Origin of the sequence: Gracilibacillus alcaliphilus, assembly GCF_016909015.1 — a bacterium.
Lineage (GTDB): Bacteria > Bacillota > Bacilli > Bacillales > Amphibacillaceae > Gracilibacillus > Gracilibacillus alcaliphilus.
Genome location: NZ_JAFBFA010000016.1, coordinates 57,672 through 99,151, shown reverse-complemented (window position 1 = coordinate 99,151; position 41,480 = coordinate 57,672). Strand labels below are relative to the sequence as shown.

34 protein-coding genes (1 of these 34 only partly in view) are annotated in these 41,480 nt (G+C 38.8%); 9 read left to right on the top strand and 25 right to left on the bottom strand.

The annotated features are described in order from the left end of the window. Positions 1-473: 473 nt before the first annotated feature. From JOD18_RS13045 to JOD18_RS12990, 12 genes are all read right to left on the bottom strand, one after another. Entirely contained in the window at positions 474-1,907 is a 1,434-nt protein-coding gene (locus JOD18_RS13045; RefSeq protein ID WP_204669478.1) for an ATP-binding protein, read from the bottom strand. An 89-nt stretch (positions 1,908-1,996) separates the two neighbouring features. After that, entirely contained in the window at positions 1,997-4,294 is a 2,298-nt protein-coding gene (locus tag JOD18_RS13040; RefSeq protein WP_204669477.1) for a DEAD/DEAH box helicase, read from the bottom strand. A 612-nt stretch (positions 4,295-4,906) separates the two neighbouring features. Next, positions 4,907-8,116, bottom strand: a complete 3,210-nt coding sequence (locus tag JOD18_RS13035) for an AAA family ATPase (protein WP_204669476.1) — start codon at positions 8,114-8,116, stop codon at positions 4,907-4,909. Then, positions 8,097-8,804: a hypothetical protein gene (locus JOD18_RS13030; protein WP_204669475.1), complete on the bottom strand. Its 708-nt coding sequence runs from the start codon at positions 8,802-8,804 to the stop codon at positions 8,097-8,099. Before JOD18_RS13030 ends, JOD18_RS13035 begins: the two co-directional genes overlap by 20 nt. After that, positions 8,758-10,173, bottom strand: coding sequence for a hypothetical protein (locus tag JOD18_RS13025; RefSeq protein WP_204669474.1), 1,416 nt, complete (start codon positions 10,171-10,173; stop codon positions 8,758-8,760). Before JOD18_RS13025 ends, JOD18_RS13030 begins: the two co-directional genes overlap by 47 nt. Beyond that, entirely contained in the window at positions 10,149-11,453 is a 1,305-nt protein-coding gene (locus JOD18_RS13020; RefSeq protein WP_204669473.1) for a DUF2399 domain-containing protein, read from the bottom strand. Before JOD18_RS13020 ends, JOD18_RS13025 begins: the two co-directional genes overlap by 25 nt. A gap of 276 nt (positions 11,454-11,729) precedes the next feature. Then, positions 11,730-12,767 (bottom strand): Gfo/Idh/MocA family protein, encoded by a 1,038-nt coding sequence (locus JOD18_RS13015; RefSeq protein WP_204669472.1) that lies wholly within the window; start codon positions 12,765-12,767, stop codon positions 11,730-11,732. A 39-nt stretch (positions 12,768-12,806) separates the two neighbouring features. Beyond that, on the bottom strand, positions 12,807-13,640 hold the full coding sequence (locus JOD18_RS13010) for a TIM barrel protein (protein WP_204669471.1): 834 nt from the start codon (positions 13,638-13,640) through the stop codon (positions 12,807-12,809). Positions 13,641-13,681: 41 nt separating this feature from the next. Continuing rightward, entirely contained in the window at positions 13,682-14,713 is a 1,032-nt protein-coding gene (locus JOD18_RS13005; protein WP_204669470.1) for a zinc-dependent alcohol dehydrogenase family protein, read from the bottom strand. 106 nt (positions 14,714-14,819) lie between these two features. Further along, a complete protein-coding gene (locus tag JOD18_RS13000) occupies positions 14,820-15,803 on the bottom strand; it encodes an ABC transporter permease (protein ID WP_204669469.1) in 984 nt (327 codons plus the stop codon). Then, the gene (locus JOD18_RS12995; protein ID WP_204669468.1) at positions 15,784-17,280 is read right to left on the bottom strand and encodes a sugar ABC transporter ATP-binding protein; all 1,497 of its coding nucleotides are present in this window, start codon (positions 17,278-17,280) and stop codon (positions 15,784-15,786) included. Before JOD18_RS12995 ends, JOD18_RS13000 begins: the two co-directional genes overlap by 20 nt. 61 nt (positions 17,281-17,341) lie before the next feature. Continuing rightward, on the bottom strand, positions 17,342-18,517 hold the full coding sequence (locus JOD18_RS12990) for a substrate-binding domain-containing protein (RefSeq protein ID WP_204669467.1): 1,176 nt from the start codon (positions 18,515-18,517) through the stop codon (positions 17,342-17,344). Positions 18,518-19,025: 508 nt separating this feature from the next. On the opposite strand from JOD18_RS12990, the gene JOD18_RS12985 reads away from it, so the two are divergent. After that, positions 19,026-21,008, top strand: coding sequence for a LacI family DNA-binding transcriptional regulator (locus tag JOD18_RS12985; RefSeq protein WP_204669466.1), 1,983 nt, complete (start codon positions 19,026-19,028; stop codon positions 21,006-21,008). Between the two features lie 226 nt (positions 21,009-21,234). On the opposite strand, the gene JOD18_RS12980 is transcribed toward JOD18_RS12985, so the two are convergent. From JOD18_RS12980 to JOD18_RS12965, 4 genes are read right to left on the bottom strand one after another with little or no spacing between them, the layout of a single operon-like run. Next, the gene (locus tag JOD18_RS12980; RefSeq protein ID WP_204669465.1) at positions 21,235-21,756 is read right to left on the bottom strand and encodes a GNAT family N-acetyltransferase; all 522 of its coding nucleotides are present in this window, start codon (positions 21,754-21,756) and stop codon (positions 21,235-21,237) included. 41 nt (positions 21,757-21,797) lie between these two features. Beyond that, a complete protein-coding gene (locus tag JOD18_RS12975; RefSeq protein WP_204669464.1) occupies positions 21,798-22,241 on the bottom strand; it encodes a GNAT family N-acetyltransferase in 444 nt (147 codons plus the stop codon). 33 nt (positions 22,242-22,274) lie between these two features. Continuing rightward, positions 22,275-22,805 carry a DinB family protein gene (locus tag JOD18_RS12970; protein WP_204669463.1) on the bottom strand — a complete coding sequence of 177 codons (531 nt, stop codon included), beginning with the start codon at positions 22,803-22,805 and terminating at the stop codon, positions 22,275-22,277. Positions 22,806-22,829: 24 nt separating this feature from the next. After that, positions 22,830-23,693: a LysR family transcriptional regulator gene (locus JOD18_RS12965; RefSeq protein ID WP_204669462.1), complete on the bottom strand. Its 864-nt coding sequence runs from the start codon at positions 23,691-23,693 to the stop codon at positions 22,830-22,832. Positions 23,694-23,823: 130 nt separating this feature from the next. Here JOD18_RS12965 and JOD18_RS12960 point away from each other — a divergent pair, with 130 nt between their 5' ends. After that, a complete protein-coding gene (locus JOD18_RS12960; RefSeq protein ID WP_204669461.1) occupies positions 23,824-24,399 on the top strand; it encodes an NAD(P)H oxidoreductase in 576 nt (191 codons plus the stop codon). A gap of 234 nt (positions 24,400-24,633) precedes the next feature. Here the strand turns inward: JOD18_RS12960 and JOD18_RS12955 are convergent, their stop codons facing one another. Beyond that, positions 24,634-25,581 carry an alpha/beta hydrolase gene (locus JOD18_RS12955; RefSeq protein ID WP_204669460.1) on the bottom strand — a complete coding sequence of 316 codons (948 nt, stop codon included), beginning with the start codon at positions 25,579-25,581 and terminating at the stop codon, positions 24,634-24,636. A gap of 298 nt (positions 25,582-25,879) precedes the next feature. Then, positions 25,880-26,008, bottom strand: coding sequence for a hypothetical protein (locus JOD18_RS24615; protein WP_275583010.1), 129 nt, complete (start codon positions 26,006-26,008; stop codon positions 25,880-25,882). 241 nt (positions 26,009-26,249) lie between these two features. Between JOD18_RS24615 and JOD18_RS12950 the strand changes: the two genes are divergently transcribed. Then, entirely contained in the window at positions 26,250-26,975 is a 726-nt protein-coding gene (locus tag JOD18_RS12950) for an alpha/beta fold hydrolase (RefSeq protein ID WP_204669459.1), read from the top strand. Positions 26,976-27,126: 151 nt separating this feature from the next. On the opposite strand, the gene JOD18_RS12945 is transcribed toward JOD18_RS12950, so the two are convergent. The 5 genes from JOD18_RS12945 to JOD18_RS12925 all read right to left on the bottom strand — a co-directional run bounded on the left by JOD18_RS12945 (position 27,127) and on the right by JOD18_RS12925 (position 32,624). Beyond that, the gene (locus tag JOD18_RS12945) at positions 27,127-27,777 is read right to left on the bottom strand and encodes a hypothetical protein (protein WP_204669458.1); all 651 of its coding nucleotides are present in this window, start codon (positions 27,775-27,777) and stop codon (positions 27,127-27,129) included. Between the two features lie 467 nt (positions 27,778-28,244). Then, a complete protein-coding gene (gene erm / locus JOD18_RS12940; RefSeq protein ID WP_204669482.1) occupies positions 28,245-29,078 on the bottom strand; it encodes a 23S ribosomal RNA methyltransferase Erm in 834 nt (277 codons plus the stop codon). Between the two features lie 476 nt (positions 29,079-29,554). Further along, positions 29,555-30,571, bottom strand: coding sequence for an FAD-dependent oxidoreductase (locus JOD18_RS12935; protein WP_204669481.1), 1,017 nt, complete (start codon positions 30,569-30,571; stop codon positions 29,555-29,557). A gap of 17 nt (positions 30,572-30,588) precedes the next feature. Then, positions 30,589-31,611 (bottom strand): FecCD family ABC transporter permease, encoded by a 1,023-nt coding sequence (locus JOD18_RS12930; RefSeq protein ID WP_204669457.1) that lies wholly within the window; start codon positions 31,609-31,611, stop codon positions 30,589-30,591. Beyond that, the gene (locus JOD18_RS12925; RefSeq protein WP_204669456.1) at positions 31,608-32,624 is read right to left on the bottom strand and encodes a FecCD family ABC transporter permease; all 1,017 of its coding nucleotides are present in this window, start codon (positions 32,622-32,624) and stop codon (positions 31,608-31,610) included. The genes JOD18_RS12930 and JOD18_RS12925 overlap by 4 nt, the downstream gene beginning before the upstream one ends. A gap of 174 nt (positions 32,625-32,798) precedes the next feature. Between JOD18_RS12925 and JOD18_RS12920 the strand changes: the two genes are divergently transcribed. The 3 genes from JOD18_RS12920 (at position 32,799) to JOD18_RS12910 (ending at position 36,276) form a co-directional block, all read left to right on the top strand. Then, the gene (locus JOD18_RS12920) at positions 32,799-33,773 is read left to right on the top strand and encodes an iron-hydroxamate ABC transporter substrate-binding protein (RefSeq protein WP_204669455.1); all 975 of its coding nucleotides are present in this window, start codon (positions 32,799-32,801) and stop codon (positions 33,771-33,773) included. A gap of 196 nt (positions 33,774-33,969) precedes the next feature. Beyond that, complete coding sequence (locus JOD18_RS12915) at positions 33,970-34,812, top strand: ABC transporter ATP-binding protein (RefSeq protein ID WP_204669454.1); 843 nt, start codon at positions 33,970-33,972, stop codon at positions 34,810-34,812. A gap of 279 nt (positions 34,813-35,091) precedes the next feature. Next, on the top strand, positions 35,092-36,276 hold the full coding sequence (locus JOD18_RS12910; protein ID WP_204669453.1) for a MalY/PatB family protein: 1,185 nt from the start codon (positions 35,092-35,094) through the stop codon (positions 36,274-36,276). Between the two features lie 162 nt (positions 36,277-36,438). On the opposite strand, the gene JOD18_RS12905 is transcribed toward JOD18_RS12910, so the two are convergent. Together JOD18_RS12905 and JOD18_RS24610 are read right to left on the bottom strand one after the other, a co-directional pair. Further along, positions 36,439-37,545 (bottom strand): GntR family transcriptional regulator, encoded by a 1,107-nt coding sequence (locus tag JOD18_RS12905; protein ID WP_204669452.1) that lies wholly within the window; start codon positions 37,543-37,545, stop codon positions 36,439-36,441. A gap of 144 nt (positions 37,546-37,689) precedes the next feature. After that, complete coding sequence (locus tag JOD18_RS24610) at positions 37,690-37,815, bottom strand: hypothetical protein (protein ID WP_275583009.1); 126 nt, start codon at positions 37,813-37,815, stop codon at positions 37,690-37,692. A 177-nt stretch (positions 37,816-37,992) separates the two neighbouring features. Between JOD18_RS24610 and JOD18_RS12900 the strand changes: the two genes are divergently transcribed. The 3 genes in view from JOD18_RS12900 to JOD18_RS12890 are tightly spaced (at most 41 nt apart) and all read left to right on the top strand, a layout consistent with a single transcriptional unit that may run on beyond the window. After that, positions 37,993-38,955 (top strand): ABC transporter permease, encoded by a 963-nt coding sequence (locus JOD18_RS12900; protein WP_239588110.1) that lies wholly within the window; start codon positions 37,993-37,995, stop codon positions 38,953-38,955. A 16-nt stretch (positions 38,956-38,971) separates the two neighbouring features. Next, complete coding sequence (locus tag JOD18_RS12895; protein WP_204669451.1) at positions 38,972-39,862, top strand: carbohydrate ABC transporter permease; 891 nt, start codon at positions 38,972-38,974, stop codon at positions 39,860-39,862. A 41-nt stretch (positions 39,863-39,903) separates the two neighbouring features. Continuing rightward, on the top strand, positions 39,904-41,480 hold the 5' portion of the coding sequence (locus JOD18_RS12890; RefSeq protein ID WP_204669450.1) for an extracellular solute-binding protein. It continues 55 nt past the right edge of the window; 1,577 of the gene's 1,632 nt are visible here — the first part of the coding sequence; it begins with the start codon at positions 39,904-39,906; its stop codon lies off the right edge, out of view.

Below are 41,480 nucleotides of genomic sequence, written 5' to 3'. Positions count from 1 at the left end.
GGCAATGGTCATGAACCAGTTCTTAATTCATGACCATCTTAATGAACGAGTGTTAAAGTATTTAGAATAACTTACACACTTTTCTTGACAAGCCCGCAACAGCCCCTTATCTTTCTTAAGCAAAGCTTAGTATGAAGGTCACTTCATATCAATTTTACTTGCTGAGGTTTGTTTTCCACCCTCACTATTCATTTTCTACCTCATACTTTTTTCCACCTTACACCATTCGTTTTCTACCCCATACCTTTTTCTACCTCACACCATTCATTTTCCACCTCATACCATCCGCTTTCTACCTCATACCCTTTCTCACCTTGCCTCATTTACTTTCTATCCATGCCTTTTATTTTCTACCTTACAGCATTTATTTTCTACCCAAAACTATTTTACTTTCCACCTTATATCATTCATTTGTCAGCTGCTTCAATATATTTTCTTCTGTAAGTCGCATATCCAGACAAAAGTGTACTTTATTAATTATCTATGATCATTTCATAATATTGATCCGGATCATTTGTCGAGGTAGCAACTTTTCTAAGGAAACCTTCTTGTACTAAAGAATCTAACACTTTTCTTGCTGTTGGTTTTGTTTTCCCTAATTTATCCGCTAACATGGAAGTCTGTAGTTTTCCTTGACTATAAATTAACTCCAAAGCTACTTGTTGGGCATGACTTAACTTACCCCATTGCCCACTTATTCTTGCATCAATATGTTCATGTCGCCTGATTCTTCTCATCACAATGTTATTTTTAAGAGTCAGATGCACGGATTGTTGATCCTCTTGATAAATGGGTTCTTCCAAAAAGAAATTACTCATTTCCTCGTACATTCTCTTAACACCTTCGCCAAGCTCTCTTACCCATCCCATTTCTGTTAAAGCTCTGGCTATCTTAGGATTTCTAGAATACCTAACTTCCTTGATGTTGTTTACATTTACTATACTGGGCAACTTGCCTGGGCTGTGTACTTCTAGTCTATTATCATACATTATTATTCTAATATCATCACCATGAATATTATATGCTCTATGTGTAATTGCATTAATAATAGCTTCTTGCCACGCAAATACTGGATACTCTGGCACTGTGATAAACTTACCTGTTGTAACATCTAGTGCTGTAAATTCTCTCAATTGATTTTGCACAACACCTTTTATTTTTTCAATTGCTTTTGGGATAGGTTCCTCTACAACTTCCTGCTTGATAATATTCATTCTAGTACCTGTTTCAGCACTATTTCCTTCATATCGAATAAACCTAATTTTTGCACTTGGTACAAAAACCGTTGGATACTTTGAAAACATTAAAGCACCTGCTATCGTGATATGATAATCATCATTCCTTCTTTTGGCAAAACCTCTTGCAAACAATAATTGATATAAATTTTTTCTCTGAAACCCAACGGTATCCTTGTACTCATTAATTAGATCTATATCCAAGTCTTCCAGTATACATCCTTCAGCAATCGAATCTTCATACAATCTGGTGCCTTTATCGTACTCAAGGTTAACCCGTTGTTCGTGGTTTAATTTTTTTGTTTCATCTCCAACTCTTAAAAAAGCCACATCAGCCTCTGTGGTATGTACGATATTAACACTCGCTTCAACTTCTAATAATAAAAGCCTATCTGTCTTTCCATTGTCTTTCACAAAGTCTAAGAATTCATAATCTACTCTAATCGATGGTACACATTTATCAAATCCAGATTGGATAAAGTCATTGATTTTTGTATTTCCTTGGGCATCAACGCCTTCCATCACACCACCGTGTATCCCAATTACAACTACACCGCCATCCGCATTAGCAAAGCCGATAATTGTCTCAGCTAATTTAGAAATACTTATCTTAGCAGATTTCCGTTCAAAATATTGGCTTTCGTTCATTTTAACTAAATTCTCTATATCCAATGAACACACCTCCTGTAAAAACGATCTATTCCTTCTAAATTATACTTTTGTCACCAGTAAATGCATATTTATAATCCGGACAATACAGTTCAAAACATTTCCATTTGTTCTGTGCTATTAACCCGCTCTCCTTGAATTTTATATCCTAATGAGTTGTATCCTCTGAAACGTTTTTCATAGCTGGATTGCAGCAATGGCTCCTGATGGTCAATATAATCATATACTTGTACTTTCGTTTTATTCTGATGCATCCTGTGAATTCTGCCAACATATTGTTGTAATGTACCACCCCATGAGATAGGATAGACTAAGAATAGGCAATCTAATTTATCATGATCGAACCCTTCGCCTATATACTTACCTGTCGCAATAATTAAGTATTCTTTATCTGCCATGTTATTTAATCTATCTAATTGTTTTTGTTTTTCCTGAGAAGATAGATTGCCATTTAATACAATAATGTTTTTCACAAAACCTTTAAATAGTGCTTTCAATAATTTAATATGTTCAATTCTTTCGGTTAGAATCATTGGTGTTGCGCCCTTATCCAATGCAGCTAACACATCGTTAAAAATTAGTTCATTGCGCTCTTGATGGTTGACCAATTCTGTTCCTAATGTTGTGAGACTTTTCTCGTTTTCCTTTAAACTGCTTTTAAACATCGTATACCTTGGAATTAAAATATGCTGAAAAGGCCGAATTTTAGCTTGTTTTTTGGCGCTTAATTTATAAATAATGGGACCACATTGCATGTTCATTATTGGCTGCAGACCATCTTTTCTTGATGGAGTAGCTGTGAGACCATGTACATAACGCGCTCTCACTTTCTTTAGTACCGCTTCAAAACTGAAAGCAGAAATATGATGACATTCGTCTACAATAACTTGTCCATATTCTGTGACGCTGTCTTTTACTTTTCCATTTCTATTCAGTGTTTGCATCGTAGCTATATCGACGATATACGAAGGTTTATACTTCCCGCCGCCAATTTGACCAATACGCTGCTCCTCTATATTTAAAAAAGTCAATAGCTTTTCCTTCCATTGCTCCAATAATTGTTTACTATTCACAATAATCAAGGTATTGACGTTCCTTTGAGCAATTAAGGAAGCGGCAACAACAGTTTTACCAAAACCCATCGTCGCAGCTATAATACCATTGGGTGTCTTTAACAAGCTAGACAAAGCCTCTTCCTGTTGAAAAGTCAGTTCTCCTTGAAAGACGAAAGAAACAGACTTGCCTTGATAACTCTCATCCTGTATGGTCCATTCAATAGATTGAGCTTGCAGTAATTCTTTTAAAGGATTTAAGCAGCCTCTTGGAATGATTACATATTCTGCACCCTGCTCTGAACAATCAATGACACTAGGAATTTGATGAGTAGAACGGCGTTGTGCTTTGGCTTTATAGTAATTAGGATTACTGAAAGATGCTAGTTTGGTGATCTCATCTAACAAAGTAGACTGAAGCTCCCTTTTACTAATATAAATACCATTCTTTAATGTGAGATGGATACGTTGAGGTTTAACTTCCTGTTTAACAGTTTCTGCTGATGGAGAAACTGTCTCTTCCAATGACAGAATACCATGTATATTTTTCAGGTTGAGTTTTTGCAAGTTCTGCATATACTTCCACTGATCATCAATCATATTGAAATCTTGATCAACAAATACACTATTCTCCTTATTCCGTGCCTGCTTTTGCAAAGGTAATGCAATGAGATTACCTAATCCTTTAGTCTTTCTTGTATCTTGAGCAGGGAACATCCGGTCAAAGGCAATCAACCTAGACCATTGATTATGTTTTAACGTTTCTTTAATTAAAAAACTGCCTAGTTGGCGTGCTGTTGAAGCAGGAATCTGCTCACTAAAGAATATCCAAATATGACAGCCATTACCTGACCTTGATCGTTCCATTGCAGCTGGTATATGATATATTTGACATACGAGGAGTAATGCTTTTGATTCCTTTTCCCAGCCTTCCTTATCAAAATCCAATGCTAAAAACCAACATGTATTATCAAGTAGCAGTGGATAAATCCCCATTACTTGTTTTCCAGTAAGATGATCATATAATGAATGATCTGTTAATGGTAAGTAATTACTATTACCACCATCTGTATTTATCTCGGTTGCTGGTGAATAGCCTGCTTTACCATTTTCTGATGTCCAGCGAATAGCGTACACATCATTCCTACCTTTAAATAGGCTTTTAAACAAATGTATTCTTCGGTTAATTTCCTCACTATATCTACTATACTGCTTCTGCTTGCTTTCAAATGAAATATTATATTGATTTAATATGTTTTTGAGCTGCCGATTTTCCTGTTCGAGACGTCGGCACTCTGCCTCGACTATTGAGAGCTGTTGCTTTAGATTATTTTTCATCTGAGCACCTCTGTTTCTTTACGGTTGTTTCTTGATAGTGCGTGTTCAAAAAGTGCCAAATTAGAAGCAAGAAGGTCAAGGCGACATGATTTTTACGAACGGAGCGTATGCTTTGACATACGTGAGTATCGGAAAAATCATGTCAACGCAGAGATCCGCCGCTTATTATTTGAGTACTTTTTGAACATCCTCTTATAGCATATCCGCTTATTTGCCTAGAGAAACATATAGGTTATTAAACCTCACAACTCATTAAAAAATAGTTTGATATCTTTAACCATTATTTTACGTAATTAATGGTACTATTCCTAATCGACCAATAATTCTGCAGTTTGAATAATAAAAGTAGTTTATGCCTTTCACAGCTATACGAAAAAGCTTTGATCATCTTTTAGTATCACTCCCCAACTACAGTTTAGAGCACGCTTTCATAATTTGTCTATTATTATATCAAATATAAATGACTAGTTGGTAATACTACTATTCGAACCATTGTAACTATTTCAGGTATAGTTATATAACACCTCAGCCTGCTGCTGAAAAATTATCATTAAACAAATAAAAAACGACCCTGCCGGAATTTTCCTGATAGGATCGTTTTTCATCTTTTTGTTACTCCACATTACTTATATACTGCCTTGTTTTGCGTTTCACCTTAAATACCGTACTTTTCGGAACATTAGGATTATGATGAACCACATAAGCTTTTGAAAAGCGATATAAATACTCTTCTTCATGAGATTTTGGCGTAAGAATAATCATTTTGCGATTTAATTCTTGTTCATATAATTCGAATACTTTATCCTTGCGTCCTTCATCTAATGCGCTGTCAAATTCATCTAACACAATATACCCTGGGGAAGCTTCAATGGTTTGCAGTAACGCCAAAGCAAACAGTAATGAACTCAGAGATTCCTCCCCGCCGGATACACCTTTTCCTACTTTACCACCTCGCGCCTTTTCACTGACATCTTCTAATCTGCCGCGGTGTCCTTCTTTTCTTGCTTTAATATACAGTTTGTAGCGGGTTTGTCCGTGTCGATTAACGATATAATCCCATTCAATCTTCCCTTCAAAACCGAATAAGGACATATAATGAACAAATTTCTGATTGACACCAATCATTTTCATATTGATGGTATCCTCCAGATCTTCCTTAAAGCGTTCCATCCGCTCCCGATGTTCTTCTAGCAGCATAGTCGATTTCTTCACTTCATTGGCCGATCGTTCATATTCTTCTTTCATTTTGCTGTAATTCTCAGGAGCAGCTTCGTCAATTCCAGATTCATGGACAGCATGATCATAGATGGTTTTCCCTCGCTCACGCATCTCTTCTGCTTTTGATCTCGTGATTTCAGGTAAGCTCTCCTCTAAAGGATATGCTGCCGATACTCGCAGCTGCTGCAGCTCACGATGTGTCGCAATATAACTCTCTTCACTTGTCACTCTTTCCTCTGATCTGTCTTCAATTTGTCGTTTTAATTGGTCCACCTCACGAACTCGGGCATTTAAACGATCTGCCAGGTCTTCGATGTGCCGAATAAGCTGGCGTTCTTCCCTAGTTTGTTTATCCAGCAAATTGCTTAACTCACTTAACTGTTTATTCTTGGTTTGTTTATTATTTTTTAATTCCTTTATCGCCTGATCCAAACGCTGTACTTCAGCAATTTTCTCTTGCTCTTGTTCATATAAAAGATAGGTAGCTCGATACGCACGATAGGTGCTTACCTTTTGATTACATTCAGCTAAAGACGTGTTCTTTTCATTTAATTCTGACTGAATATGTGCCTGTTCATCAAATAATTCATCTCTTTGTGCGACTAGCTTTCTATACTTTTCTTTGCGTAATTCCCGATCATTTTCCTGGGTAAGAACGGCCTCGGCATCTTTCAATGCTTCACGTCTCTTAAATAATACCGTGTTCTTTTCATTCAAAGCTTTGATTGTATCCTGAAGGTTATCGATAGTATCTTGTGTGACTGTGAACTCTTTTTGGATCTCTTCTCGGTGTTTTTTTAACATTTTTTCACTCAAAATAATCTTCTTTGCCTCTTGAGGACCTCGAACTCCACGTCGATCAACAAGAGAACCTTGTCGAATCACTGGCTCTTCTGCCTCGAAGAAAGACCGTGTCCACCATAACGCCTTGACTGCAAAGGCATAATGATCATCTGCTAGACCATTCTTTACTTTGATATGTTTGTCTTGCAAATGACTGATCAGCTTATCTGGCACAATATCAGGTAATGGCACGTGGTATAAGTCATTCGGTGCTTGAAAGTGCTTCTTATTTACAAAAAGGGTATATTTAATCGTCTCAAATAACAGTTCATCATTAGGCTTTGCTGTTTCATCGAGTTCTAGTAGTTCACGCAATGGATATACGTCTATATTGCGCTGCTTAAAGTATGTAATCGATGATTCCTGCCGTGGGCTGATAACCTGATTCTTTTTGAGGTATCCTAATTCCTTCTCCAACGCTTGTCTTTTATTTTTCAGTTCCAAGACCCTATTTTTATGCTTGTCCAGCTTACGGTCATTTTCATCCATTTCTGTCTGTACGACATTACTGCTATGATAGGTCTCGATGAGGTCTCTTACCCGCTTCAATTGGGTTTCATCTTGTTTTATTTCTTGATGTAATGCAGCAATATGCTGGTTTACCTGTTTATTTACCTTATCCCAAAGCTCTCTCGCCTGTTGTTCTTTCTCTCGGATAGAAGAAGATAGCCTATTCGCCCTTTCCTCAGCTTCTGCTAAGGTCTGTTCCACCTCTTCCTTCGACATGCCAATACGATCTACTTTTCGAGTAATCTCAACGATTTCATTGGAAATAGCCTCGCGTTTTTCCTGCCTGTCTTTTAACTGCTGATTTAGCTGCGCTAATTCTTGCTCTAATGCCTGATTGCGTTCATTAAGTTCCGCGAGATTCTTTTGAAACACTCGCTGTTGTTCTTGTTGATCGATATGCTCCATTTCCAAGTCTTTGATATTATCGACTGTCTCTTGCTTCGTTTCCGTTAATTCGCCGATCTGACCTTTTAATTGGTCTATTTGCTGAAGGTGATAGTGTTCCAGCCATTTCAAAGCGGTACCATATTCTTTAAAACTTTCCTCCAGCCTGCGATTACGATCATAATAGCGGTCCAATTCGGTTTTCTTTTGCTTAAGCTGCAATTTATTAAGACCTTGCTTACTCTCAGCCTCTTGTAAGCTTCGTTCCGTTTCCTTGACCAATTCCTTACTTTCTTCCCAGTTTTTCTGAATCTTATCAATACCATTCATCTCACTAAAGATGCGAAAACGTTCTTCTGGGTGCATGACAGCAAATTGATTCACTTCTTTTTGATACCAGATTAAATAAAAGGCATCTGGATCCACTGCATACTTGTACAACACTTGATTCTTATATTCGGTAAAATTGAGATTGCCCCCCGATGAGAATTTCGTCGACCGTTCCCATTGATCAATGGTATCTCCCTCTTCAATATAAAATTCCTTTTTTACCGGTTCACCAGGCTTTTGTTCCACATCTAAGCGAAATTGGACAAACAATGGGGCATCCATTTTCACTTTTCCATCATTTTTAAAAAGCAGTTCGATCTTTGCCCGCCATGTTTGACCAGTTGGCAGATTGTTCGATTTTAGCCCTTCCACATCTACCTTGCTGGAATAAAGTACACCACCCATACAAAAAGTAACCGTGGACTTACCAGCTCCATTCGGTCCGGAAATCAGAATATGATCATCTTTATCAGAGAAGTCCATCACAGTTGGTGTATAATCACGAATCCCAGAAAATCTAATCCTCCAAGGAATCATCAGTTACCCCTCCATTCAAGTTATATCGTTTGAAAAATCGCAGCACATCATCCATATGAAGCTGATTAGATTGACTAAACTCGGTATACCGGCGCAGATAAGAATCAGAAAAAAGGTGGACACCAATAGCTGTTAGTTGATAGGCATCCTCATTGGAACCAGCCTCATAGTTCTCGATGGCTCCGATCTTCTTCAAAGGATCTAAGTTAGCTTGGATCTTTCTAGTTACTTGTAATGATTCATGCCCAAAGCTTTGAATCAATTGTGAGAACAAGGTGTACTCGTTTTGTAATACTTCTTGATGGTAAAAGATAAACATCAGGATGGCCAAGCTCTCCTTGCTCAGTACGTTTCTTGCTTGTTTAGCAGGAACACGCATCAGCGCCACCACTTGATTCCTTCTCTCATCATAGATCACCTGAAAATAACGGCTGACTGCTGCATTTACTCGTTTTAAAAAGGAATCAAAGGCCTCATCATCACCGGTAATATCTAATAATTTCTCGACTTCTTTACGGGACAAGCCAAAATTCCCCCTCCGAATCGTAGCAGAAGAGGAAAACAAGATTTGCATAAATGCTAGCTCTTCCCCCTTTGCTAAATAACCTTGCACCGCTTGTAAGGCGGTCAACGGATTGGTATTATCGTTCTCTTCTTCGTTTTCGAACGCCATAGGTTCCTTGTTCATTGTCTGCCCACCTCCAATCTCGATCAGCTGTGTCATGAACGAGTTTTTTCTTTGCGTTTTCGTTGATATCTGCCTTTTTATTGGCGGCAAGTGCCGATACACCAATTAAGCCATTTAATACATCACTCCAATTCGATGATCCAGCATTCACAATTAACTCATCTAACCCTGCTTCTTCCACTTGCTCAAGATAATTTTCCAGCTGTTCGGTATGAATCATCTGTTTCGTCATCTGCCATTTGGAGTCACCCATTAATTCCTCTAATTGATCTTCCATCACTTCATCTAATTCTGGAAACGCTTCCTCCATGGTTTCTTCAATATCTTCTGTAATCGGTTGATAGTTTTCCAAATAATCAATGCCCTCATCAATCGTGATCGGTGAAATCGGGCTGGCAAATTTGACTGGTACCCAAATCCCATCCATTTCTTCCTCTTCATACTGACCCTGTTCCATGAAACTAAGTATCTGGTGGGCATCGGGAATATCTGATCCTAATGGAGGCTTAAAGGTACTCACAATAAATTGACGGAGCAGCTCTGGGTGAATCGCATGAATCACATCGGTTTCTTGCAAATGGGCAAACTTCAAAATTTTGTTGATCGTACCCAAACTGAACTTTGTTCCTTCACTAATCGCTGTTGTTCCCCGCTGTTTAATCGTCGCAAAAACAAGCTCCTGATCCAAGGTTTCAAACTTGGCGATTCTTTCTTCCATTTTACCTTCTAACTCTTGCATTAATTGATGAATCACTTCCACTTGTGTCAGCGCATTCCGGTCTGCTAAATACTCCAGTTCCCTTGCAACCAGTAATTCCACTGCCTCTTCCACATTTCGAATCATACTGGCTAGCTTATTTCCGCCAGATATACCTTTATCATCATAGGCCTCACTTAGTTCTGCATCCCTTTTTGCTTGGAAAAGGGAGCGAGCGACCTCGTCGTTTAAATAATAGGCAAGAGAATCATTAGCCAGCCGAATCAGCACATCCATCATTCGCTTGCCAACATCGCGCATCTTAATACGTCTCGCTGTTTTCGTAATCCAATTATATTTCCCCAACACATAGATAAGTCGTTTAATAAAGCCAAGTGTGATCTCCTCATCATATCCGTATAAGTGGCGGTAACGATAGTATAATTGTTCTTCATCTTCAATCGGATCGCTCATGCCAAGTGCCTCTAAGTTAATCAGATGGATTACCCTTAGAAACCTTAACACTTGAGTGGGTGACTGAAAATAATCTTTATCACTAAGTTCTTTTAATACGCCAGAAAAAGCAACAATATCGCGCATCGATTGAAGCAGCTCTGGTTTATCACTATCCATTTCAAACACAGAAATCAGTTTTTGATCCATGTTTTCCATTGCTGTACCCCTCCAATTTCTTGCTCCTGTTCTTCTTTGCTAGATCGAATGGCTTGTTGATATCGTGCCTCAAATTGTTCGAAGCTGGACACTGTCTCTAACGGTGGTACTACCCATTTGATAATTATCTGGCTTGAGAGTGTAAGCTGGAATGCCTCTCTTGCAATCACCAAACCCGCTTCATCCACATCTGTCCAAATAATAACTTGCTGTACACAAGCTGCTAAATCATGAATCAATTGCCGATGGGCAGACCGCAACTGACCATCCATGGCTAGCACAAGACTATTAGATTCTTTTACAAAGTCCTGTTCATAGGCCATTCTTGTCAGCACACCTCTATTTTCCACCAGCCACAAAACGTCCGCATTCGTTGAAAATTGATCCGTAAACACCGCTAAATCTGTCGTCGCATGCATACTGCCAAATTGATAGATGGCATTTCTTCCCTGCATCGACCCAGTAAAATAGATCGGTGTAATAGAACCCAAACTAGTTAAGCCAAATAACTGTAACGGTCGTTCTGTTAACTGTTCTGCCTGTTCAATAAACTCCCTCTTATAAGTATCAAACATCTTAGATCCGCCTATGACACGGTAATAACGTGCACCAATTTGCTTCCAATCAAAGTGAGATTCAGCAGCGGATATCTGATATAAAGCTAGCAAGAAATGGAGAAAAGTCACTTGCTTCTTTAGTCGCCAACTGGCATTCAATTGTTTGAATCGATACGTATTATGGTCGATAGCATACTGTGCCTCTTCAGCAAGTAATGCTAATTGATCCGCCAGTCGATTTAGTAAGTCGGTTCGCTGCGAAACACCCTTTGTGCTAGCATGTTGGACTTTTTGCCATGCATTAATCCACTCTGTCAGCTGTTGTTTATTATCTTGTTCCTTTTGATAGCCTAACTTTTGCTGATATTGAAATAAGGCAAGACCCATACGGTATTGTTCCTTTTTGATCGTCCGTTCATCTTTTCCCAGACGATACTCTCTAATTACCCAGCCATTCCGCATCCATTCGTACGTCTCATCTGTCAGCGATAACTGCCGTCTTGCATACGGACTAGGAAATAGATTCACCACTTTTTCTGGAGGTTTGCCCCTATCGGTTAAACCAAATGTCAGCTTCGCTGTAGTTCGCCTCGTCCGAACCGTTCGTTTGATAACATCAACCTCTATCATATCCTTATTCTCTACAGCATCTAATACATGTAATGTTTCATGTTTTAATAAAATATAGTTATTTAAATAATCGTTCCATTCTATTGGTATCAAGGGATATACACCTCCACCTTTCTCTTATTCTATCATAGAATAGAGAAAGGATTTGGTTAAGGGGCTTATCAATTCTTAAAGGGAAAAGAGGGTCTAACATAGGAGCGATCTTTTGAAGGAAATGGCATTCTTGAACAGTAAGTAATACTGTCCAAGAGCCTATAGGTTTTTTTAAAAAAAATTTCTTTTCTGCCAGCAGTACAGGCTAACAGTAATTTTTATCTTTAACACTATACAAATTCGTCAAGTCTCATGTTTATCTTTTGTCACATATCATTATTCCACCTTGACAATACATTGATTCTCAGCTGATTCCAAGATTGCTAGAATAACTTTTAATGCATTTAAAGCATCTTCGCCAGTTACGGCCGTTTTTTTATCATGTACAACGCTATCGATAAAAGAATCTATTACACCGCTATTTGTTTGATTAGTGTTAGTTTGAATTTCTTCTATCTGATACAGAATCTGCTCACCTTGTAACGTAATAACCTTTAATGAATAGTCAGCATCTCCATAAATCTTAATCATACCTTTTTCACAATAGATGGTAGTACTATTATCTTCCTCGCCATAATATGTCCATGAAAATACTGCTGTACCTAGACAGCCTTTTTTCGTCCTCAATGTACACACAATATTATCAGCAACTTCAATTGGATTTCCTTTATCATCCACTTTATCTAATACGCCTTGAAATGCACTTATTTCGGTCACTCTGTCATCCAATAGATAATGAATCAAATCAATCTTGTGTATACCAAGATCTCCTGCCACCCCAAGTCCAGACCTGTCTTTTTTAAAAAACCAGGTAGAATTAGATTTATTGACACTCCAATTCTCTGGTCCGCTATGACCGAATGTGGTCTTAAAAGACAATACTTTACCTAGCTCTTGTTTATCAAGGATTTCCTTTGCTTTTATGTGTGCCTTGCTGAAACGCTGGTTATGATCGACCATTAATTTCTTACCTGATTTCTTTTGCGCAGCGATTATTCTATTTGCCCCTGCAATACTTAAGGAAATAGGTTTTTCACATAGAACATGCTTCCCACTTAATAAAGCTTGAGTAGAATACACTTCATGATATTCATTAGAAGAACAGTCACTAATCACTTGTATTTCTTCGTCAGAAAATAGTGACTCCACTTGTTCTACATATTCACCATCGAAGGCTGCAGCCAGGTCTTTGGCCCTCGTCATATTTCTATCATAAAAAATTAGCTTGTCTACAAATGGGTTAGCTGCATATTCTGGTGCATGACGAAAACGAGTGATAGATCCACAACCAATAATCCCTACTTTCAAGCCCATTAGCTCACTCCCGTTACTTTATTCTTTCTATTTAAATCGTTATTTACCGAGTTCTGCTCTTAGGTATTCGATAGATTTTCGCGCATACCAATCTGGTTCTGCCTCCCTTTTATGGAAACCTACCTCCATAGAAAGATAACCATCGTAGTTTACATCCTTCAGCGCTTTAAGCACGGATGGAAAGTCACATTCTCCTTCTCCAGGCGGCAGCCTGTCCGAATCTGCTAAATGAATGTGCTGTAATTTATCCTGCATTTTGTATACATAATCACTTGACACTTCATTTCGATATAATGCATGGAAAGTATCAAACATTACTTTTACATTATCTAATTCTGCTTGTTCACTTAATAATAGTGCATCGTCTGCTGACTCAATTAAATTACTGTCTGATGCAGTAGGCTCTATAGCCATAGTTACCCCCATTTTTTGGGCAAATTCGCCAATCTCTTTAATAGCCTCCAAACTATAATGCCAAGCGTCTGTTTGATTAGATCCATAGACAATCCAACCTGCAATATAGATAACAGTTGGACACTCCCAATCATGGGCTAACCGAATAACATCTTTATAATGATTAATAGTATATTTGCGTTCTTCCGCTAATGGCGAAGCCGTATTCATACCGGGGCCTCCACCAGGGGCAGGAAGCATAGCTGCAACATCTAAGTTGTTTGTTTTTAATAACTTTAAGATTTCAGATCGTCTGTTGTTTGATAAATATTCTGGCCAAGCATGCGGGCTTGCACAGCCTATTTCTATTCCATCATAGCCAAAATAGGCTAACCGTTTAATAACCTCTTCTAATGGGTAAGAAGGTACCCACGCAGGGAAACTGCTGTAGGCCCATGTATTAAATGAAATTCCTTTCACTAAAAACCTCTCCTTTATCAATTTGAATTATCGGATTGCTGCTATTCCCACACAAATACTGCTTTTTCTGTCTTTCGTTCATCAAACAGTTTAAAGGCGAGTTCTGCTTCTTCCAGCTTAAATGTATGAGTCACTAATTTTTTCACTGGTAATTTTTTGCTGATGATAAACGCAGTGATTTCATCGTATTCAAAGATTGGAAAATACCATGATCCCATAACAGTGATTTGCTTTCTAATTAGTTGTTCACTTGGATTAATCATAACTTCCTTATTTTCACCAACAAAGGCTACTCGGCCATGTACTCTTACACAATCAAGTGCATTGTTCTCTGCATATGAACTGCCTGAACAATCAATGGCCGCGTCCGCACCTTTTCCTTTGGTAATTTTATTAATTTCCTCTACTACATCTGTTTCAGAACCATTGATCAGATAATCTGCTCCGAGTTCTTCAGCAATGCTTAAACGAGAAGCCAGCATATCTACAGCAATTACTTTAGCACCCAAACCTTTTGCAACCATAACACCAGCTCCGCCCATTGGGCCTAAGCCAAAAATTACAATAGTATCTCGACCATTAATATTTAATCTTTTCTGAGCATGATAAAGTGTGCCCACGGCATCTGTGGAAACAGCTGCTGTAATATAGTCCATCTCATCTGGAATACGCATGCAATTCTCAGCAGGTACTACCATATAATCTGCATCCCCGCCATCACTATCAAACCCTACACATTTCCAGTCTTTGCAAAACATACGATACCCGCTTTTGCAATAGGCACACTCACCACAGCCAATAGCTAAATAAACAGCAACTCTATCCCCTACCTGAAAGCCTTGTACACCTTGCCCGACTTCACACACCTCACCAGCAGGCTCATGTCCAGGAATGATAGTACCCGATTTGGTCGCTTCTCCTCCTACCACTGGATTTCCATAATATAAACTCATGTCGCTCCTGCAAATGGCTGAAGCCTTCAACTTAATTTTTACTTCTCCTAGATTAGGAGTTGGTTCTTCCAATTCTCTAACCTCTACTTGTTTATCTCCTGGGAATATTACACCTTTCATTATAAAACCTCCTAAAATATTGATATTATTTAAAGCGAGACTAATTGTCCTTGCCCCCGCCCAGCCTGGTTTCCTCTTAGAACTGCAGGCAAGGAAGCTTACAGATTTACGCTTTTTTCTGTTTTTTTCCAAATGCAACGGCAAGAACAATGATTATTCCACTAATGATCATTTGTTGACTAACATCTAAGCCCATGATGATCAATCCATTATTGATCGTTCCCATCATTAAGGCACCTACTAATGTTCCAATAATGGTACCAGTTCCGCCAAACAAGCTTGTTCCACCTAAGATAACCGCAGCTATAACAGATAATTCATCGCCTTCACCAAAGGAGAATCTTCCGGCATTCATTCTCCCGGCATATAATAAGCCTGCTAAACCTGCCATAAACCCTGTTCCAATAAAAACAAGCAACTTAATCTTTTTGGTATTAACACCTGAGAATTTGGCTGCGTTTTCATTTCCTCCCGTTGCTAACACTTGTCTTCCAAAAGGCGTTTTTCTATATAAAATATGTGCAAATACTACAAATACTAGCAGCCAAACAAGTAATATGGGAATCGGACCAATATCCCCCGCACCAAAGATATAATTAAAGGTTGGGTTTACAATTGTAACTGGTGCCGTATCTGTGATCCACATAGCCATGCCGCGAACGGCTTCCATGGAAGCTAAGGTTACTAGGAAGGAGGGGATCGCTAAACGTGTGACCAGCAGGCCATTAACCAATCCAATTATTACTCCCGTACCTAGACCAGCAGCTAATCCGCCGATCACACCATAACCAGCTTGGATTGCTAAGGCACCTGTTAAGGACGCCAAGGCGGTGACCGAACCAACTGATAAGTCAATCTCACCACTGCTGATAACGAATGTCATCGCTAATGCCATCAAAGCTATCATAGCGGTTTGGCGTGCAATATTTAATAAATTATTTACTGTCAAAAAACCTTGATCGCCGATCGTGACAGCGAAATAAATAATTATACCGATGAAGGCTATATAGACAATATAGTTCCGCCAATCTAGGTTAGAAAAGATATTCCCCATCGTAGATTGCGCACGATTAGTATCCTTGGATTGCATACTGTATTTCCTCCTCTGAAGCTATGTCTTTTCTATTTATTGTTTTGCTAATCTTCCCTTTGTGCATTACCATTATTTTGTCACTTACAGCTAATAACTCATTTAATTCGGATGAAATCACCAATATTGCCTTTCCGCTGTTTGCCATCAATCGAATAATTTCGATAATTTCGGTTTTTGCTCCAATATCCACCCCGATAGTCGGTTCATCTAGCAACAAAATATCAGGCTCGGTTGCCAGCCATTTCGCTAATACTACCTTTTGTTGATTTCCGCCAGATAATAAGCTGATTTGTTTGTAGATATTATCTGTTTTAATATTTAATCTATCAACATACTCATTACTAATGTTATTGGCAATCTTTTCGTTTACTAGCAAGCCTTTCTTTACTCTATCGATAATCGGTAATACCATGTTATCCTTGACACTGTGCTGAAGCACCAACCCTTGCACCCTTCTATCTTCTGGTAATAATGCCATATTAGCTTTAATAGCATCTTGCTGGTTATTAATCAGTTTCTTCTCTCCATTAATATAAATGTCTCCTGAGTCTTTATGATCGATGCCAAATAAAGCCCTTACTAATTCTGTTCTGCCGCTCCCCATTAAACCGGCAACCCCTAATACTTCGCCTGGTTGGATATAAAATTCGATATTTTCCAGCTGGTTACTAACATTTAAATTTTTCACCTGTAATAACGGCGGAGCCTCTAATGAGTAATCACGCTCTTTCCATTCAAATGATGCCACTTCTCCCCCTACGATATGACTAATAACCGTATCCAGATCCGTATTCTCACAATCCTCTGTAATGATATTTTCGCCATCTCGCAGTACAGTGATACGATCACAAATCTTGAAAATTTCCTCCATTCTATGTGAAATATATATAATCGAAATACCTTTATTTTTGAGTCTCTCCATAAAATCAAATAAAACGTCTGTTTCTTTTTCTGTTAAGGAAGAAGTAGGTTCATCCATTATTAAAATCTTTGCCTCTTGTGATAATGATTTGGCAATTTCTGTCATCTGCCAAAAACCTACACCTAAATCCTGCACTATACTTACTGGAGAAATGTCCACACCTAATTCTTGCAGTAGTTTAGCAGTTTTTTTTATACATTCTTTGTCATTTATCAAACCAAGCTTCGTCTTATCTTCTCTGTTCAAAAATATATTCTGAGCAACTGTTAAAGTAGGGACTAGACTAAATTCCTGGAAAATCATTGATATCTTATGATCAATTGCTTCATTGTAGTTATTTATTTCTGCCTTTTTACCTTCAATTAAAATTTCTCCCGAATCTGCTGAGTATACGCCTGTTAATATTTTCATTAATGTAGACTTTCCAGCACCATTTCCACCCATCAACGCATGGATTTCACCCTTTTTCAGTTGAAAACCTACATTATTCAGCACATTTACACTATTAAACGACTTAGAAATATTACACATTTCCAGCACTAATTCACTCATAATTTGTCACCTGCCTTGATACTTATGGAGACGTTTTCAATAGTCTCCATAAGTACTTGTATTATTGAGCCATTGCGTCTTGAACAGTCTGTGGAGCTTCTTCACCATAAATTAACTCCCAGCTCTCCAATACGTTCTCTTTCGTTACTTTAATTGCCGGCGATACTAAATATGGAGGTGCCTCTTTATCCAAAACAGCATAGCCGCCTAGCATAGACTGTGCAACTCCCTGGTCATATGGCAATTGTGCTCCTAGCCCCTTTATCGGACCATCTGCAGCAATAGAAATGGCTGCGTTTGTCCCCAAATCAACTGTGGTAATGACAACCTGATCCGCTTTCCCTGCCGTTCGCACAGCAGACATCACACCTTCAGCTGGTACATCCCAAGGAGCGAAGATACCATCTATATCGCCATCTCTAGTAAGTATGGCTGATCCCACTGCTTCCCCCGTGTTCTCATCTGTAAAACCTTCTTTAGCTACAATTTCAATATTTGGATATTTTTCTAAGATGGTTTCCTCAAAAGCCTCTGCCCTATTTCTGGTTACAAAAAAGTTCACATCGTGATAGAGCATCCCTATTTTTCCTTCTTCACCAATCTGTTCCGCCATTAATTCAGCTGCCACCACGCCATTTCCATAGTTATCACCTGTTACGATACTAATATAATCTTTACCAGCTTCTAAACCATTGGCAGCGCCATCCATAAATACTAGTTTTACACCTTGATCAACCGCTCTTCGATAAGCACTTGCTGTTGCTTCTGCATCTACTGGAACAGACACCATGATATCTGGATCTTTAGCTAATACGCTTTCAATATTGTTCACTTGTGTTTCTGCACTAAAGTTTGCGTCTGTTACTGCTATGACTTCGATGCCCATCTGCTCAAAAGTGGTTTCCATAGCATTAACAGCTGCTTTCATATAATCAGTCCCTGAATAATGCATGACTATTGCTGCTGTATAATTGCCATCCTTTATTTCTTTCAGTTCTTCTTCTGATAATTCTAAATCTTTAATCGAACCTGCTTCTTCGCCATTCGGACCAATGTCTAACACTTCCATATCTGGAATGTCCGGGTTTACCGTCAATGGGCCAGAAATTTCACTTACTTTGCCTTTATCATCTGTTTCTCCATTCTCTTGATTGGTTCCTTCGTCAGCCTCTCCCCCGCATGCCGTTAAACCGGTAATTAGAAATAACAAAACAAATAGCCCTAGCCACTTTTTCATATAGTTCATCCTTTCTGTTCTAAAATAATGTAATCGATTACAAATAAGGCTAGTAATCTGCCATTAAAAAAATTTAATAACAGATCTCCAGTCTCATTTAAAGGGCGTGTTCAAAACATCCACGATGGTTTTCACTCTATTCAAATATAAATCAGATTTCCAGTTAAATAATTTATATTTTTCCATTATTTTTAACTTAAATATGATAAAAAAGTAAATAAAACTCTTAATCTCTATTAATTTACGTAAATATTAGCATTTATTTTTCAATAAGTCAATTATATTTAAAAAAATAAATAAAAACCTCTCTTTTTAATTGCTTTGTGTTAAAATTATTATGAATTATTTATTTTTTTAACCAAACATGCCTAACGAGTACTATGATTTACCCTATAGAAAATCTAGTGTATGATAAATCCACATAGGAATTTTTCCATTGATACCTATTTATACATAAATTTTTGTAATAAAAACAAAATTAGCAGATATATGAGGCGAGGTTGATAAGATGAGTGCCACAATTAAAGATGTTGCCGACTTAGCCGGAGTTTCTATCGCAACTGTTTCACATGTCATTAATAAAACAAGATATGTGAATCCTGACCTTACGGAAAAGGTAGAAAAGGCAATAATAGAATCCGGCTATATAACAAAACTAGAAAGCAAAAAAATAAAACATTATAAAACTGGGAAAGGGGCTGAAATAGCCTTCATAGTCCCGAATATGACTAGTGTTATTTATTCCAAATTAGCAGTAAATATCACAAATTTGCTAAATGCAAAGGGCTATATGATGGCGACTTACATTACCTATGGTGATTGCTTAAGAGAGAAGCATATCCTTAATGAAGTAATATCTAACCGTAGAATAGCTGGTATCATTTTGGTTCCTGCCTCCAATAAATCACAGGATTATGAGAAATTATTTAAATCAGAAATTCCTTTTGTTTGCCTAGAACGAGCTTTTTCTGATCATTCAGCCGATACGGTTCTTTCTGATAATGTTGATGCTATGTATCAGAGCACTGTTCATTTAATTAAATGCGGGCATGAGAATATATCATTATTATTAGAATCAGGGAATCCTACTACAGCAGAAGAACGTTTGAAAGGATATAAGAAAGCATTAAAAGATTACAATATTAAATTCCAACCAGAATTTGTATTCCTCTTTGATTTAGATTCTATAGAGAAAGATACCAGCATAGATACATTTATGAAAAAAGGGCTTGCCACCGCTTATATCGCTGGCAACAATACACTAACATTAAAACTTTTGGAATCTACTGAAGAAAACGGCATTGAATGCCCCAATGATATATCCATTATTGGCTTCGGGGATAATGAATGGTGTAATCGTATTTCACCACCTTTAACCAATTTGAAACAAGACACAGATAAACTATCAGAATTTGCTGCCCACTTAATCTTGAGCAAAATAAATAATGAAAAACAACATAAACCTATACACAAATTAGTACCTGTTGAATTAAATATTAGAAAATCGACCCAAAATATCGCTAGAGGTCCTTTTGGTGAAAAGGTTTTTTATCCAGAACAAAATGTGTTGACAGAAGAGGAAATTGAAGATTTGAGAAAAGGAAATTACAAAGTCGCCATTTCCTTCCATTATAGTGGGGATCAATGGACAAAGCTGCATGAACAAGCAATCAAAGAAACACTGACAAGGTATGGAATACGATTATTAACAGTTTCTGATGCCCATTTTGATCCCGATATTCAAAACAGGCAATTAGAAAGCCTAATTTTCCAACAACCTGATGCAGTCATAGCAGTCCCTACAGACGAGGAATTAACCACTAAGACCTTTAAAAAAATATCTAAAGAAACCAAACTTATATTAATTAATAACATGCCTAAGGGTTTTGGAGCAGATGATTATGCTTGTTGGGTATCAGTAAATGAACGAGAAAACGGGCAAAACGCTGCCAAAATACTGACCAATCATTTTAAAACAAGAAATAATGTGAAAATAGGTATGCTGACACATGGAACTCCTTTTTTTGCAACGAAACAGCGAGATTTCTTTGCGAAACAAGTGCTAAACGATAATCTAAATATTGATATTGTCGCTCATAAAGATTTTGTAAGTATTGAAAATACCTATAATATTTGCAAACAGATGATCCAAGAACATCCTGAAATTGAAGGACTTTATATAACTTGGGACAGGCCTGCGCTGAAAGCAATTGAAGCATTAAAAGAAATGGAACGAGAAGACATTGTTATTTCAACAACCGATCTTGATTACAAAATTGCCTCCTACCTCGCTAACGAGCAAATGGTTATCGGACTAAGTTCACAAAGGCCTTTTGAACAGGGAACAGCTGTTGCCATCGCAACAGCCAAAGCCCTTTTAGGAAAAAATCAACATAAAGCAATTGGTGTTCCACCTTATACAGTGCTAAAAAATAACCTGCCAAAGGCATGGAGAGATTTAATGAAAACAGAATTCCCGAAATTTTCATAAAGACCGCAACGATTATACTGCTTACATGACAGCACTTACGCTTTGGCAAGTTTAAGACAGGGAAAAAGGAAGTATCTCCCAAAGAGATTGGAGAAATACTTCCTTTTTTATACCTTGAGACATAATCGATAAGATTTATTCTGGTGCGACTATCCCTTAGTCCGCCCCTTTAAGATCCCAAAATCTAAATGTGGATAACGGACGCTAGCCTTTTGATCTGTCTCGCTTATTTCTCGCACAAAAATTCTTCTCGCAAAATAGCATAATAATATTCATCCCACCACTCATCGCCATGAGGAATGCATTGCTTAAAAAATCCCTCTCGCCTCATGCCGATCTTCTCCATCACTCGATAAGATGGTTTATTTTCAGGCTGGCAGGTTGCAATAATTCGATGTAAGTTCAATTGGATAAAGCCATATCCCAGTACACCTTTAGCCGCTTCTGCAGCATACCCCTTTCCATGGTACATAGAATTAAATACCCAGCCAATCTCATACGTATGACTGCCAAAGTATGGATGAAAAACTATATGGCCCATTACTGCATTAGTGTCAATTGCTGTTACGGCAAAATGCTTTGCTTTAGCTCCTCTATTATTAACAACAAATTGTTGTGCGTCCTTCTTTGAAAATATCCCTTCTGGTATATACTTCATTACCTTTGGGTCAGATGTATATTGATACACAGCTTCCCAATCTGTTTTTTCAAATTCGCGTATTTGTAATCTATTGGTTTTGATACGCATAAGGCTTCTCCTTTACACATGATAAATGAACATACTTCACATTACACTTCACTATTTGACACAGCAAATGTCTTTTTAAAATAAGTGGCTGATTTTTCATATCCTATTGCTTGATAAAAGTCTGCCGCTCTCCTTGTTGCAAGAGCCATAAGCTTTGAGCCACGTTCCTTGGCTGCCTCTTCTATTTCCTGCATCAACCGTTTTCCGACAGCTTTCCCTCTGCATTCCTCTGTCACATACAGCTCCTCCACCCAGCTTACTGTTCCATTCGCATAGAACGCCGGGTGATGAAAGGCCAGCACATAGCCGACAAGCTGTTGTTGCTGTTCCGCAACGATAATATCAACATCACGGTTTTGCAGCAGACTTGGTAAAACCTTGGCAAAATCCTTTTGGTTCACTGTAAAACTCGTAGCGAGCTGCTTAGCTAGGTGAAATAGTTCATTTTCATCCTGCATAGTCGCTTTTCGATAACGGATGGTCATGGATAAGTCTCCTTTCTGGCAATCTATCCTATGCTATTTCTTAGTAGATGCATATTCAAAACGGGCATAACCTATTTCTGCGGCATTTTTCATTAATTCAAGATTGAGCCAGGATGCTAACTGATGGAATGCCACTTCATTGTTGAATGGAAATTTACTGTATGCTTTGCTGTAGAGTTCCTCTTCCGTTACACCGGCAAGGATCTGCTCCCATTTTTCTATCAAGGTATGGATAGCTGTCTTCACTGACTCCACTTGTTCATGAACCTTGATATCCTCTTGTGTCAGCGTACCTTCTCCAAAGGAGTGATCCAAAACCATCTCCCACCAGAAGGTAATATGCCATAATGTCCACGCAATACTGGGCGTTCCAATTTCATAGGCTTCTGATTCAGGCAGTTTGGCAAACCACTTCCCCCCTTCCTCTTGGATATAAAGTCCGGCATTTGGCGAACGCCAGCTGTATTCTTCTTGTTCCAGCGAGGTAAGGTGATATTCCAGCAGTTGCTTAGAGATACTAAATTGAAAGGTAATATTTTCCAAAAGAGCCGTTTTTTCATTCATGATACATTCTCCTTTTTTAACGAATTAGGTGCCTGTATGTTCATCCAACACATCAAAAAACGCTTGCAAGTTATTTGATAGCCATTTCCCTTTATAACAGACAGTATAAATCGAAAGGTCTTTGTTCATCTTAGGAAGCTCTACTTCCTCCAGTTCTCCCCTGTGAATGTCATCCACTACCGTAAAATAAGGAAGCATCGCTAGCCCTAAACCACAGAGCACACATTTCTTTATTGCTTCCACACTTGGCAGTTCTATTTTAGACATAGAGGCTGGTTCTTTTAGTTTAAGATAGTCTTCGATCATAGGTCTCCAACTGCAGCTGTACTCCGTTAGGAACATGGTTTCTGGAATGGTATGATTGATTTTATCTACGGCACGTATATAGGAAAGCCTCTCTTCTTTTACTTTTTTAATCGTCAACTCTTTAGGATTCCAGCCCTCCTTTTCCACTAAAATGGCGACATCGATATCTCCCTTTTTTAATTGAGATGATAATTGCTTATAATCAATTGCCTTCATTTTCAAATCCACTTTAGCATACTTCTCTCTAAAGGATTTCAAGATATCGGGAAGCCAGTAAATCATGATCGATTCGCTGGCACCAATCGTTAATTCCCCTGCCGGCTCACCTGTCTCTTGAATAACGTCCTTTGACTTAGAATAGAGGTTAATAATTTCTATAGCATATGGGAGAAATCGCTTCCCCACTTGCGTCAGAACCACTCGCTTGCCTAAACGGTCAAACAGCGGATGGCCTAACTCGTTTTCTAATTCTTTGATATGAGAAGTGACCGATGATTGGGCATAACCTAACTCATCTGCAGCCTTCTTAAACCCTCCCGTCTCTACAATGGTTTTAAACGTAATAAGATGTCTCAGTTCCATTCATTTCCACCTATCATTTTTAGTGATCATTTCTATTTGAATTATTCATTTTACTGAACTCATATCCTATTATACACTTTATCTATCACAAATCCAGATTGAACTGGAGGATCAGAGAGGACAGTGACACATGAAAGTATTAACAGTAATCACACATCCAAGGGAAGATTCCTTAACTTTTCAAGTGGCTGGCAAATTTATCGAGGGACTGAAACAAGCAGGTCATGAAGTGGAGACATTGGATTTATACCGCAGCGGCTTTGATCCTGTGTTAATGGAGGAAGACGAACCTGATTGGGCTTCCAGCAGCCAACACTTTTCAACCAAGGTCGATATCGAGATGAAACGTATGGAGAATGCGGAAGCGTTAGCCTTTATCTTTCCACTTTGGTGGTGGAGTATGCCGGCTATGATGAAGGGCTATATTGACCGGGTGTGGAACTACGGCTTTGCCTATGGGCCAAATAAGCTGCAACATCAATATGTATTATGGCTCAGTTTGGCTGGAGCGCCTATTGAACGCTTTGAAAAGAGGAAATATGATCAAATGATGGATCATTACTTTAATATCGGGCTGGCTGATTATTGCGGAATCCCACATTCACAATTTGAACTGCTGTATGAAACAATTGATGTACAGCCAGGCTATGTAGAGAATTGGATGAGAAAGGCTTATCAACTTGGTTTGCATTATGCGAAGCATTGAGATACATAAAAGTAAAGCCTCTATCAGGAGTGCTTTACTTTTTTTCTTACTAGAATTTAGAAATGGACAACCATCGTTCTGAATCATCTTCATCGTAGTTTTTTATTGATATTCCGTTAACATGGTGTACGCCTCATTTCAAATCAAAAGATTGGTGCTGCATGATCTAGTTTCTTGGTTTACAACTATTTGTCAGCCTGTCCTCGCAGATGGTTATAAATCATCCATCATTTACTACAGTTCTTTATCCAAAAATGCCTTGATACGATTCTCATATTCCCTCGTTACATTATCAAATGCTTTCGTATGTCCAGCGTCTGGAACAATCCATAATTCCTTTTCTCCGCCTGCTGCTTCATATAGTTCACGACCCATAGCAGTCGGAACCAGATCGTCATCCTCCCCGTGTATAATGAGCAATGGAAGCGTATTTTCTTGCACTTGTTTGACAACGGAGGCTTCTTCAAAGGTATACCCTGCTCTGATCTTTGTAATCACACTTGTTACATTTAATAGTGGAAAAGACGGCAGATTATAAATGTTTTTCAATTGATGTTGGAGCTCCGCCTTCACTGAACTATAGCCGCTATCGGCAATAATGCCTTTGACTTCACTCGGGAGATTTTCTCCACTGGCCATCAGAACCGTTGCGGCCCCCATCGAATTACCATGCAATATGATATCTGCCGCTCCACGTTCTTGGATTAAAAACTGGATCCAATTCAAATAATCATGCCTTTCATGCCAGCCATAACCAATGTAATCCCCCTCGCTCTCACCATGTCCGCGGGCATCTGGCAGCAAGATGTCGAAGCCTTCTTGATAATAAAGCCTTGCTAATTTCCCCATATCATCTCCGGTATTCCGAAACCCATGTGCCAATATCACTGCTTTGCCTGCCTCTTGCTCATTTTGGATATATTTTGCATGTAGTCTCAGGCTATCAGATGAAGTTATTTCTAAAATGTCAGGTTGCTGCTCATCATACCATGCATTTGCTTCCGCTAGGAGAAGCTGGTCTTCTTCATCCGCTACCGCATTGACTGCTTCTGCCTCTTGGTGAATTTCAATGTCTGTCCCTCGCTTTACACCTTGGTCATAAAAATAATTCCCTGCAACCACAAGTCCTATAAGTAAGATTCCTATAATACTTCCTAGCGCAATCCATATTTTCCTTTTCAAATTCCTTCTCCTATTCTATCCTCTTCATCACGGATCATTGTGTGTAAAATATGTAGTTCTTCCTCTCTTATTATATCATGCAGAAAGATTACAAAAAATAAGTATCCCTCCAACAAAATTGATGGATACTTTTTTTAGTAAGAACGACCCCGTTTCTTATATGATTAATCATTTTCCATTTATACATTGCCCCTTGGTTACTTCCAAATACGTTTATCTCAAGATTGTATTATTCTGCGATTAATGTGGCTGTCATATCGTCATGATCTTCTCCACATGTAATCGTACATCTAATATATTATTCACCTGGTTCTAATTCAGCTGTGCTTTCCCCATCACTATCAATCGCCATATCTATACCTTCTACTTCGATACCATGCATATCTTCTTCACTCGTAACTTCAGCTGCCGGTACGGTATGGTACACTTTTCTTGAGCAAACTCCCAATTAGTGGCTGTAATGGCTACATCTGCACTTGTTGTTTCTTCATTGTTCTCAGCACTATTGTTATTGCCTTCATCGGCACTGTCGCCACGGGCGGCCAACAATAACATAAAGTATCAACAGTTTCCTGCTTTCTTTGCTTTTATCTATAAATTAGATTAGATAAAAATGTTTTGCAATATAAATGTTATAATGGGAGAGCTACAATGAAAGGGACTTTTCTATGAAAATTTTTAAAAGAACCATGTTAATTGCTGGAGGATTAGTCGCTCTAGCAGCTATATGTTTTCTTATCTGGTCACAAATCACATATAAGCCTACCAATGAACTTAAAGAGCTTGTTGATCTTTCAGAGGTAATTGATAATAAGGAAGGCTCTATTTATGTTTTCACACCAGAAGAACAATCCGAAGTTGGAATTATTCTATATCCTGGTGCTAAAGTAGAAGCACTGGCATATAGCTATCTCGCTGAACAACTAGCAGACGAGGGCTATAACGTGTTCATTCCATCGATGCCATTAAATTTTGCTGTATTCGGGATTAATAGAGCGGATGATGTTATGCAACTTGATGAATCAATTACCACTTGGTATATTGGCGGACATTCATTAGGTGGATCTATGGCAGCGGCTTATACAAAAAAACATCCCGACAAAATTGACGGATTATTCTTTCTGGGATCGTATACAAATGATAGCTATAATTTATCAGAGTTAACTACTCCTTCTCTTTCTATCTATGCAGAATTTGATGGATTAAGTACCTTGAATAAGATCGAAAAAAATCGTATCTATAATCCGAAATCAACTAAGTACGTTGAAATTAAAGGTGGAAATCATGCGCAATTTGGTATGTATGGAGCGCAAAAAAACGATTTAGAGGCATCTATATCTACAAAGAAACAGCAAGATTTGACTATTAAAGAAATCATTAATTGGCTGGAGTAGTTACGATTTTTAATTTTGCTAAATGGAACATGTGAAAATAGCACACTTTTTATTTGTGAAGAGCTGTTACTACCTTCCTTTTTTAAAAATGTGTCCATTAATTTAACCCTATGTTTATTAAATAGACTTTAGTAATGCCGTCTATATTGATTTAAGTTTTCCTCTGAAAGTAAGCTGTTCCAAGTAATGAAATGATTAATATCAGCTCAAAAAGATTGGTAATAGCACCGCTCTTTATAGGCCACTGAATAGCACTTCCAATTATCATTAATAAAGAGCCAATAAAAAACCAAGCCCATTTCTGTTTAGTCCATATGAGGATAGAAGCTACAACTAATACGAGCGAGACAATCAATATCATGAATGGGGGATTGCTTGAAGGCTCCAAGCTCCTATAACTTAGCACTCCAAATTCCCATTTTGCTTCGATGTTAAGATTAAATACTTCAGTATATAATTCCAAAAGCACGAGTAATGCAGTTAAGCCTATAGCGGAAATTCGGATAGAAGTCTTTCTTGCCCATTGCAAGCTCGCTTGCTCAAGTGTCTTCCAAGCGAATAGTACAAGAAAAGGCGTAAAGAAAGCATGTATCCAATACCTTGCAATATTTAAATTTTCTAATAAATCCCCTTCATCAATGAAGCGACCTATAGTAAGAATGGTATTATCATAGAACAGACCTGCGATAACAGGTATTAAGTATACGGTGCTTCGAACATAATGTTTCTTTAATAAACTTATAGCTAATAGGAATAATATGAAATAAACGAACGAAAAAATAGTAAAGAAAATAGCGTCCATTAGATTCTCCTTTTGCTCCAAATTTTTATATCCGTCCTAGTTATATGCACGATATTCCTTCACAGCAAACAACTTAACGCATGTATTTTAATAGTATACGTACAACTGATTAAAAAATTCTTTTATTACCATCTATATTTTCTTGCTTTTGTTTAGGTGTTGAACTATTGTGATATGTATTATTTTATCTATATGGAAACTGGCAATAAAAGAACAGAAAAAACTACCTTTATACTTATTAAATCCAAGTATAAAAGTAGTTTAAAGATACTAGAATGCGCTCTATTATTTCCCGCTTATTGTTAAATGAACTCTCATCACTTGTCAAATTCTATCCATTTTCTATATAAGGATCAAAAACCAATTGAAATTATTAACTTCATTTTACTCTTAATTCTAATTATATAATAAAAATGTTCACACAGCTCTTAAATCAGACTTTATGATGATGAAAACCAATCATATTTTTACCTTTTCTTACCGCTCATATACCCAGGAGCATGGTTCACAATTGTCTCAAACACTGCTCCCCACTGTTTTTCCGAAAGATAGCCAATTGGAAACTCATGATTTACCCCCAATTTCTTTCGCAAAATTTTTACCTGCTTATGCGTTAAAATACTGGAAAGTGCTATCCCTATGGGCATATCCGGCTGCCTTAATAAGGGTTTGACGATCTTTCTAAACAAATTAGCCTCTCGATAAGCAATACACGGCTGCTTTTTCCTTGTGATAATCACTAATGCGGAATCAACCTTTGGCGGCGGAGAGAAATTAGTTTTCGCTATATGTCTGACAATCCTAATATCAAAATACATCCGCCACAGTAATACATAGATATCTTTTATACGCCCTGATGTAAACCGTTTGGCAGCCCCTTTCTCCATCACAATCAGACCTCGAGACATATTCTGATTAGGATTATCAAGCAGCTTTTTCATCATTGGCGTGGTGATTGCGTATGGAATATTCGATACCACTACAAACTCGCTTCTCGGTAGGGTGAATTGCAAAATATCCTGATTAATGATTTTCACATGGTTGTGATCAGCAAACCTTCTGTCTAATGCCGCTAAGAATTTTTGATCTATTTCAACTGCCAGCACTTGGCGTGCTCTCTGGGCTAGGACCTCTGTCATCACACCTTTACCAGCGCCAAAATCAATCACTGTTTCATCTTGCTGTATTTCAGCCTGCTTCACGATATCATGTATAATCCCTTTATTATGCAGTAAATGCTGTCCAGTAAAATTGGGAGGCTCACCTCTTCGAATATTACCATCTTTGCCTCCCTTGCTCATATTTCTGTTTGTCCACTTATTCTTATTTCGTTTTCTCATTCTCTTCTCTCCTTTTTTCTAAATCAATCTACAGTTCTAACTCTGTACGTGATCAGAAAAAAGGGATTTGCGGATGCATAAATCTTTGCAAAAAATGGAACACAAAAAAGAGAAAGGCAGAAAATCCACCTTTCCCTTTCAAGTGTACCGAAGAGAGATATTATAAAAATGGATAAACGTATCCCGTGTAACTCTGATCACTACAGAGTCTTATGAACTATTCTGTTACCAGTTCAAAACACGGATAATTACGATCATTTAGTATAATCCCTCCTTAAGTTAATATGTGTATTATGACAAATAATGCGACCAATTGCAACCCTTAGAAAGACTGCCAACAAGGTGGCAGTGTCTCCTAACGCTTTAATATAGAGCACAGTCTCAAATGGAATTTTTTCATTTTTGTCTGTTTTCATAACAAAACACTTCTCCGGATATTAGTCTTCTTCCGTAAACGCTGCATAATTCGTCGAGAATAAATGTTTTACAGGATCCTTTGGATCTGCGATTTTCTTCGCATGATTGACAGCAATGGGTCCTTCATTAAAAGCACCGGCAATTAACCCCAGTTTATTCGGATAATGAGCGATATCACCAATGGCAAATACACCTTCCATCGATGTCTGCATACGGGAATCGACCGCAATCATCCCATCTATCATGTCCAATCCCCATGAAGTAATTGGTTCTAAATTAATTTGGAAACCGTGATTAACAACTAACCGGTCTATAGGCAATTCGATATCACCATCGTCCCCTTCTGTATGCCGCAGTGTTACCTTTTCTATTTGCCCGTCTATGCCATGCAATGCCTTGATTTCATATGGCGTCATCACATTGACACGGGAATTCTTCAGTTTGGTAACACTGCTTTCCAACCCTTTAAACTGATCCCGGCGGTGAATCAAGGTTACATGTTTGGCAATGCCTTCAAGTTCCAAAGCCCAATCCACAGCACTATTGCCGCCGCCGGAAATCAAGACATGTTTATCCTGATAATCCGCCAGTTTCCTTACTGTATAGTGCAAACTTTTTTCTTCATAATCTATCGCTTCTGGATGGTCTAATTTTATCGAATGCAAGATCCCAAATCCGGTGGCCAGCAGCACTGTCTTGGAATAATGCACCTGTCCATTACTGCTCATCAGCTGAAAATTGCCGTCAGCCCTCTTCTGCATACCTACCACGCGTTCTCCAAGAACAATAGTGGGATCAAATGTCATTGCTTGCTGTACTAATTGATCGGTTACTTCTTCCCCAGTTGCTTGTACAATACCACCGATATCACGAATAACCTTTTCTGGATAAAAATACGGCACTTTTCCGCCAAGATAGGGGAGATATTCAATAATCTTTGTTTTCATCTCTCTCATTCCACTGTAAAAGGCAGCAAATAACCCTGCTGGGCCGCCGCCAATTATCGTTACATCATATATCTCTTCTTGCATTGCTATCGAATCCCTTCATGGTTTTAATTGGTCTTCATCAACAAATAAACAAAATAAGGTGTGCTGACAATCGATACAACAATCCCTACAGGTATGGTTGTCGGTGCTAGTAAATTACTTCCGATCATATCAGCCACCATTAAGATAAATGCCCCTAACAAGGCAGAAATCGGAATGACATAATGATGCAAAGGTCCGACCAGCTTACGAACAATATGAGGGACAACAAGTCCCAGAAAGGCAATAGCTCCTCCCGCTGCCACGGACGCTCCCGCTAAGGCAACTGCAATAAATAATAAGACGCCCCGTTCCCGCTCCACATATGTACCCAGCCCGGAAGCCACATCATCACCTAAATGGAAGACATTTAAATTTCTTGCTTTCTTTATAGCAATAGGGATCAAAATAAACATCCACGGCAACAAAGCAAGGACAAAGTTCCAATTGGCACTCCAGATCTCACCGGAAAGCCAAATCGTTACCTGACGATAATTTTGCGGATCCATTCGCAGTTGTAAAATGGTCAAAAGCGCGCCAAATGCTGCATTCACCCCAATTCCGACTAAGACAAGCCGAATCGGAGAGACACCTTTTTTCCAAGCGATAGTGTATATCAAAATAGCTGCTGTAAACGCACCAATTAAAGCAACAAAAGGAAGCATATAGGTGTTTAATGCACTGGTTGCTGGAATGACACCCTGAAAGAAATAAATAAATAGAACAATCGCAAACCCTGCTCCAGAATTTATCCCCAAAATTCCGGGGTCAGCAAGACCATTTTGGGTGATTCCCTGCATAATCGTCCCAGAAACGGCTAAACCAGCTCCAATTAACAATGCCAAAATAATTCCTGGCAGCCGAAACTTAAATAGTACCAGTTCCTGCTTGTCTGTTCCTTGCCCCATCAGCGTTTGTATCACTTCTTTTGGGGAGATGGAAATCGCTCCTAAATGCAGACTGATAAAGGAAAAAACAATAATTCCAACTAATAATATGCCGATAATGATCCAAAACCGGCGACGTTTTTGTTTTTCTAGTGTATTCATTTTTTCTCACCCCCGCTGCCTCTTGCCAAGTAGAGGAAGAATGGAACACCAATAATGGACGTAATCGCTCCTACCGGCGTTTCGAAAGGGGCATTAATCATTCGCGCCACAATATCTGCATTCACAAGTAATAAAGCACCGAACACCGCCGAGGTTGGAATAATCCAGCGGTAATCTGTTCCGATAATAAACCGGGCAATATGCGGAATTATCAAGCCGACAAACCCTACAGAACCCGCTACAGAAACAGCCGCTCCAGTTAAGATTAAGACCACAATAATTCCTGTCACTTTAATAAATGTATTATTTTGTCCTAGTCCAGTCGATAAGTCATCTCCTAAACTAAGGACAGTAACTGATTTGGCAATTGACAATGCCAGAACCATACCAATTATCCCGACAAAAAAGAGCAGACTTACAGCATGCCAGCCGATACTATCCAATCCGCCAGCAAGCCAAAAGCCGATATCTTTCTCCAACTGAAAATGAAGCGAAAGGATAGAGGAAACAGAACGTAACAGCGTACCAATCGCAACACCTGCCAAAGCCAGCTTCACCGGCGTTAACCCGCTGCTTGAAAAGGAACCTACTAAAAATACTAAAGTTACTGCTATCCCTGCACCGATAAAAGAAGCAAGCATGGAACCCGTATTAGAAACTGCCGGATAAAAAGCCAGCATAATTACCAGCATAAAAGCCGCACCATCTGTTACTCCCATTATGGATGGCGATGCTAGCGGATTACGTGTCATACCCTGCATCACTGCTCCAGACACAGCTAAAAACGCCCCCACCAACACAGCAGCTAAGGCTCGCGGTATACGCAGCTCCCAAATAACCTGATGCGCCTGTTCCCCATCACTAAATTGAAAAACAGCCTGCCAAACCGTTTGTAAATCAATCGTTGTGGCACCATAAGAAATAGATACGCCAATCGAAAGAATAACAAGACAAATACCGATACTATTAATAAATGCTTTCGTTAATTGAGAAGATCGTGTAAACAATTTCATTTATCTATATACTCCTATAGTTTCTTCATGGAATATGGTTTTACCATAGATCACTTTCTCAGCTTAATACAGGATACACACTTCTGTATTCATATAAAATGGGTTGACTTTACAAATGAAAGTGATTATCATTATCGTTAGATGTTCATTATAACATATTAAGGGGATAAAGAAATGAATAAATTAGTACAAAAGAAATATTTATTGTTGTTCATACTTACTAGCTTGTTGCTTCTCGCCGCATGTGGTAATAATGACAGTGAGTCTGATGATTCAAATACATCTGACGATTCCAACGAGGCTACTACCGAAGAAACTACGGATATTACCGTTGATTCGGATATGGGAGAAGTTACCGTACCTGCCAACCCAGAAAAAGTCCTTGCTTCCTATAATGAAGATACATTGATTGCACTAGGTGTAAAACCTGTTGCAAAATGGGCTATTGGCGAAAGCATCCAAGACTATTTAGAAGCTGATCTAGCAGATGTAGACACGATAGAGTGGACATTGCCGTTGGAAGAAGTTCTTAGTATCGAGCCTGATCTTATTATTTTGGATCATGTCTTGGATAATTATGAAGGTTCTTATGAAGATTACGCCGCCATAGCACCAACATATGTATTATCTGAAGAAGAAGAAAACGATTGGAAAGTTCGCTTACAGAAGTTTGGAGAACTGTTAGGAAAAGAGGAAGAAGCAGAACAAACATTAGCAGACTATGATAAAAAAGTATCGGCAGCCAAAGAAGAGCTGGATGAATTATTAGGCGACGAATCTGTTGCCATGATGTGGGTGGTAGGTGGAAAATACTTCCTGTTTGAGGAGAACCGTCACTCCGCCAACATGATTTACAATGAATTAGATGTAGAAGTTCCTGGTCTTGTCCAAGAACTAGGACAAGGAGAAGAGGCTTGGAACCCTATTGCATTAGAAAAACTTTCAGAAATCGATGCAGATCATATGATTATCCTAGGCTATGAAAACGATGAAGGTATTGAGGCATTGAAAGACAGCAGTGTCTGGAATAACACAGACGTCGTTAAAAACGACCATGTATATTATATTGAAGATGAAAGTAACTGGACTAACAGCGGCCTAGTTGCTTCTGAACAAACGATTGATATGTTTCTTGAGTTATTTAAATAAAGTGATCATAGCACACAGCTCGGATGAATCGTGACGGTCATCCGAGTTTTTTGATCCTTCCTTCTCGCCTCCGCTCCTTTACCTTAATCAGATTGTCACCTAATTGAAAATTATTATCATTGACTATTAGACTTGGAGGCAATAAAATGAAAGTAATAGCTAATACGCACATTTTTAGGTCAGGGAGGCTTTTCCATTGAATTCATTAACGGCAAGTAACTTAACACTTGGATTTGGAGACCGGATTATTATAGAAGAATTGGATATTTCTATTCCCAAAGGGGAGATCACTGTATTTATCGGCCCAAACGGCTGTGGAAAATCCACATTATTACGTTCTTTGGCACGTTTATTAAAGCCGAAGCAAGGAACCGTGATACTAAACGGCCATAATATTGCCAAAATGCGGACAAGAGAAGTCGCGCAAAATCTTGCCATTTTACCTCAATCACCAACTAGTCCTGAAGGATTAACGGTATATGAGCTGGTCAAACAAGGCAGACATCCCTATCGCAAAGTTATGAAACAATGGTCTAAAGAAGATGAAGAAGCCGTACAAAAGGCATTACAAGATACTAATATGGCCGACTTAAAGGATCAGCCTGTTGATTCGCTGTCGGGCGGTCAGCGGCAGCGGGCATGGATTGCATTAACCTTAGCACAAGATACTGACATTATCCTGCTAGATGAGCCGACCACCTATCTGGATTTAACACATCAAATCGATGTGCTGGATCTCCTGTTTGAATTAAACGAAAAGGATGGCCGGACGATTGTCATGGTATTACATGATTTGAACTTAGCAAGCCGCTATGCGCATCATATTATCGCTATTAAGGATAAAAAGGTCTATGCTCAAGGGAAACCTGAAGATACTATTTCATCTGAACTTGTATCTGCTGTATTCCGCATGCGCTGTCAAATCGCATGTGACCCCATCTTTGGTACACCGATGTGCATCCCGCATGGACGAGGAAACTGCCTTATCAAAGAAGCCGTCCAACAAAATGCCATCCCACAAGCGTCAAAAGCACTATAGCTGGAAACAAGCGGAGCCATCCATTACAAAGTATATATCCCACACGCAACTTCTTATAAGTGAAACAAATTAGGAGTTTGCGTGTTTTTTTTTGCATATGCTGACCTTTAAAAACAGGCTATCTCAGAGAAGAAACTGCACAGGGAAGAAACCGTGAATTTTGTCAAATATCGTAATAAAAGCGATATCTAATAAAATAATACCTCAAACAATTGTGCACATTCCAAATTTCCTCTATAGTTAATAGAAAAGAATGACTGAACTTGAGAGGAGATACATATGGATACACAGACTTTTATCGATCAATATTATGTCGAAAGAAAAGATACCGATTCTTTGAAATGGGATTTGCTGGAGGAACGTTTTGGAGACGCGGATCTTCTGCCGATGTGGGTGGCAGATATGGAGTTCAAGGTGCCGGATGGTGTGTTTGAAGCACTCACCGAACGTGTGCAGCATGGTGCCTTTGGTTATTCATTTGTACCGGATTCTTATTATGACACCTATTCTAATTGGATGGAAAAACATTTTAGCTACAAAGTAGAAAAAGAATGGTGCAGACCAGCCACTGGTGTCGTGTCCGCATTATACTGGTTTATGAACTGTTTTACCGAAGCAAAAGATGCCGTCATTATTACACCACCGGTCTACTATCCCTTCTTTAACGTGATCAAAGACCTTGATCGGACACTAGTCACTGTCGATATGACGGATAACGACGGTCATTTTGAGCTGGATTTTGATCAATTTGAACAGGCGATTGCAGCTAATAATGTCCAACTCTTTATCCTCTGTTCCCCACACAATCCTGCTGGGCGCGTCTGGACAGAAGAAGAGTTAGAAAAGATGCTGTCGATCTGTGATCAATATGATGTGCTTGTGATTGCCGATGAAATTCACCAAGACTTTGTATTTGGAAACCATAAACATATGCCTGCACCAATCGTAGCAGGTGGGAAATATACAGACCGGATTATTCTCGTAAATGCCGCTTCTAAATCGTTTAATTTGCCGGGATTGGTCCATGCAAATATCGTGATCGAAAATCCGAAACTGCGCCAAACATTTGATAACTACGCCAATCAACATATCATGAGCGAGAAGAATCTGCTTGGCCATATTGCAACAGAAGCTGCCTATCGAACAGGTGAAGAATGGCTTAACGGCCTTCGGAATGTCATCCAGTCTAATTATGATTTTGTCAAAACAGAACTGACGGCACATATCCCGGAAATCAAGGTATGTGATCTGGAGGGTACTTATTTGCCGCTGGTAGATTTGAAAGGTTTTCTGGATCCAGCAGATGTGAAGGAATTCATTCAAGAAAAATGTAAACTTGCCGTCGACTACGGCGAATGGTTTGGTGAGGCCTACAAAGGCTATATCCGCTTAAATCTTGCTACACACCCTAAGTTTGTCGAAGTAGCGGTCGGGCGTATAACAGCGGCATATAAAGAACTATAAAGCGGGTCAAGGGTTCCGCATGTTATCACGCTGATGCGTAATAAAACGTTTCAAGATGTTAACATCCGGTATCCCCGCTCAGATCTCTTCGGCATGCCGCCAACCCTTGAAGCAGATGCTGACGGACGGTTAACTGGATAGAGACGGAATAGATGGCAGCCATTACGTGCCACGGTTTTTGGTTGTCGTTCCTTCTACCAGTTGGGCCGGTATACGAATATCTTTTTTCATCTCAAAGTTGCCATGATACATGTCAAGCAGGCTGTCTAGGGCTTGCTGGCCAATTTTTTCCTCCTGCTGATGCAAATGGGTGAAGTTCCATTCCAGCGCATTTCTTGGCGGACTATCAAAGCTCATAATCGATATATCTTCAGGTATCCGTAAGTTTAACTGTTCTACCGCTTGCTTTGCCAGTACCGCAATATTATATTCTAAGGCAAACAGAGCCGTAATTTGAGGATACTTCAGTAAATGAGCTTTGATCGTTTCTATATCTTTCGCAGTATCTTTATGTGTCGGGTATGGGCTCTTTATCTCCGCACACCATAACTCGCGATTGACTACCACCTTTTTTTCTACAATAGCCTCCACTACTCCTTTAATCCGATCTTCAATCGCCGTTGTCGAATTATCTTTAGGAATCAGCACCCCAATATGCTCATGACCGAGATCAATTAAATGACGGATCCCTTCTTTGGCTGCCTTCTCATTATCTGTGGATACAGAAGTAGCCGCTAAACCTTTGAAAGATCTGTCAATCAACACAAACGGAAATCGATCAACAATCATTTTGAGGATTTCTCGGCTGTAATGTTCTGCCTTTGCCGGGGATATAATCAGTCCGTCTATCCCATAATCAAGCAGTTCTCTGATCGCCTTATCTTCTCTTTCCGGAATGCTTAAAGAGCGTTTCAAAATAATATGACAAGTGTCTTGGGCGGCATCTTCAATACCTCCAATTAATCGGTTGCCAAAACTGTCGTCAAATGTCGTTACGATTAAACCAAAGAGCGGTTTTTTTGTGCCTTGGTTATTTTTTGTTGTTAAGTTTTCATTTTTTTGATTCGAAACAAAGGTACCTTTGCCTCTTGTTCTATATATAAGCCCTTCGCTTGATAATTTCTCCAGTGCCTTTTTAATAGTAATGTTACTCACATTAAATTGTTTGGATAACTCTTTTTCCGCTGGAATTTGATCTCCTATTTGATATTTTGCTGATATAATATCTTCTCTTAAGGATTTATATATTTGTTCGTATAACGGTTTCATATGCCACCACCTATTCCGAAAACTCCATTCATTTTAAATACTCTGTAACAAATATATGTATTCTTTTAGTATAAGCTGAATCGAATTGCCTAATCAATCAAAAGACTGCTTATTTTGATAATCTTCCCCTTGATCTAACGAAACTTATCTGGAAATCAGTTGTCCCTCCATCTGGTTTCTCGATTCTGTTGGAAACTCATGTTGGACAATCATCACCGTGACATACCAGTTTCTCTCCCCACTCATATGCAGAATGAGACAATTTTTCATTCTTGCCCTCAAAAATTTTTTCTATCCGTTACAATCTAGTAAACCATGATAAATCATATAAAATTATAACACATTATTATTTTTATGTAATAAAATACGTTGACATATAATATTATATTTAATATAATTCATTTGAAAACGCATACAATTTGAATCTTAGGAGGAAGTGAGGATGAGATGAACAATGTAGAGATGGATAAAGACCTTTACACAGATAATTACAGTGTCCAAAATAAGAAAAGCCTTTGGCTGCGCATATGGCAGCACCGCTTATATTATCTGTTTATGCTGCCAGGTATTATTTGGTTTGTCGTGTTCGCCTACATACCAATGTATGGTCTAACCGTTGCATTTAAGGATTTCAGCTTTGTAGGAGGCATTACAGGAAGTGAATGGAGCGGCCTTAAGTATTTCAAGGAGTTCTTTAATTTTTATCAAGCTTGGGATATCATCCGCAACACGTTAATAATCAGTTTAATGAAATTAGTGATAGGCTTCCCCATGCCTATCATCCTAGCTTTACTTCTCAATGAGGTGAAAGTCTTAAAATTTAAAAAAACAGTCCAGACCATATCCTACTTGCCTCACTTTATTTCATGGATTGTTGTAGTTACCATTTTGCAAAGAATGCTCACGCCATATGGCGGTCCCATCAATGAAATTATCGCTTCCCTTGGTTTTAGCAAAATTCAATTCTTAGGAAACTTAGATTATTTTTATCAAATCATTATTCTGTCAGATATTTGGAAAGCGGCTGGTTTCGGAGCGATTATTTATTTAGCTGCCATTTCAGGCGTTGATCAGCAATTATATGAATCCGCCAAAATGGACGGTGCCAACCGTTTTAGACAAGTATGGCATATTACCTTACCTGCCATTCGTCCTGTTATGGTTATTATGTTCCTGTTAGCTTGCGGCGGCATCATGACTGTTGGCTATGAACAGCTGTTACTGTTAAATACACCTGCTACGGCTTCGATTGGTACAGTGCTGGATGTACACGTCATTCAGTCAGGTTTGGAACAAGGCCGAATCAGTTATGCTACTGCAGTTGGGTTATTCCAAAGTATAATTGGTGTGATTTTAATCATTATTGCTAACAGCATCAGTAAAAAAGTAAATGAGACATCACTATGGTAAGGAGGTACTGTACACAATGAGAAAAAAATGGTCATGGTTTTCTATTTTCAACTATACGTTATTGGCGGTTTTTGCATTTAGTACACTTTATCCATTCATCTACATCTTAGCCTATTCCTTAAGTGACGGTGCTGAGGCGATGAAACATCCTATTTATTTTTTGCCGCGCGGCTTTACCTTTGAAAACTATATTCAAATCTTTCAAGATAGTACATTCCTGAATGCCTATGTAATTACCGTATCGCGAACAGTAATTGGTACCAGCTTACACGTATTTTTATCCGCCCTGTTTGCCTATGCGCTGACCAAGAAAGATTTACCCGGAAGATCTTTCTTTACATTCTTTATTTTTATTCCTTCGATTTTTAGCGGCGGAATGATTCCAAACTTTATTTTGTTCCGGGAACTAGGTTTAATTAATAACTTTTGGGTATATGTATTCCCATTTTTGTTTAGCTTTTTCCATATCATTATTATCCGGACATTCTTTGACCAGCTGCCGAAGTCACTGGAGGAATCGGCACAGATTGACGGCGCAAGCAACTTTCGAATTTTTATGTCGATCATCCTGCCGTTATCAAGACCGGTATTGGCAACCATCGCCTTATTCCAAGGGGTGTTCCATTGGAATGATTGGTTTACCGGGGCTTACTTTGTTACCGATGAAGCATTACGGCCAGTGCAGACACTGCTTAATGAATTGTTAACAGAATCCGAAGCATTGGCCAATGCCGCACAAAGATCGTCACAGTCCGGTACCACCGTATCATCTGGACTTATCAATGTCACACCTGAATCATTAAGAATGGCAACATTGATTATCGCTACACTGCCAATCATTTGTATATATCCATTTTTACAAAAGTACTTTGTTAAGGGGGTTATGGTTGGTTCTATTAAAGGCTAGTATGTCTGCTTATCTAATCATTTAAAAAGGGAGGAATAAAAATGAAACAAAAATTGCTGGTATTTCTTATGATTGTAATCAGTTTTACTCTTTTAGCTGCATGCAGTAATGAGGGCAGTTCAGGCGAAGGTGACGGAGAAGTTACCTTAAAGGTATTACACAACTGGAATGGATCTGGAGGCGGTGCCCCGGAAGATCCTGTTAATAACCCTGTCGCAGAGAAAATCAGAGAAGAAACAGGAGTTACATTGGATATTGAATATACCAATGGCAGTGAAGTCGATAAGTTAACACAAGTATTAGCAACTGGAGAATTCCCAGATGTTTATATTGGACCTGCCTGGGGGAAAGAAGCTGAATTACTGCTGGAGGCGGCTAATGATGGTCTCTTGCATGATTTAACACCATATATCGAAGAGCACGAAAGACTAGCTGAGGTACTTAAGGAAGAAAACATGTCTGTATCTTTGTACAATGATATCATCAGCCAGCAGCAAGGCGGGCAATTCATACTCCATTCGATGTTTCCCGCAACAGAGGATGATATTGTAGATTGGCTCTATGGATTATATGTCAATAAAGACATCGCCGATGAGGTTGGTATTGATCCCAACTCTGTACAAACACCAGATGATTTATACAACTTCCTGAAAGCGGTTAAAGAAGGCGGTTTTGAAACAAATGGCAATGAGGTGTTTCCATTAGGAGCATATGATAACGGCTGGCCGCTGGATATTACCTCTGAAATGTTTGTACCTGTTGCTGGGGCAGGAAGCTGGTTTATCGATGAGGAAGGCAATGCCAGATATAATTTTATGACCGAAGAATATGAAGAATGGGTACTATTTATGCGGAAATTAATGCATGAAGGATTACTTGATCCAGAGGTATTTTCCCATACTGGTACGATTGCCAGGGAAAAAATATCGCAAGGCCGATATGCCGTCATGCCAAACCAATTTAACGGCATGTGGAATGACACGAAGCAAGGCGGCTTAGAAGAGAACTATGTGCCTTTAGGACCAATGGAAGACTTTAACGGTGACCGCTATCGTACCGAATTTAATGTGCAGGGCAGTCAATTGATCGCAATTTTTGCCGATGCCTCTGAAGAAAAGCTAGAAGCATTTGTTAAGCTTTTTGATTACCTGTCAAGTGACGAAGGATACATGCTCGCCAAATTCGGTGTGGAGGGAGAACATTATGACCTGGAGGATGGCGAAGTAGTAGCTAAAGAGGAAGCTGTAGAAAAAATCAATGATGGCACCTTGAAGGATGAAGGCATTGATACCGCATTTTTAACACTTACCGGACTGGATCGAGAAAGCTCATTAGGCGGCGGACCCTTCGGACATCAAGTGAATAAGCAATACCAAGCGAAACAAGAATTTATGGAAATATTCCGGCAAGATGGTGTTAATGCTGCAACCGGCCTAGATCCTTATGCAGTATTGAAGAATCATCCTAATTTCGCACAAATCGAACCAGTTACGACGGTTATGGGAGATGTTGTTCAACAAGCCATTCACTCCAGTACAGATGAAGAAGCACTCAGCATTATTAATGAAACCCGTGAGGCCCTTCGTAATGCTGGTATAGAAGAAGTTGCGGCGGAAAT

Excerpts from the sequence above, each read along its gene's own strand:
- JOD18_RS13030 (WP_204669475.1), bottom strand. The coding sequence starts at position 8,804 with ATGAACAAGGAACCTATGGCGTTCGAAAACGAAGAAGAGAACGATAAT.
- JOD18_RS12975 (WP_204669464.1), bottom strand. The coding sequence starts at position 22,241 with ATGACCATCCGTTATCGAAAAGCGACTATGCAGGATGAAAATGAACTA.
- JOD18_RS12985 (WP_204669466.1), top strand. The coding sequence starts at position 19,026 with ATGAGTGCCACAATTAAAGATGTTGCCGACTTAGCCGGAGTTTCTATC.
- JOD18_RS12965 (WP_204669462.1), bottom strand. The coding sequence starts at position 23,693 with ATGGAACTGAGACATCTTATTACGTTTAAAACCATTGTAGAGACGGGA.
- erm (WP_204669482.1), bottom strand. The coding sequence starts at position 29,078 with ATGAGCAAGGGAGGCAAAGATGGTAATATTCGAAGAGGTGAGCCTCCC.
- JOD18_RS12925 (WP_204669456.1), bottom strand. The coding sequence starts at position 32,624 with ATGAAATTGTTTACACGATCTTCTCAATTAACGAAAGCATTTATTAAT.
- JOD18_RS13005 (WP_204669470.1), bottom strand. The coding sequence starts at position 14,713 with ATGAAAGGTGTAATATTCCCAGGAGATAAACAAGTAGAGGTTAGAGAA.
- JOD18_RS13015 (WP_204669472.1), bottom strand. The coding sequence starts at position 12,767 with ATGGGCTTGAAAGTAGGGATTATTGGTTGTGGATCTATCACTCGTTTT.
- JOD18_RS12900 (WP_239588110.1), top strand. The coding sequence starts at position 37,993 with ATGAACAATGTAGAGATGGATAAAGACCTTTACACAGATAATTACAGT.
- JOD18_RS12950 (WP_204669459.1), top strand. The coding sequence starts at position 26,250 with ATGAAAATTTTTAAAAGAACCATGTTAATTGCTGGAGGATTAGTCGCT.
- JOD18_RS12945 (WP_204669458.1), bottom strand. The coding sequence starts at position 27,777 with ATGGACGCTATTTTCTTTACTATTTTTTCGTTCGTTTATTTCATATTA.
- JOD18_RS12970 (WP_204669463.1), bottom strand. The coding sequence starts at position 22,805 with ATGAATGAAAAAACGGCTCTTTTGGAAAATATTACCTTTCAATTTAGT.
- JOD18_RS12905 (WP_204669452.1), bottom strand. The coding sequence starts at position 37,545 with ATGAAACCGTTATACGAACAAATATATAAATCCTTAAGAGAAGATATT.
- JOD18_RS13025 (WP_204669474.1), bottom strand. The coding sequence starts at position 10,173 with ATGGAAAACATGGATCAAAAACTGATTTCTGTGTTTGAAATGGATAGT.
- JOD18_RS12980 (WP_204669465.1), bottom strand. The coding sequence starts at position 21,756 with ATGCGTATCAAAACCAATAGATTACAAATACGCGAATTTGAAAAAACA.
- JOD18_RS12960 (WP_204669461.1), top strand. The coding sequence starts at position 23,824 with ATGAAAGTATTAACAGTAATCACACATCCAAGGGAAGATTCCTTAACT.
- JOD18_RS13000 (WP_204669469.1), bottom strand. The coding sequence starts at position 15,803 with ATGCAATCCAAGGATACTAATCGTGCGCAATCTACGATGGGGAATATC.
- JOD18_RS12995 (WP_204669468.1), bottom strand. The coding sequence starts at position 17,280 with ATGAGTGAATTAGTGCTGGAAATGTGTAATATTTCTAAGTCGTTTAAT.
- JOD18_RS12910 (WP_204669453.1), top strand. The coding sequence starts at position 35,092 with ATGGATACACAGACTTTTATCGATCAATATTATGTCGAAAGAAAAGAT.
- JOD18_RS24610 (WP_275583009.1), bottom strand. The coding sequence starts at position 37,815 with ATGAAAAATTGTCTCATTCTGCATATGAGTGGGGAGAGAAACTGGTAT.
- JOD18_RS12990 (WP_204669467.1), bottom strand. The coding sequence starts at position 18,517 with ATGAAAAAGTGGCTAGGGCTATTTGTTTTGTTATTTCTAATTACCGGT.
- JOD18_RS13040 (WP_204669477.1), bottom strand. The coding sequence starts at position 4,294 with ATGAAAAATAATCTAAAGCAACAGCTCTCAATAGTCGAGGCAGAGTGC.
- JOD18_RS12895 (WP_204669451.1), top strand. The coding sequence starts at position 38,972 with ATGAGAAAAAAATGGTCATGGTTTTCTATTTTCAACTATACGTTATTG.
- JOD18_RS13035 (WP_204669476.1), bottom strand. The coding sequence starts at position 8,116 with ATGATTCCTTGGAGGATTAGATTTTCTGGGATTCGTGATTATACACCA.
- JOD18_RS12930 (WP_204669457.1), bottom strand. The coding sequence starts at position 31,611 with ATGAATACACTAGAAAAACAAAAACGTCGCCGGTTTTGGATCATTATC.
- JOD18_RS12920 (WP_204669455.1), top strand. The coding sequence starts at position 32,799 with ATGAATAAATTAGTACAAAAGAAATATTTATTGTTGTTCATACTTACT.